The 46,783-nt window shown below is 69.4% G+C and carries 38 protein-coding genes; 14 read left to right on the top strand and 24 right to left on the bottom strand.

Annotation, left to right across the window (positions count from 1 at the left end; genetic code table 11):
- Nucleotides 1-42: 42 nt before the first annotated feature.
- Together ACVCAH_RS24840 and ACVCAH_RS24835 are read right to left on the bottom strand one after the other, a co-directional pair.
- Entirely contained in the window at nt 43-369 is a 327-nt protein-coding gene (locus tag ACVCAH_RS24840) for a hypothetical protein (RefSeq protein ID WP_447138607.1), read from the bottom strand.
- 18 nt (nt 370-387) lie between these two features.
- Entirely contained in the window at nt 388-585 is a 198-nt protein-coding gene (locus ACVCAH_RS24835; protein WP_447138606.1) for a hypothetical protein, read from the bottom strand.
- Between the two features lie 227 nt (nt 586-812).
- Between ACVCAH_RS24835 and ACVCAH_RS24830 the strand changes: the two genes are divergently transcribed.
- Complete coding sequence (locus tag ACVCAH_RS24830; RefSeq protein WP_447138605.1) at nt 813-1,223, top strand: hypothetical protein; 411 nt, start codon at nt 813-815, stop codon at nt 1,221-1,223.
- Nucleotides 1,224-1,716: 493 nt separating this feature from the next.
- Here the strand turns inward: ACVCAH_RS24830 and ACVCAH_RS24825 are convergent, their stop codons facing one another.
- The 3 genes from ACVCAH_RS24825 to ACVCAH_RS24815 all read right to left on the bottom strand — a co-directional run bounded on the left by ACVCAH_RS24825 (nt 1,717) and on the right by ACVCAH_RS24815 (nt 6,367).
- Entirely contained in the window at nt 1,717-2,469 is a 753-nt protein-coding gene (locus ACVCAH_RS24825; protein ID WP_447138604.1) for a DUF4184 family protein, read from the bottom strand.
- Nucleotides 2,470-2,561: 92 nt separating this feature from the next.
- The gene (locus tag ACVCAH_RS24820; protein ID WP_447138603.1) at nt 2,562-3,323 is read right to left on the bottom strand and encodes a septum formation family protein; all 762 of its coding nucleotides are present in this window, start codon (nt 3,321-3,323) and stop codon (nt 2,562-2,564) included.
- 515 nt (nt 3,324-3,838) lie between these two features.
- Nucleotides 3,839-6,367, bottom strand: coding sequence for an alkaline phosphatase D family protein (locus ACVCAH_RS24815; RefSeq protein ID WP_447138602.1), 2,529 nt, complete (start codon nt 6,365-6,367; stop codon nt 3,839-3,841).
- Between the two features lie 702 nt (nt 6,368-7,069).
- Here ACVCAH_RS24815 and ACVCAH_RS24810 point away from each other — a divergent pair.
- Entirely contained in the window at nt 7,070-8,617 is a 1,548-nt protein-coding gene (locus ACVCAH_RS24810; protein WP_447138601.1) for an alkaline phosphatase D family protein, read from the top strand.
- Between the two features lie 234 nt (nt 8,618-8,851).
- A complete protein-coding gene (locus ACVCAH_RS24805; protein ID WP_447138600.1) occupies nt 8,852-9,607 on the top strand; it encodes a DinB family protein in 756 nt (251 codons plus the stop codon).
- A gap of 759 nt (nt 9,608-10,366) precedes the next feature.
- On the opposite strand, the gene ACVCAH_RS24800 is transcribed toward ACVCAH_RS24805, so the two are convergent.
- A complete protein-coding gene (locus tag ACVCAH_RS24800; RefSeq protein ID WP_447138599.1) occupies nt 10,367-11,014 on the bottom strand; it encodes a TetR/AcrR family transcriptional regulator in 648 nt (215 codons plus the stop codon).
- Nucleotides 11,015-11,234: 220 nt separating this feature from the next.
- Here ACVCAH_RS24800 and ACVCAH_RS24795 point away from each other — a divergent pair, with 220 nt between their 5' ends.
- From ACVCAH_RS24795 to mhpA, 5 genes are read left to right on the top strand one after another with little or no spacing between them, the layout of a single operon-like run.
- Nucleotides 11,235-12,293 carry a VOC family protein gene (locus ACVCAH_RS24795; protein ID WP_447138598.1) on the top strand — a complete coding sequence of 353 codons (1,059 nt, stop codon included), beginning with the start codon at nt 11,235-11,237 and terminating at the stop codon, nt 12,291-12,293.
- Nucleotides 12,290-13,228, top strand: coding sequence for a fumarylacetoacetate hydrolase family protein (locus ACVCAH_RS24790; RefSeq protein WP_447138597.1), 939 nt, complete (start codon nt 12,290-12,292; stop codon nt 13,226-13,228). The genes ACVCAH_RS24795 and ACVCAH_RS24790 overlap by 4 nt, the downstream gene beginning before the upstream one ends.
- Nucleotides 13,225-15,108 (top strand): acyl-CoA synthetase, encoded by a 1,884-nt coding sequence (locus ACVCAH_RS24785; RefSeq protein WP_447138596.1) that lies wholly within the window; start codon nt 13,225-13,227, stop codon nt 15,106-15,108. The genes ACVCAH_RS24790 and ACVCAH_RS24785 overlap by 4 nt, the downstream gene beginning before the upstream one ends.
- Nucleotides 15,105-15,461, top strand: a complete 357-nt coding sequence (locus tag ACVCAH_RS24780; protein ID WP_447138595.1) for a DoxX family protein — start codon at nt 15,105-15,107, stop codon at nt 15,459-15,461. The genes ACVCAH_RS24785 and ACVCAH_RS24780 overlap by 4 nt, the downstream gene beginning before the upstream one ends.
- Nucleotides 15,458-16,996: a bifunctional 3-(3-hydroxy-phenyl)propionate/3-hydroxycinnamic acid hydroxylase MhpA gene (gene mhpA, locus ACVCAH_RS24775; protein ID WP_447138594.1), complete on the top strand. Its 1,539-nt coding sequence runs from the start codon at nt 15,458-15,460 to the stop codon at nt 16,994-16,996. The genes ACVCAH_RS24780 and mhpA overlap by 4 nt, the downstream gene beginning before the upstream one ends.
- A gap of 229 nt (nt 16,997-17,225) precedes the next feature.
- On the opposite strand, the gene ACVCAH_RS24770 is transcribed toward mhpA, so the two are convergent.
- From ACVCAH_RS24770 to ACVCAH_RS24715, 12 genes are all read right to left on the bottom strand, one after another.
- On the bottom strand, nt 17,226-19,814 hold the full coding sequence (locus ACVCAH_RS24770) for an NPCBM/NEW2 domain-containing protein (RefSeq protein ID WP_447138593.1): 2,589 nt from the start codon (nt 19,812-19,814) through the stop codon (nt 17,226-17,228).
- Nucleotides 19,815-20,084: 270 nt separating this feature from the next.
- Nucleotides 20,085-22,016, bottom strand: a complete 1,932-nt coding sequence (locus ACVCAH_RS24765; RefSeq protein WP_447138592.1) for a glycoside hydrolase family 97 catalytic domain-containing protein — start codon at nt 22,014-22,016, stop codon at nt 20,085-20,087.
- A gap of 730 nt (nt 22,017-22,746) precedes the next feature.
- Nucleotides 22,747-23,430 (bottom strand): FadR/GntR family transcriptional regulator, encoded by a 684-nt coding sequence (locus ACVCAH_RS24760; RefSeq protein WP_447138591.1) that lies wholly within the window; start codon nt 23,428-23,430, stop codon nt 22,747-22,749.
- 32 nt (nt 23,431-23,462) lie between these two features.
- On the bottom strand, nt 23,463-24,314 hold the full coding sequence (locus ACVCAH_RS24755; protein ID WP_447138590.1) for an amidohydrolase family protein: 852 nt from the start codon (nt 24,312-24,314) through the stop codon (nt 23,463-23,465).
- Entirely contained in the window at nt 24,311-25,321 is a 1,011-nt protein-coding gene (locus tag ACVCAH_RS24750; protein WP_447138589.1) for an aldo/keto reductase, read from the bottom strand. Before ACVCAH_RS24750 ends, ACVCAH_RS24755 begins: the two co-directional genes overlap by 4 nt.
- Complete coding sequence (locus tag ACVCAH_RS24745; RefSeq protein ID WP_447138588.1) at nt 25,318-25,629, bottom strand: L-rhamnose mutarotase; 312 nt, start codon at nt 25,627-25,629, stop codon at nt 25,318-25,320. Before ACVCAH_RS24745 ends, ACVCAH_RS24750 begins: the two co-directional genes overlap by 4 nt.
- 18 nt (nt 25,630-25,647) lie before the next feature.
- Nucleotides 25,648-26,421, bottom strand: coding sequence for an SDR family NAD(P)-dependent oxidoreductase (locus ACVCAH_RS24740; RefSeq protein WP_447138587.1), 774 nt, complete (start codon nt 26,419-26,421; stop codon nt 25,648-25,650).
- Complete coding sequence (locus ACVCAH_RS24735; RefSeq protein WP_447138586.1) at nt 26,421-27,836, bottom strand: L-fuconate dehydratase; 1,416 nt, start codon at nt 27,834-27,836, stop codon at nt 26,421-26,423. The genes ACVCAH_RS24740 and ACVCAH_RS24735 overlap by 1 nt, the downstream gene beginning before the upstream one ends.
- On the bottom strand, nt 27,833-28,708 hold the full coding sequence (locus ACVCAH_RS24730; protein WP_447138585.1) for a fumarylacetoacetate hydrolase family protein: 876 nt from the start codon (nt 28,706-28,708) through the stop codon (nt 27,833-27,835). Before ACVCAH_RS24730 ends, ACVCAH_RS24735 begins: the two co-directional genes overlap by 4 nt.
- 300 nt (nt 28,709-29,008) lie before the next feature.
- Nucleotides 29,009-29,839, bottom strand: a complete 831-nt coding sequence (locus tag ACVCAH_RS24725) for a carbohydrate ABC transporter permease (RefSeq protein WP_447138584.1) — start codon at nt 29,837-29,839, stop codon at nt 29,009-29,011.
- On the bottom strand, nt 29,836-30,783 hold the full coding sequence (locus ACVCAH_RS24720; protein WP_447138583.1) for a carbohydrate ABC transporter permease: 948 nt from the start codon (nt 30,781-30,783) through the stop codon (nt 29,836-29,838). The genes ACVCAH_RS24725 and ACVCAH_RS24720 overlap by 4 nt, the downstream gene beginning before the upstream one ends.
- A 111-nt stretch (nt 30,784-30,894) precedes the next feature.
- Nucleotides 30,895-32,340 (bottom strand): ABC transporter substrate-binding protein, encoded by a 1,446-nt coding sequence (locus tag ACVCAH_RS24715; protein WP_447138582.1) that lies wholly within the window; start codon nt 32,338-32,340, stop codon nt 30,895-30,897.
- Between the two features lie 94 nt (nt 32,341-32,434).
- Between ACVCAH_RS24715 and ACVCAH_RS24710 the strand changes: the two genes are divergently transcribed.
- Together ACVCAH_RS24710 and ACVCAH_RS24705 are read left to right on the top strand one after the other, a co-directional pair.
- Nucleotides 32,435-34,573 (top strand): alpha-galactosidase, encoded by a 2,139-nt coding sequence (locus ACVCAH_RS24710; protein WP_447138581.1) that lies wholly within the window; start codon nt 32,435-32,437, stop codon nt 34,571-34,573.
- 401 nt (nt 34,574-34,974) lie between these two features.
- Complete coding sequence (locus ACVCAH_RS24705; RefSeq protein ID WP_447138580.1) at nt 34,975-37,767, top strand: CBM35 domain-containing protein; 2,793 nt, start codon at nt 34,975-34,977, stop codon at nt 37,765-37,767.
- A gap of 186 nt (nt 37,768-37,953) precedes the next feature.
- Here the strand turns inward: ACVCAH_RS24705 and ACVCAH_RS24700 are convergent, their stop codons facing one another.
- The 5 genes from ACVCAH_RS24700 to ACVCAH_RS24680 form a co-directional block, all read right to left on the bottom strand.
- Nucleotides 37,954-38,172 (bottom strand): hypothetical protein, encoded by a 219-nt coding sequence (locus tag ACVCAH_RS24700; protein WP_447138579.1) that lies wholly within the window; start codon nt 38,170-38,172, stop codon nt 37,954-37,956.
- Nucleotides 38,147-38,692 (bottom strand): hypothetical protein, encoded by a 546-nt coding sequence (locus ACVCAH_RS24695; RefSeq protein ID WP_447138578.1) that lies wholly within the window; start codon nt 38,690-38,692, stop codon nt 38,147-38,149. The genes ACVCAH_RS24700 and ACVCAH_RS24695 overlap by 26 nt, the downstream gene beginning before the upstream one ends.
- A 36-nt stretch (nt 38,693-38,728) precedes the next feature.
- Entirely contained in the window at nt 38,729-39,721 is a 993-nt protein-coding gene (locus tag ACVCAH_RS24690; protein WP_447138577.1) for an NADPH:quinone reductase, read from the bottom strand.
- A gap of 274 nt (nt 39,722-39,995) precedes the next feature.
- Entirely contained in the window at nt 39,996-40,844 is an 849-nt protein-coding gene (locus ACVCAH_RS24685; RefSeq protein ID WP_447138576.1) for an ABC transporter permease, read from the bottom strand.
- Nucleotides 40,841-41,761, bottom strand: a complete 921-nt coding sequence (locus ACVCAH_RS24680; protein ID WP_447138575.1) for an ABC transporter ATP-binding protein — start codon at nt 41,759-41,761, stop codon at nt 40,841-40,843. The genes ACVCAH_RS24685 and ACVCAH_RS24680 overlap by 4 nt, the downstream gene beginning before the upstream one ends.
- A gap of 109 nt (nt 41,762-41,870) precedes the next feature.
- On the opposite strand from ACVCAH_RS24680, the gene ACVCAH_RS24675 reads away from it, so the two are divergent.
- From ACVCAH_RS24675 to ACVCAH_RS24665, 3 genes are all read left to right on the top strand, one after another.
- Nucleotides 41,871-43,091 carry a sensor histidine kinase gene (locus tag ACVCAH_RS24675; protein WP_447138574.1) on the top strand — a complete coding sequence of 407 codons (1,221 nt, stop codon included), beginning with the start codon at nt 41,871-41,873 and terminating at the stop codon, nt 43,089-43,091.
- Nucleotides 43,088-43,777 carry a response regulator gene (locus tag ACVCAH_RS24670; RefSeq protein WP_447138573.1) on the top strand — a complete coding sequence of 230 codons (690 nt, stop codon included), beginning with the start codon at nt 43,088-43,090 and terminating at the stop codon, nt 43,775-43,777. Before ACVCAH_RS24675 ends, ACVCAH_RS24670 begins: the two co-directional genes overlap by 4 nt.
- Before the next feature lie 317 nt (nt 43,778-44,094).
- Nucleotides 44,095-44,433: a hypothetical protein gene (locus ACVCAH_RS24665; RefSeq protein WP_447138572.1), complete on the top strand. Its 339-nt coding sequence runs from the start codon at nt 44,095-44,097 to the stop codon at nt 44,431-44,433.
- A gap of 70 nt (nt 44,434-44,503) precedes the next feature.
- On the opposite strand, the gene ACVCAH_RS24660 is transcribed toward ACVCAH_RS24665, so the two are convergent.
- Nucleotides 44,504-45,448, bottom strand: a complete 945-nt coding sequence (locus ACVCAH_RS24660) for a TetR/AcrR family transcriptional regulator C-terminal domain-containing protein (protein WP_447138571.1) — start codon at nt 45,446-45,448, stop codon at nt 44,504-44,506.
- 145 nt (nt 45,449-45,593) lie between these two features.
- On the opposite strand from ACVCAH_RS24660, the gene ACVCAH_RS24655 reads away from it, so the two are divergent.
- The gene (locus ACVCAH_RS24655) at nt 45,594-46,703 is read left to right on the top strand and encodes an FAD-dependent monooxygenase (RefSeq protein WP_447138570.1); all 1,110 of its coding nucleotides are present in this window, start codon (nt 45,594-45,596) and stop codon (nt 46,701-46,703) included.
- Nucleotides 46,704-46,783: the final 80 nt, after the last annotated feature.

Genomic DNA, 46,783 nt, shown 5'->3' with positions numbered 1-46,783 from the left:
ACACGCGATGACCCAGCCGGTCACCGCACCCCTGAAAACCAGCTAACCAACTCTCCACCAAACCCGGGGCTTGACATCCACATCGCCGTCGGCAAGGCGCCGGAAGAGGCGGAACGCTTCGTCGGACGTGACGCCCGTCCGGTGAAGCGCCTCCCCTCCAGGTTTCGTGTTCTCCAGGACCACCAGTCCGCGTGCTCCCGCGAACCTTCCCAGCGACCATCCAGACCAGTTCTGGGTCAGCCACACATCGCCGTGCTCCGGATCGATGACATCGCTGTCCAACTCGGAGAGCAGCTCGGTGATCTTTGCGTCAGGGACGTCGTCCAGGCTTTCCGATGTGCCGTGACGATGCAGAAGCGAGTACCTCACGACGTAGCTTCACCTCCCTCAGTTCCTCGGAGCCCCGTTCGGAATGGCCCGCTCGGCGTAGCAGGTCGCCCAGGTGCCGCTGTCGTATTGGAAGGAAACGCGAGGTCCGGCTTGACGGCGTAGTCGATGTTCGCCGAAGCGGTGTTGTTGCTTGCCGACGATTCGTGGCTCTGCGTCGAAGCCTTTCGCCGTCACGGTCACCTCCTGGCCGTCCATGCCAGCAGCCAGGACGGCCCCCAGGCTGCACCTCCCGTCATGCCAACCACGCCGGCTACATAGGCGACGGCTGGGTTCACTGGCCGAGGACCGCGGTGTACGCAGCCGTAGGTTAGCCCCCGCCTCGGACAGCGATGTCATCGCGGGGCAGCGGCGGGTCTGCCCGCCGTCTACTGTCCTCGCCTATGCAAACCGAACCGATAGTGATAGATAGAGTCGACGGGCCCGTGGCGGTCGAGGTGAAAGCCCTGGGCAGTCCGCGGGTCCTGGTGGGTGGCGTCCCGGGAACCGGCCGCCGGAAAGTCTTCGACCTGCCCGCGGTGGGCGGCGGGACGGTCCGCGCCAAGCTGAAGAGCACCATCCTCGACCCGTACCCAGTCATCGAGATCGACGGGGTGCAACACCGGACCGGGCCGGAGACGCCGGCTGTGCTCAGGATCCTGATTCTGCTCCCGTTTCTCCTGGTCTTCGTAGGCGGGCTGATCGGCGGTCTCTTCGGCGGGGTCGGCTTCGCCATCAACCACTCGATCGCCCGCAGTGATCAATCGACCGGGGCGAAGGCGGCCCTGATGCTCCTGGCGACGCTGGGCGTTTGCCTGGCGTACCTTGTCCTGGCCGGCACCGTCCTAGCGGCTTAAGGACCAGCCGGCGTGCCCCGGCGGGCGTCTCCGGCGGAGGACCGCACCCACCGGACCCCGGACGCCCGCCGCTACCGAATCGCGAGCGAGGAAGCTGACCGCCGCGAGCAGCACCAGGTGCACCCCGGCCTGAAGCACAACCGCCCGAGCCCGCGATCAGCACGCCGGGTCACGGCGGTGAGCGCGAGCAGCATCAGCTGGCCGTCAATGCCGAGCAGCAGCGGCCCGTCCACCCGGATCGAGAGGTCTGCTGTGTTGCCCGTGGGGGACCGAGGCAGGCTTGACGGTGAAGTAGTCCAGTCTCGTCGCCGTACGTCGCGGCCAGAGTCGACGTTCACCGGGTTCCAGCTTCCCGCGGTGGTGATCACCATCGCGACCAGGTGGGTACCTGCGCTACAACCGGTCCTACCCAGAGGTTGAGGAACTCCTGGCTGATCGCGGTATTGAGGTTTGGCTACGTTACCGTCTTCCGGTGCAACGGCCCCGGCATCGGTCAGCGGGGGGTCGGGGGGTCGTGCCGGGCCAGGACGGCGTAACAGGCAGCGAGGACGATCGCGGTCGTCAGGCCGGCACCGCCGGCATAGGTGACGACCAGGAACAGCATTCGCTGCGGCCCTACCCCTTCGGACGCGGCCAAGGCAGCACCGCCGGCGGCGGCGAGCCCGATGACCGTCCATGCCGCAACCACCAGCGCCCGCTCGGCCGACGGCCACTGCGCGGTCGGGGGCGACGGCGTACGCCACCATCGGACCAGCCATACCACGACGGCGGCGGCGCCGACGACGCCGCTCACGCGCTGCGCCCAGCGATAGCCGGGCGTGCCGAGGTGCGAGTCGGCCAGCCAGCCGATATGCGCGGTGCCCCACATTCCGTCGTGGGTGAACGAGTCCCACAGCACGTGGGTCGCCGCGCCGACCACCAGCGAGACGACCAGCATCGCCGCGCGGACAGCCCGCCGATGACCCGGGCGCGCGGGCGGGGGTAGGCGATCGCGTAGCCGGGCCGGCGAGATGGCGATCAGGAAGCGAGCCAGCAGCCCGTGCCACAGGGCCACTGCCGCCAGACCCAGCACCACGTCGACGCCGAGGACTCCGGCGAACGAGTGGGTCAGCGTCGCCTCCACCGGCAGCGGCAGGTAGTACGGCAGGTCGGGAACCATGCTCCCGATCACCAGGGCCGACGGCACCAGCCACGCTGACCGCGCCAGCGGCAGCACGGCCGCGACGTGGCTACCGGTGAACGGCACCTCGCCCTCCCTCGCTCGCTCGGATGGATCCCTGGTGCGCTGTCATCGCTGGCGGAGGCAGGGCACAGCAATGCGGCCGTGTCGCCGCAGGGTCAGCCGCGCAGGGAGCCGGTGCTCATGCCGGCGGGATCCATTGCGACGCAGGTGACATTGTGGTCACCTCTAATCCACGCTCGCTGCGTCGGATAGAGGACGAAGAGTTCAAAGGATTCAAAGTCCGCCGTCGGGGCGTAGGACTCGAAACGGTCGTGGCAGCCCTGGTCCGCCTTCTCCAACACGCGCCCCTCGCCGGGCCAGTCCCGTCCCGACAACGCGAAGGCAGCGAAGACCTCGCCCTCGTGTGGTTGCGCACAGGGAACCGCCGGCAGACTGAGAACGTTGTCGCTGTCTTCTAGACCGTTGACACAGTCGCCCGGCCGCAACTGCCGGGCGCTCACCGAACCGCCGTCGGTTAGCTCGCCGGCGGGGTCGCGGCCGGCACCCGAGGCGATCGCCACCAGGATCAGTGCGGCCAGACCCAGCACCCAAACACCGGAGAGCGCCAGGCCGGCGACCGCCAGCCCTTTGCCGCGGTAGGGTCGGTTACGCATCTGGACGAGCGCGACGATGCCAAAGATCACGCTCAGCAGGACCCCACCGATGACCCCCAGCACCAGGGAGGCCACCGCGAAGCCGTTGATGCCCGGGTCGGGCGGCACCGGCTGGTAGGGCTGGTACTGCGGATACGGCTGGTAATGGGACCTCTCGTCGCCAGACGGCGCGGACGGGTAAGGCGGCAGGGCGGGTTGACCGGGCGGATCGAGTTGGGCCACGGCGGCGACCATATCAACGATCTTGGGCAGGAGCAGACCCACTGTGATCTGTGGACGGCGCCCGACCGGGGTGGCTTGGGTGCTGAGTAGTTTCAGCTGGGGTCACCAACCAGCCGCCACAGCCGGGAAGATCCACCGCGAGTCCCTGACAGACATCGAGGTGTACCCGGCCGTTAGGGGTCAATTCGGTGCAGTTCGTTTATCGGCTTCAACGGTGGCTGCCCTCTGATGAGAGGGTGACGTGGGCACGTTCGGAACCGGACCGTTCAGCAGCGATGGCGCCCTGGACTTCCTCGAAGAACTCGCCTAACGGCCGCCGGAGCAGTGCCTCGACGCGCTCCGGCACATGTTCACCTACGTCCTGGCCAACCGCGGCCGCCTCTGGCGAGACTTCTTCCCTGACTAGGTCGTCGCGGCGGTAGCACTCGTGGCCGCCGTCTTCCGGGCGGCGAGCACGTACAACCCCACCTGGCGGATCTGTCTGACAAGACAGACATGGCGATGCTTCCCGCGTCACCGTCGGATCTCGCCGCGCCCGCACTGCCCACGTCGAACCGTCAGAGTTGGCCGAGCACCGCGAACGGGTCAGCGTCCTCGCCGCTGTCGACGGCCGCGATCCGGCGCCGCAGCGTGAACGTCTCGCCCGGTGCGAGGGTCACCTGCCGCTGGCTCATCACCCAGTTGTAGGCGGCGTACGCGACGAAGTCCGTGTCCTCGTAGAGCAGTCCGTAGGTGTGCCGGTCCGAACCGGTCATCCCGACCCAGGGCGCGGTGGGCGGGTAGTCGGCCGGGGTGCCACTGGTGATGGTTCCGTGCCCCGGGACACCGCTGCGCTGGCCGGCGCCGTCGTGGTCGAGCGCGTCGCCGGTCCAGAAGGTGCGCGGCGCCGTGCCGAGGTTGGTGAAGACGCTCTCCGCCGTCACCCATGGTTCGTTCGGCCGGATGGTGTACGTCGTGACGACCCGCAGGTCGGGCACGGCGGTGCTGGTGCCCGTAGCTCGTACGGTCGCCGCCGAGCCGCTGCCGGAAAGCACCTCCACCGCAGTGGACCGGACGGTGCGCTGCTGCCAGGCGTTGCCGCCGCGGGGCTGCATCGCCGAGGCGTACGGCAGGTTGATCCAGTCGAGCTGGTCGAGGTGCCCGACCGCAGCCAGGTCTAGTGGTTTGCCGACGGTGACTCCGGACAGTTGCGGGTCGTCGGTCCCGGCCGAGACGGCCAAAGCCACCAGGTCGTTGCCGAGCACCAGGTCGGCCGTGCCTGCTTGTGACTGAGGTCCGGGGATCGTTCGACCGGTGCCGGCCCTGGTCGCGGCCCGATGCAGCGGCAGGTCGAGCTTCGTCGGCGCGCCTTCGACGACGGTCACCGGATGGCTCACCGGCTCGTAGCCGACCCCGTTCACGGCGACGGTGTACCTGCCGGGCGGGGCGAAAGCGAGCACCTCGCCCGACGGGTCCGTGGTGCTCGCCACCGGCTGGATGCCGTCCGCCGCGGTCACCGTCACCTGCACGTTCGGTAGGGCCGCGCCCGTGGCCGCGTCGGTGACCCGAGCGATGATGCCGTCGCCGGCGTCGATCCGTCGCGCTCCCGGTGCGCCGTCGAGCACCTCGAACGCGGCGATCGTGTACGCCGGCGAGGCGGCGTCTCGGGCGTTCAACACGATGCGCAGGTCAGCCCGCCAGCGCTGCTCGGTGACGTCGCAGATCACGTAACCGCGGTAGCTGCCGTTGTAGAACTTGACGTGCGGGTTGGCCGCGAGGCCGGCCCGGACGTCGGCGTCCCACCCGGCGCCGGAGGAGATCGACGTGCCGACGAACTCGGTGGCGACCGTCTTCGAGCCCGGGTCGGTGAAGTCGGTCTTCAGGTCGTTGACCCAGTGGGTGTGCCAGTCCCCGCTGAGGACGATGGGATTCGAGACCTGCTGCGTGGCGATGAAGTCGAGAATGCGGGACCGCGCCGGCGGATACCCGTCCCACTGGTCCAGGTTGACGATCTGCCCGGGCCCGAGGTCGTAGTCGAAGGCGGCCATGATGGTCTGCTGGGCGATGACGTTCCAGCGTGCCCTCGACCGGCCCAGCCCGTCGAGCAGCCAACGCTCCTGCTCCGGGCCGGTCATGGTGCGGGTCGGGTCGAAAACCTCGCCGGTCGGTTCCTTACGACCGTCCCCCAGCGCCTGGTCGCTGCGGTACTGCCGGGTGTCGAGCACGCTGAACTGGGCCAGCCGGCCGAAGTTGAGCCGGCGGTACATGAGCATGTCAGGCCCGGTGGGGCGCTGCTCGGGGCGGAGCGGCAGGTGCTCGTAGTAGGCCTGGTAGCCGTTGGCGCGTCGCTCCAGGAAGGGCCGGCCGTCGGCCGGGCCGGGCGGAATGGAGCCTGCGTAATTGTTCTGCACCTCGTGGTCGTCCCAGGTCAGGACGAACGGAAACCGGGCGTGGGCGGCGCGCAGGTCCGGGGAGGTCTTGTAGAGCGCGTGCAGGCGGCGGAACTCGGTGAGGCTTCCGTTGGTGGTCTCGTAGATGTAGTCGCCCAGGTGGACGACGAAGTCGAGGTCCTGTGCGGCCAAATCCCGGTAAGCCGGGTATGGGCCGCCCACCCAGGACTGGCAGGAGACGAAGGCGAACCGCATGTGGTCGGCCTTGGCACCGGGTGGCGGCATGGTCCGGGTACGCCCGGTGCGGCTGTACACCCCGTCAGCGCGGAAGCGGTACCAGTACCAGCGGTCGGGGGCCAGGTCGCCCGCGACCACGTGCACGGTGTGCGCCGACTCCGGGGCCGCCGTCACCTCGCCCGACTGGACCACATGGCGGAACTGCGGGTCGCGGGCCACCTCCCAGGCGACCTGAACGGGATACGCCGGCATCCCGCCATCGAGCACGTTCAGCGGATCCGGCGCCAGCCGCGTCCACAGCACGACGCTCTCGTGGTCCGGCTCGCCGGACGCGACCCCGAGGGCGAACGGCGCCGGGTCCAGTTCGTCCGCGTACGCCGCAGGAAGCTCCGCGACCAGTTGGCTCACGGCAACCACGCCGGCGGTACCGCCCGCGAGGGCCAGGAACCGTCGCCGGCTGATGGAGGATGCGTCCGCCACTGCCACACCTGCCTTGATCGAGACGAAGTAGTCCCGACAGCGTCGACAGTCCGACCGCCCGACCCCTGAAGATCATGTGAAGGGCAGAGGTCCGGCGAGTGAGAATTCCGCTCAGGTAGCAAGCGCGAGCAGACGGGGGACAGGTTTAGCGCCGTCACGACGGAAAGAGATCGCATCGACCAGCAGATCGCGATCTCATCGCAACCCGCGACAGGCTCGACGTCGGCATCAAGGACGCCGCCGCGAACGCGGCCGCGGGCGCGGGCGCGCGGTGCCGCATTGGGTAAGCCGCCGACTGACCGATCGCGTGTGATCAGACAACTGATGTGCGGCGCACGCCGTGGAAGACCTACACGCCCCGACCCGTCCGGCCCGGTCGCGGTCGACGATCGCGAACGCTCGGCGCAGACATTCCTGGTCGCGGTCGTCGCAGGCTCGTCCGGCACGGTACGCCGCGCGGTGGCCAGCGGCCCGGACATCTACGCGGTCACGGCGCCCCTGGTCGTGAAGGCGGCCGGACTACGTCATCGTCGACGATGGACGGCCAGGTCGTACCGCGGCGCCTGCGAGGGGCCGTGGCTGCGGCAGCAAGAGTTCGATGTGCGCCCGCCCGTACACCGACGGCCTTCGTCCGGCAAACTCCCGGCAATCTCGGTCCCAAGAATCGGTGAGATCCGTTATCTCTCCCGAAGGGACTGTGGCATGCCCGCAATCGACCGGCGCGCATTCCTGGGACTGACAGGCGCGGCAGGAGGAGGTGTTGCCGCGGCCATCGCCGGCCTCTCGTCCGCACCGGCGTGGGCAGCGCCCGACTTCACCGACGAACCGTTCACGCTCGGGGTCGCCTCGGGGGATCCGCTCCCCGACGGCGTCGTCCTGTGGATCCGCCTGGCCCCGAACCCGCTCGCCTCTGACGGGACCGGTGGGATGCCGCCGCGCGTCGTGCCGGTGGTGTGGCAGGTCGCCGAGGACGAGCAGTTCCGCGGGGTGGTACGTGCCGGTGAGGAACTCGCCACACCTGAGCTGGGTCACTCGGTGCACGCCGAGGTCAGCGGGTTGCGCCCCGACCGCGAGTACTACTACCGGTTCCGCGTGGGCAAGTTCCTCAGCCCGGTCGGGCGGACCCGGACGGCACCGGAGTACGGCGCGGACCGCCGGCGGATGGCCTTCGGCTTCGTGTCCTGCCAGAACTTCCCAGCTGGGCACTTCACCTCCTACCGCCACCTGGTCGAGGAGGACCTTGACCTGGTCCTGCACCTCGGCGACTACATCTACGAGGGCCCGGGGACCAGTGCGATCGGCCGCGCACACCTGCCCACCACCGAGGTCTTCTCGCTGATCGATTACCGGATCCGGCACGCCCAGTACAAGGGCGACCCCGACCTGCAGCTCGCGCATGCCCGCTTTCCGTGGGCCGTCACCTGGGACGATCACGAGTTGGAGAACAACTACGCCGACGAGAACTCCGAGGACCCGAAGCAGTCTCCGGAGAGCTTCCGTCTGCGCCGGGCGATGGCGTACCAGGCGTACTACGAGCACATGCCGCTGCGCCGGGCCAGCATCCCGCACGGACCCGACATGCAGCTGTACCGGCGGCTCACCTACGGCAACCTCGCCCAGTTCAACATTCTCGACGGCCGGCAATACCGCTCCGACCAGGTGCCGACCGGGATGGACGACCCGTCACGGACCATGCTCGGCAGCGTTCAGGAGAAGTGGCTGCTCGATGGCCTGACCGCCTCGACGGCGCGGTGGAACGTGCTGGGCAACCAGACCGTCATCGCGGAAGCCGACCGGGACCCCGGCCCCGGCAAGACGCTGTCGAACGACAACTGGAACGGCTACCCAGCGGCGCGGCAGCGCCTCTTCGACGGCGTGGTCGAGCGCGGCGTGCAGAACATGGTGGTGGTCACGGGCGACGCGCACTGCAGCATGGTGGCGGACCTCAAGCAGAACTTCGACAACCAGTCCTCGCCAACCGTCGGAGTCGAATTCCTCGGCACCTCCATCTCCTCGGGCGGTAACGGCTCGGACATGGACGGTCGGGGGACCGAATGGCTGGCCAGCAACCCGCACATGCGGTTCTACAACGGGCGGCGGGGATACGTCCGCTGCCTGCTCGACAACGAGCAGTGGCGCACCGACTACCGGGTCCTGCCCTACGTCACGACGCCGGGCGCACCGGTCTCCACCCGCGCCAGTTTCGTCGTGGAGAGCGGCCGGCCGGGCGTCCAGGTGGACACGGCCTGACGAACTGGCAGCGCAGGAGCCACCGCGTCGTCAGGCCGATGTCCGGCGGCAGATGCCTTGTCCGCCGATCCTGACGACGTGTCCGACACAGCCGATGCGGTTCTGGCCACGGTTGCTCGTCCTCGCGCTGCTCACCGCGGCAGGTGCGCTTGCCCCCTGGCACCGGGCGAGAGCACCGTGCTCACGCTGTGCTACCCATTGACGCAGGCGAGACGGATGCGGAAAGTTGTCTCGATGCCTGCTGCGTACGCCCAGAGTGACCAGTTCCGTGGTGCCCGCATCCACCTATGCGATCTTGCCGGCCTTGAGATTCGCGATTGCGAGGTCAGCGGCCTGAAGATCGTGGACTGCTATGGGGGCGACGTCTACCTCGGTGGCGCCTTCGAGCGTCTCGTTGTTAACGACGTCGACGTGACTGCCTTCGTCGAGGCCGAGCTCGACCGGCAGCATCCCACGCGGGTGCTGGCGCGTGACGCCGCGTCCTCCGTCGACTACCGGGCTGCTTGGGATGCCATCGAGACGCAATGGGAGGCGACGCTCGACCGCGCCAGGCTCCTGCCCGAGGCCAAGTTGCACGAGCAGGTCAACGGCGAGTGGTCGTTCGTCGAGACCCAACGGCACCTGCTGATGGCCGGCGATGCCTGGCTTGGTAATGCCGTGCTCGAGGAGGATGCGCCGTATCACCCGTTGGGCCTTCCTTACGGCGGGATGCCGCCCGACGCAGCGGCGAAGCTCGGGCTCACCCTCGAAGCCACCCCGACGCTCGACGAGGTACTCGCGCCGCGGCTCGCTCGCATGGCCACGATGCGGCGTGTCGTCGACGGGCTCACCGAGGCCGAGCTCGATCGGGTGTGTGGTCGCAAGCCGGCGGACCCATATCCAGACCGGGAGTACGTCGTGCGCCGCTGCCTCAAGGTGGTGCTCAAGGAAGAGGCCGAGCATCACCGTTACGCGGTACGCGACCTCGCCGTGCTCGAGGCCGGTGCCTGAACCGGGTGAAGGCGCCCACCGAGCAGGAGCGCTGACCGGTCGGGCGACTTCCAGCCGCAGTGCTGCTGCTACTCCCGGCTCCTCAGCTCCCGTCCCTGGCAGTTGGCAGTGGGCGAATCCTTGCTCCTTTGCTGCCAGGCCGGCGGACCACGTACGCCGGGAACTCGCCTGCCAGCAGCGTGCGGCCCTAATACCGCCAGTTTTCGCAAGATCGTCACTCAAGGGCCAGGCCCGCCGGCGCGGGAGACCCGGGCAACGGCGCTGCCCGGTGCGAGCCACCCGTTGCAGACTTTGATCGTCGGTGTGGAGCCACGAGAAACTGTCAGGCGTATTCGTAGCGCAGGGTGCGGCCGTCGAGCCAGGGGACGGTGACGGCTGAGGGCAGGTCGGCCTGGCGCAGGACGGGTGAGTAGGCGCGTCGATCGAGGCGGACGACGATATGGTTGCGGCGGTGCAGGATGTGCCCGCCGGTGGTGAGGAATCGGCGTTGCAGGGTGTCTGGGTGGCGTAGCCGGGTAGGCGTCTGCGGAGGGCGGCGCAGACGGTGTGGGCGAGGACGGACAGCACGACGTCGAGGTCGATGTTGAGGGGGACGGCGCCGGCGAGGGCGTCTAGGCCGAAGGGGTTGCCTGGGGTGGCTGGCTGATGCGGACGACACCCCCCGGACAGGGTATGAGCCGGAGGCGGCCAACCGGATGGTGCGCGAGGCGGCCGCTTCGTAGGTGCGGGCGGCGGCCGCTTGGGCGGATGGACGTCGGTCTACGGACGGAGGCCGTCGAGGTCGGGCAGCGGGCGTTGGCAGATCTCGTGAGCCTCGTCAGGCGCTAGGCCGAGCGTGCGCAGCAGGTCCTCGGTGACCTGGTCGGTGGCTCGGGCGTCGTCGCGCTCGGGGTGGTCGTGCAGCAGTTGCCCGAGGACCAGCGCGGCGCCGGCAACGATCACCATCGCCAGCTCGGGGTCGCGTACGCTGAACCGCCCGGCACGGACGCCGTCTTCGATGTCGCGCAGGGCTCGCGGCGCGAGTCCCTTGTCGGAGCCAGCCAGGGCCAGGCCGTTGCTGAGCAGCACCTTGCTCAGCTCGGGACTCCGGCGATGGAGGCGTCCGGTCAACCGGAAGCTCTGCGCGAAGACATGGGCCGGGTCGTCCAAGCCCACTGTCAGCTCGTCGAGCAGGGCGCCGTAGCGCTCGAGGGCGTCCTCCACCGCGGCCTGGTAGAGCTGCTCCCTGCTGTCGAAGTGGTTGTAGAACGACCCCATCCCCACGTCCGCGGCCTGGGTGAGCTCGAGGATCGGGACGTTCTGCTTGCCCGCCGCGATGAAGGTCTGGGCCGCGCGAACGAGCGCCGATCGGGTGTGCGCCTTACGCCGTTCCAGGCGGTTAGGGGCATGCCTGGTCTGTTGCGCCATGCCTACTTGTCCACCTCTCCCAAGGTCGGTCTGCGCCTACCTTAACCCCGGCGACCCTCAGATATGACGGAATCGTCATCCGCGCTTGACTGACGCTACACTCGTAAGTGACGATTTCGTCAGCTGCTTGGGGAGGGACGGGAAATGATCGAGCGGCACGACCCGCACACGGGTCTGCACAGCGAGCAGGGTGCGCTGCCCGGGCGAGCACCCGGGGAGGGTGCGCAACCCCCTTATCAAGGTGCACGACCTGGCCTGGCTGGAGTTCGAGAAGCCCGATCTTGAGCGGGCTGAGTTGTTCGCCAGGGCCTTCGGCTTCACCACGTCGTTGCGTACCGCCACCGAGCTGCACCTGCGGGGCACGGACCCGGGCTCGCCCTGCGTGCTCATCCGCCGGGGCCCCCGGTCACGGTTCATCGGCCCCGCCTTCCGGGCTGCCGAGCCGGAGGACGTGCTGCGGCTTGCCGATGCGACCGGCACGGCGATCGCCCCGCTGCCAGAGAGCCTGGGCGGGGTGACGGTGGATCTGGTCGACCCGAGCGGGGCGCGGGTACGCGTGGTCGCGGACACGCACGAGCTCCCCGCGCTGCCCACGCAGGCGCCCCTGCCGTTCAACTTCGGGCACGACGTGACGCGGGTGAACGCCGTCCAGCGGCCACCGCCGGAGCCGACCAAGGTGCAGCGGCTCGGTCACGTCGTGCTGCAGACGACCCGGTACCTGGAGACGCTCAACTGGTATCTCAAGCACCTGGGCCTGATCGTCAGCGACTTCCTCTACCACCAGGGGCAGCGCGAGCGCGGCCCGACCATGAGCTTCATCCGCTGCGACCGCGGCAGTACGCCCACCGACCATCACACGCTCGCGATGACCCTCGGCCCGGCCAACCGGTACGTGCACTCGGCCTACCAGGTCCCGGACCTCGACTCGCTGGCCGCCGGCGGGGAGTACCTGCTCGACCGGGGCTACCAGCGGTCCTGGGGGATCGGCCGGCACATCCAGGGCAGCCAGATCTTCGACTACTGGCGGGACCCGGACGGCTTCCTGGTCGAGCACTTCAGCGACGGCGACCTGTTCGACTGCACGCTCGAGCCGGGCTGGGCGCCGATGAGCGCCTCCGGGCTCGCCCAGTGGGGTCCGCCCGCCACCAAAGACTTCCTCGGCATGAAACCCGGCCGGGAAGCACTTCGCGAACTGCGCGCGGTCGTCGGTGCGCTGCGTGAGGACAACGAGTTCGACCTCCACCGCCTGCGCGGCCTGATGAAAGCAGCCACCTCATGAGCACCTCCGTCCTGCGCACCGCCGACGCCTGGTGGGTGCTCACCCGCACCGGCGCCGCCAAGGTGAACACCAGCGCCACCACCACCGCCGAACTGCTGGCCGACCGGCAGGCGATCATCGCGGCCGGGGCGAGCAGCGACACCGTCCCGGTCGACCGCCTCGCCCTGGTCTCCCCGGTGACGGTGCCCTGCCGCGTCGTCGCCCAGATGACGAACTTCGCCTCCCACGTCAAGGACACCAACGGCAATCCCGAGACCGTCCCCCTGACGTTCTTCCGAAAGACCTCGGGCTCGATCAGCGGCCCGTTCGCCGACCTGGTCCGCCCCGCCCACGTGCGGCTGCTGGATTACGAGGTCGAGATCGGGCTGGTCTTCGGCCGCGAGATGCCGGTCGGCACGACGGTCACCGCGGACAACCTCGCCGACTACGTCGCGGGGCTAGTGGTCACCAACGACATCTCGGCACGCGACGTCCAGCTGCCCAAGACCCAGTTCTACGAGGCCAAGTCCTACCCGACCTTCACCCCGGTCGGCCCCGCGCTGCTGCTGCTCGACGCCGACGAACTCAAGCGGTTCACCGACCTGCGGCTGAAGCTGTGGGTCAACGGAGAGCTCCGGCAGAACATGACGGCCGCCGACATGATCTATCTGCCGGTCCAGGCGCTGCAGGCGCTGACCCGCTTCCAGCGGATCGACCCGGGTGACCTGCTGCTGACCGGGACACCCGTCGGGACGGCTCTGAGCGCACCGCCGAAGCCGGTCGAGATCATCGCCTCGCTGCTGCCGCCCGCGGTGAAGTGGAAGATGTTCTTCAAGGGACAGGCCCGGAACCCCAAGTACCTCAAGGACGGCGACGTCGTCGAGGCCACCGTCGCCACCGACGACGGCGCGATCGACCTGGGCCGACAGCGCACCGTCGTGAGGTACGCCCAATGACCGGACCCCAGCTGTGGCCGGACTACGCCACGCCCGCCGACCTCGCCGCAATCGAGGCCGTGCCGCTCGAGGCGCGAGGCCTGCCCGAATCGACCTACGCGCTGCTCGCGCGAGCGGCGACCCGCTGGCCGGACCGCACGGCGGTCACTGTCCTGCCCGACGGCACCCGCTGGCGTGAGCCGCTACGCCGGACCTTCTCCGAACTCCTGGCCGATATCCACCGGGTTGCGAACCTGCTCCACGACCTCGGGGTGCGGCGGAATGACGCGGTCGCCCTGATGTCGCCCAACTGCGCCGAGCTGATCACCGCGACGCTGGCCGCGCAGCTCGCCGGGATCGCGGCGCCGCTGGGCGGCGGACTGTCACGGCAGCACCTCGCCGAGCTCCTCCGGCGCTGTGGCGCCCGCGTACTGGTCACGGCCGGGCCCGAGCTCGCGCCGGACATGTGGGACACCGCGCAGGCGCTCGCCCGCAACGGCCTGCTCGACGCGATCCTCGTGCTGCGGCCCACCGAGGCGCCGGGCACACCCCAACCGCTGCCGGCCGTCGGCGGCGTACGCGTCGGCTACCTCGGCGAGCTTGCCGCAGCGAAGGACCCGTCCGCCTTCGACGGTGAGCTGCCCGGATCCGCCGACCTGGCCGCGATGTTCCACACCGGTGGCACCACTGGCGCGCCGAAGCTGGCCGCGCACACGCACGCCAACGAGGTCGCCGACGCGTGGATGCTGGCCGCCAGCTCCCTGTTCGACGAGGAGAGCGTGGTCTTCGCGGCCCTCCCGCTGTTCCACGTGAACGCGCTCGTCGTCACCCTGCTGGCGCCCCTGTTCAAGGGACAGACCGTGGTGTGGGCCGGTCCATCGGGCTACCGCGACCCCGCACTGTTCGGCGCGTTCTGGAAGATCGTCGAGCACTACCGGATCGCCGCCATGAGCGCGGTGCCCACCGTGTACGCCGTACTGGCGCAGGTCCCGATCGACGCCGACATCAGTAGCCTGCGGTCTCCGATGGTGGGGGCCTCGCCGCTGCCCGCCGCAATCCGGGACAACTTTCAGGCCCACACCGGGATAACCCTGGTCGAGGGCTACGGGCTGACCGAGGCGACGTGCGCGAGCGCACGTACCTTCCCCGACGCGTTGCGGCCGGGCTCGGTCGGGCAGCGCCTGCCCTACCAGCGGGTGCGGGTGGTCGCCGCGGACGGCACGTGGGAAGACCGACCCGTCGGCGCGAACGGCGTCCTGGCGATCAGCGGTCCGACAGTCTTCGCCGGCTACGTCACCGACCGTGACGAATACGGCCCCGTCCTCGACGGACTCGGCAAGCTCGTCGACGGCTGGCTGGACACCGGGGACCTCGCGCGCGTTGACGAGGACGGCTTCGTCTACCTCGCCGGCCGGGCCAAGGACCTCATCATCCGCGGCGGACACAACATCGACCCCGCGATCATCGAGGACACGCTGCTGACCCACCCGCAGGTCACCGCGGCCAGCGCGGTCGGGCGCCCCGACGTCCACGCCGGCGAGGTGCCCGTCGCCTACGTCACCCTCATACCCGGCGCCACCGTGACAGAAGACGACCTACGTGACTGGGCAAGCGACCGGGTGCCCGACCGCGCAGCCGCGCCCAAGACTGTGACGATCCTCGACGAACTGCCCGTCACCGCCGTGGGCAAGCTGTACAAGCTCGCCCTGCGGAGGGACGCCGCCCGCGCGGAACTCCGCGCCACGCTCGACCAGATCGCCAAAATACAGGACATCCAGGCCGCGATCGAGGGCAGCTCCATCGTGGCCACCGTGAAAGTTCATTCCTCTGCTCAGGAGGAGGCCGTCAAGGCGATCCTGGGCCGGTATGCCATTGAATGGCGATTGGTGGTTGTCTCATGACGCTCGCTGCGGCCATCCTCGCGCTGCTGCTCACGCTGATCTTCTCCGCCCTGGGCACGGCCAAGATGCTGGCCCTGCAACCGATGCGTGCGCTGGCCGCGGAGGCCGGTTTCTCCGTCGCGGCCTATCGCCGCATCGGCCTGCTCGAGGTCGCAGCGGTGATCGGGCTGCTCATCGGCCTGGTCCAACCGCTGATTGGCATCCTCGCCGGTGCCGGGCTGCTCCTCCTGCTCGGCGGAGCCCTGGTCGTGCACCTGCGCAAGGGAGACGGCCCACGCAAGTACGCCCCAGCCGTCGTCTGCGGAATCCTGGTCGCCGCCTACCTCGTTCCTCAGGTGCTGGCCACACAATGAGCGTCGTTCCGGTAGTGATCGTCGGCGCGGGCCCCACCGGGCTCACCGCCGCTACGCTGCTCGCCCAGCACGGCGTGGAGTGCCTGATCCTCGACCGGTGGGAGTCGGTCTATCCCCTGCCCCGCGCCGTCGCCCTCGACGACGAGGTCCACCGCATCCTGGCGCGCCTCGGGCTCCGGGACGAGTTCGCCGCCATCTCCAGGCCACACCGGGGCCTGCGACTGGTCGACCGGACCATGCGGGTGCTGGCCGAGTTTCAGCGCGACGCGGCACAGGGCCGGCACGGCTATCCCCAGGGGAGCATGTTCGACCAACCGGAGCTGGAGGCGATCCTCCGTCGGAACCTCACGAAGTACAGCAGCGCCACCCTGCGCGGCAGCATCGAGGTCACCACGCTAACCCAGGACGCCGACGGCGTACGGCTCGACGTGACCGACACGGCCACCGGCGAGCACCAGGTCGTCCGCGCGGCGTACGTCCTGGGTTGCGACGGCGCCAACAGTCTGACGAGGGCCGCGATCGGCGCCAGCATGCAGGACCTGGGGTTCACGCAACGCTGGCTCGTCGTCGATGTGGTCACCGAGGCCGACCTCGGCCAGTGGGAAGGCGTGCACCAGCTCTCCGACCCGGCCCGCGCCGGCACGTACATGCGAGTCGGGAAGACCCGCTACCGCTGGGAGTTCCGGCTGGCGCCCGGTGAAACCGCCGACGACTTCCGCGACATGACCCGGCTGCATCCGTTGATCTCGCCATGGACGGGGAACATCCCCGCCGGGGAGCTGGAGGTCGTCCGTGCGGCCGAGTACACCTTTCGCGCGCAGGTCGCCGACCGGTGGCGTGACCGCCGGGTGTTCCTGTTGGGCGACGCCGCCCACCTCACCCCACCGTTCATCGGCCAGGGCATGGGAGCCGGGGTGCGCGACGCGATGAACCTCGCCTGGAAACTCGCCGGCGTGCTCGACGGGTCCCTGCCCGAGACCGCGCTCGGCACGTACCAGATCGAACGTAAGCACCACGCCCGCGCCATGATCAGGCTGGCGAAGGTGATGGGCACCGCCATGACGGCCGGCGGCAGAGTGGGCGACATCATCCGCCGCGCGGTGGCGCCGCGCCTGCACCTCGTACCCCTTCTCAAGGACCTGGCCACGGACAGCGAGACACCCGCGCTGCGCCGGTCCGCTCTGGTGCTGCGGCCACGTCTGCGCCGCGCCCTCGCGGGCCGACTGTGCCCGAACGCCATCCTCGACGGCGAGCGTCGCCTCGACGACGTGGCCACGGGGCGCTTCGCGATCGTCACGTCCACCGAGCCGCCCACCGCCCTACAAGCGGACATCGAACGGTGCGGAGCAGTTTTCATCACTGCCCGGCCCGGAAGCGAACTGCACCGATGGCTGAGGAACGGCCGCGCCCACGCAGCAATCGTCCGCCCAGACGGCACAGTCCTCAGTGCCGGCCGCGACCTGTCCGCGTTCTCCACCATCCTGCTCGGCTTGAAAGGGAACCGCTCCCGCCCGACGACGAACACCGGCGGGTAGCCGTCAGACATCAGCGGCGTGCCGGGGGTATGGGCCCCTCAGCGCCTGGCGCGACGTCACAGCCCGGCCGGGCCGGCCCCGACGACGATCAGTCACCAGCGCCGTCATCGCGGTGAGGACCCGGCGGCGTTGAAGCGGCGACCTCATGCGACTGCAGGCGAAGCGACTGGACCGGCGGCCACGTCGCGGGCGGGAAGGATCGAGGTCGACTCCCCGCCCGCAGCGCTCGTCAGCTCCCCGGGAGGCGGATGACCTTTGCGTCGGCCCAGTCTGCGTGGTCGCTGTTATTCGTATTGCCGGCATCCGTGACCCTCAGCACGAGCTGCTCGACACCGAGGACGTCGAGTTCGACGCGCTGCGGTGGCGAGTACGGCTGCGCGCGCATGAGCCCGCTGTCGTACACGACCTCGCCGTCGGCGAGTACCTGGAAGACAATCGACGCGTTCGGCGAGGTGCGCTGCACGTCGTCGATGCCGACGATCGCGACGAACCTGGTGTCCGCCGGTTCGAGGTCGTAGACGATCTCGGAGTTCGCGTGCGTGCCGATGCCCTTGGCGTACCCGATGCCGCCGATGCTGATCGGGTTCCCCGACACAGCGCGGTCCTTCTGCACCGATCGCCACCCGGCTGTCGCCGAGACCCAGTCACGGTCGCTGAGGTACTCGACGGGGCCGTCGGCGGGCGCCGCCTGCTCCTCGACGACCGTTCCCGGCCCCTCGCCGACCTCATTCGTCGACGTCACCTTGTACCGGTAGGGCCCGCCAGCTGCGTCGCGATCAAGGAAGGAGCCGCCCGTCTGCCCGGTCGCGATGGCCGTGAAGTCGTCGTGTCCCGCCTGCGCGCGGTAGATCGTCGACTCCAGCGCGCCCTCGGGCGCCGTCCAGGTGACGCCGACGCGGTCCCCGACGCGGTACGCGCCGACCGGGGACGGCGCCTTCGGTGCGGCCGTAGGCATGGTGCGGAGGCGCCACTCTCCGCCGGGCACCACCAGCTCCTGCCCGGTGCGCGGGTTCACGGCCGTCACCTCCCAGTAATAGGCTCGCCCGGCATCGAGCGAATCGATCGTCGCGGTCGGCTCCCTGACCGTGGCCTCAGCGACGACGTCGGTCATCGCCGCGTCGCGAGCGACCTGCAGCCGGTATTCCCTCGCGTTGACCGCGGGCTCCCAGGCGAAGGTCACACCCTCGGCGGGCACGCCTGTCGCGCCGTCGACGGGCGAGAGCAGTGCGTAGTCCTGCGGGTGGGTGACGATGAGGTCGCCGTGCCGGTTCGGGCTCACGTCGCCGCTCGTAGTAACGGTGACCGACCCGCCGACGGGAACCGTCAGCGTGACCTGGGAGAGCGCACGGCCGTTCACGTGCACGTGTTCGGGCTTTACGGGTCTGCCGTCGACCTTGAGCTTCGGCCAGCCGCCCGGGAACTGCACGGTGACCTCGAGCGGTTGCGGTCCGTCGTTGTGGTTGACGACCGTCTTCGTCGTGCCGTCGTGGCGCACGCCGAAGTCGTGCTCGCCTACCTGGATGTGGTCGAGATCGAGCCATCCGATCTCCGCGGGCAGGTGCGAGCGTACTGACACCGCATGCTCGGGAGCGTTCGGCCGGACCCCGGCGAGTCCTTCGACGGTCTGCGACACGAGCGTGTAGCTCGTCTCGGGGTAGTCGCCGTTCGTGCCCTGCGTGGGGACCTCGTGGGGGAGGTGGAGCTTGGAGATGATGTCCTTCATCCATGTCCACGCCTGCTCGTCGAAGCCGTAGTTGAAGAGCGCGTCGGGCACGTAGGTCGTCGCCTCGATGTTCGGGGGCCGGTCCTCGACGTACATGCGGTCGAGAAACTTGAGGTAGTCCCAGGTGCGCTTGTCGTCGGCGTCGAGGAACTCCTTGACGGCGTAGAAGACCGAGTTCTCGCGTCCGAAGCCGGTGTACGGTTCGTTCGCCGGGCCGCGGCCGCGCACGTACTCCCAGGCGTCACGGATGACGCCCCATTCGTCTTCGAAGTACTGCTTGAGCGCCGCGGCCTTGTGCTCGAAGGTCGCCGCAGTCTCGAGATCGCCCTTCTGCCGGGCGAGGTACGCGTAGGCGAGGTACGCGCGGTACTGGGAGGCGAGCCCGTCCCCGGCTTCGATCACCGCGTGGTCGCTGCGTTCGTTGTAGCTGGCGGCGCCCTGGAAGATGCCGCGGCCGGTGCCCTCGGCGATGCCGTTGGGCAGCTGCGTGTCGTGGAGCGCGACGAAGTCGGTCACCGCCTTGCTGTAGTACTGCCAGAGCACGGGGTCGTCGAGGTAGTCGGCATCGCCCGTCCAGCGGTACTGCTCCTCGGCCTCCTGCACGAGCTCGAACACCGCGGGCACTTCCCGCACGAAGTTCGTGTCACTGCGGTAGTCCACACTGTACGGGCTGCCGTCGAAGTTCAGCGCCCAGAGCGGATACCACTTGCGCGCCTCGTTCGCGGTGGCCGCGAAGGCGGTGAGCATCGACTTGTTCTCCTCCTCGAGGCCGAGCAGGTGACCGCCCGCGGCCTGGTGGACGAAGTCGCGCGAGTAGAAGGCGGTGCGGTGGGCGTAGCCCGCCCAGTACGACGGGATGTAGTCGGCTTCGCCCGTGCCGGGGTTGGTGCCGTTCCCGTTCACCGGGCCGCGCTTGCCGGTCTGCACGTGCTCCCGTGCACGCAACTTGGCCCAGTTGACGGCGTCGGCGAGCTGCTGCGAGGAACTCGCGATCGTGATCATCTCCTCTTCCAGCGCGGCCGTGGTCACTGCGCTCGCAGCGCGGGCCGGAACGACGCCCACCGGCGCGAGCAGCAGTGACGCGAGCACGGCCACGGCCGCGCCGATGGTGCGCCGCCTCGACGGCGGACGGCCTGGTGGTGGTTTACGCATGGCGCTCCTCCTCGGAAACTCGCGGTGCGTATCCACGCGCGGCACGCGCGGATCGGTCGAACTGGCGGACCGCCTGGTCGGCGTCGCGACGACCGGCTGCGTCACGGTCGTGAGCGGCGGGCCCGTGTGGGCGGACCCGGTCGTGCCGTCGGATGAGACGCGTGCGATGCCGGACCGGCTCGCCGGTCCGGCATCGCACTCGACCGCAGACGGCTACGGCCGGTCGCAGGTGGTGATCTTCGCGTGCCACCGGCACGCCACGCCAGCGAAGCCGCCGTCGGCGATCACGCCGACGGGCAGGGTGTCACCGGCCGACACGACCCGCTGGCTGCGCACGAGCCCGCCCTCCCCGTCGGTGACGAGCTCCACCAACCACGGTCCGGCCGGCAGGTCCAGCGGCACGTTCACGGTCCGGGCGGCGCCTGCGAAACTCCCGCCCAGGAACCAGCGTTGTCCGCTCCGACGTGCGAAGACTGCGCTGTCGGCCGGACGGCCGGCGAGCAGTTTGGTCTCGTCCCAAATCGTCGGCACCTGTTCGAGGAAGCGCACCGCCTCCGGCCGCGCCTCGTACGACTCCGGGGTGCCGGCCAGGTTCTGCAGACCTGACTCGAAGATGACCGACAGCCCCAGCTCGTGGGCGTCGGAGGTGGGCCGGCTGCGGTGGAACGCCATCGGTGTGTAGTCCATCGAGCCGACCACGTTACGGGTGAAGGGCAGCGCGGTGATGTGGCTCGTGGTCAGGGTGCGCTTCTCCGCCCCGTGCACGCCCTCCATCGTCATGACATGAGGCCAGGCACGATGAATGCCCTTCGGGATGTTCGAGCCGTGGAAGTTCACCAGCAGCTTGTTCTCTGCGGTGGCGGGAAGGATTTCGTCGTACCACCGGAGGCGCTCCTGCGACTCGGAGTCCATGAAGTCGATCTTGACGCCCTTGACTCCCCACTCGTGCAGCGTCGGCAGCCACTCGGACCGCTCCTGCGCGGTGTCGAGGTCCCGGTAGTGGATCCATACGAGGATGTCGACGTTCCGCTCCCCCGCGTAGCGGACGAGCTCCGGTATCCAGCTGTTGGTGCGCCAGTTCGGGTCGGTGACGTCCCACTGCTGGGGGTCGAAGTACCAGCCGGCGTCCACCGCGACGTACGGCCACCCGCGCTCGGCCGCGTAGTCGACGTAACCCTTCTGCATCTCCAGGCTCTGCCCGGCCGCCCGGCCGCCGGCCAGCCAGGTCCAAAGCACCTGGCCCGGGCGGATCCACGAGGTGTCGGCGAGCCGTGACCGCGGCGCCAGATCATCCACCAGCGTCGAGGTGACCAGGGTGTCGAGATCACCCACGGCCATCACCCGCCATGGCGTCGCCAGCGGCCCGTTGACGAGCACCTCCGGGTCCCACAGCTTCACCCGATACGTGCCGGTGCCGTCGTGCACCAGGCTGCCGCCGGAGTAGCGGCCGTCCAGGCCGGACTCAGCGAGCATCAGATAGGTGCCGTCGACGTCGAACAGCGCCGGGGTCATGTACTCCCGGTCATCGGCGGTGGCCGCGGTGGTCTGGACGAAGGGGTTCTCGTAGTCGCGGCGGTGGTTCGCCAGCCAGGCGGTGCTGTCGTCGGGGACGTCGAAGGCGGACGCCTCCCCGAGCACCGACCCGTAGTTCTCCGGCAGTTCGTAGCGGTAGGCGACACCGTCGGCGGCGACCCGGACGACCAGGTCGAGCCGGGCGCCCTCCTCGCCGGCGAAGCGGAACCGGGCCTCTCGGAAGATCGCGAGCCGCTTCAACTGCTTGCCCACAGTGCTGGTGTAGTGCTCGACCACGGGGCGGTCCTGACGGCCGAGGAACCGCAGCCCCCGGGTCAGGTCGGCGTCGGCGGTCCTGATCCCGAGCGGACTGGGTTGCAACACGGTGCGACCGTTGCGGGACAGGCCCAGCAGGACCTGGCCCGTCTCCGCGTCGTGGACCAGGTTCGCCCGTGGCCCGTTGCCGGGCAAGGCTGTCGTGACGGTCCAGGTCGACGTGGCCGCCCGGGCTGGTGTCGTCGAGAGGGTGCCGGCGAGCAGCGCGGCCGCGAGCGTGGCCGCGAGGGCCGCGACTCTGGACGCGCGATGTCGCGGGTCCGAAGGCGACGCCGTCGGGGGTGGCGCGTGGGTCATCGGGCTCTCCTTGGTGATGAGGTTCGGCGGGACACCGCGATCAGCCAGCGCAGTGGATCTTGGCTGGGTGTACGTGCTGCGGGCGGGTCATACCGGAGCACCAGCCCGGGATACGGAATCCCGGTTCCCAGGAGCATCGCTGGCAGCTACCGGCGATGCGGCGGCGGCGCCGGAAACCATGCCGAGGGTTGCGCAGCGCACGGCGATGGTGAGACCTGCCGATTTCCGTCGACTCATGGGAAGCTCCCGCGTCGCCACAGATACATCCGAGGTGTTCCCGAGAGTAACGGCCGCAACAGTCATTTTCAAGCATCGATGCATCGTTTAGATCCGATGTTTGGGCCGCCAGCCGCGCGCCCGTCCACAGCGAACGTGGCCAATGAGCGGTGGGTTCCGGGCGCGTGGAGAGTCGCTGCCGGACGGCGAACCAGGGCCCGCCGGCGGGAGTCAAAACCCCTCAACGCCGCGCGGCGGACACCGCCAACGCGGGGCCGAACCGTCCCGTGCACCTCGGCACCCGGCAAGCCGCCGGCAGGCGCTACTCGGACCTCGCGCTCGCCGCGGGCCTGCTGATCGACGTCCTCACCGATCCAACGACCTCGGCTCGACGAGCAGCACATCCTGGCCGGCCTGCTCGTGCTGCCCCACGCCAGGGAGCCCGGGCCCCCCTTTCCCGCCAGTGCGTCCGCCGCCCGCCGGCGACGCGTCGGCAGCCCCGCAGTCGGGACCGTCAGACGATGCGGCGCAGCCACTCCTCCACACCCGCGATGTGGACCGTCGCCCAGGATCGAGCCAGCTCGGGCTGCCGGGAGGCGATTGCCTCCAGAATCGCGGCGTGCTGTTCGCGGGTCTTGTGGACCGCGCCTTCCTGGGTCAGTCCGCGCCAGATCCGAGCGCGGGTGGTCGGGCCGGAGAGGCTGTCGAGCAGCGAGGTCAGCACCTTGTTGCCCGCGCAGGCCGCGATCTGCCGATGGAACTCCAGATCGTTGGCGACGAGTTCGTCGATGCTCGGATCGTCGCTGAGCGCGTCGAGGACGGTGCGGAGTTTGCCGAGTTCCTCGTCGCTGATCCGCTGCGCCGCAAGGGCGGTGGCGGCCGGCTCCAGGATGCGGCGTACCTCCAGGAACTGCAGGACGGTGTCGTCGCGGTGGAAGTCGACGACGAAGCTCAACGCGTCGAGCAACATCGCCGGGTCCAGGCTGGTCACGTACGTCCCGTCGCCCTGGCGTACATCAAGCACCCGGATCAGTGAGAGCGCCTTGACCGCCTCGCGCAGTGAGTTGCGAGACAAACCGAGCCGCTCGGCGAGGTCAGGCTCGCGGGGTAGCCGGTCACCCGGGCGCAGTTCTCCGGCGACGATCATCTGCTTGATCTTGTCGATCGCTTCGTCGGTGACCGCCACGCGTTCCTTCACCATCCTTCCTTACCATGAACAGTGGGACTTGCTCAGGGGCCGATTCGGTAGATCCGCGTCGCGGTGCCACCGAACACCGCCGCCCACTCCCCCACCGACAGCGGCGGCAAAGCCTCGGCCACGGCCGACATCACCGCGCCGTAGCCCGCGGCGAGCCGGCACACGGGCCAGTCCGAGCCGAACATCAGCCGCTCCGCTCCGAACAGCTTCACCGCCTCGGCGATGAACGGGCGCAGGTCCGCGACCCGCCACCGGCTCCAATCCGCCTCGGTGACCAGCCCGGAGAGCTTTGCGGTGACGTTCGGCAGCGCCGCGAGCGCCGCGACCGGAACCGACCATTCGGCCAGGCCGGCCCCGCCGTCGCGGATGCGGGGTTTGCCCAGGTGGTCCAGGACGAAGCGGAGCTCGGGCACGTCTCGGGCGGCCCGGGCCACCGCGGCGAGCTGGTCGACACGGACCACGACGTCGAACGCCAGGCCGGCTGCGGCGATGATACGCAGCCCTCGTCTGACCTGGGGCCGGTCGAGATACTCCGGGTCCGCCTCCGACTGCAGCTGGGGCCGGACGCCCACCAACAGCTTTCCGCCGGGCAGCTGGCGGTAGCCGGCAATGGTGTCGGCGAGCGCCGGGTCGGCCGGGTCGGCCCACGCGACCACCCCTCCGATCGGCAACGAGCCGCTCGCGTACTGGAGCAGGGTGGCCGCCTCGGCGGTGTCGCAGCGTCCGCCCTCGATCAGGATCGTCCGGTCGACGCCGGTGGCCGACAGCTCCGGCTGGAGGTCCTCCGGGAGGAAGGACCTACGGATCGGGGCCAGCTCCGGCTCGTCGAGCCACCGATAGCCGTCGTCGATCCGCCACAGATGGTGATGCGCGTCGACGATCACGGTGTCCCCGTCGGTGCGGTGGGCACCGGTGCGTCCGGGCGCAGCAGCCCCTCGGCGACCAGCTCCGACCAAAAATCGGCCGGCGGTGGTTCGGCCGCTTGCAGGGCCACGTTCCGCCGGACCTGCTCGGGGCGGTGCGCCCCGACCACCAGCGCCGCCACCGCGGGATGTGCGCCGGCGAAGGCGAGCGCCGCGGCTGGCAGCGAGGTGCCGTGCCGGGCGGCGACGTCGGCGATCGCCTTGGCCCGGTCGAGTATCGGGGCGGGCGCGTCGTGGTAGTCGTAGGGCAGGCCTGGTTGCGGCCGGTCCACGGCGAGCAGGCCGCTGTTGAAGACGCTCGCGTTGAGGACGGAGACGCCGCGCCGCTCGCACTCGGGCAGCAGCGTGTCCAGCGCGGGCTGTTCCAGCAGTGTGTAGCGGCCGGCGACCATCACCGTGTCGACGTCGGTCTCGGTGACGAACCGGTGCACGACCTGCCACTGCTTCGACCCGACACCGATCGCGCCGACCACACCCTGCGCCCGAAGGTCGTGCAGCGCCGGATATGCCTGGTTCAACGCCTGCGTCTGGTGGTCCTCCGGGTCGTGGATGAGCACCACGTCGACTCGGTCCAGGCCGAGCCGGGCCAAGCTCGCTTCCAGCGAACGGTGCACCCCGTCGGCGCTGAAGTCCCAGGCCCGCCGGTGGTCGGCCGGCACGTGGAAGCCCTCCGGGTCCCGTCGCGCGGCTCCGGACCGGTCCGGCACGAGCAGTCGCCCCACCTTGGTGCTGACCGTGTACGCATCCCGGGGCAGGCTACGCAGCGCACGGCCCAGCCGACACTCGGAGAGCCCAAGCCCGTAGTGGGGCGCCGTGTCGAAGTATCGAATGCCGCATTCCCAGGCCGACGCCACGACGTCTGCGGCCTCGGCGTCCCCCAGCTCGGTGTAGAGGTTGCCGAGTTGGGCGCAGCCGAGACCCTGCGGACTGACGGCCACCTCGGACCGCCCCAACCTGGCACCGGTCACGGCAGCTCCCACACGAGGCGTAGCCCCGAGTCAGTGCCCGAGTAGTCGTCCTCGACCTCCAGCAACTCCGCCATCCGGGCCTGCCAGGGCACGTTCGCAGGGTGATCGCGCAACTCGCGCCGCATCCGCTGGTAGTCCTCGACGTCGACCAGATGGAACAGGTCGCGCCCGTCGCGCCAGATCCGCCACGAGATCACCCCGGCCCCGCGCAGCGCGCTGTCCAGTTCGGCGGGGATGACCTGGTGGATGGTGTCGTACTCGCTCTCCTTGCCCGGCTTGAGCCGGGTGTGCAGGGCGATCCGTTGCATGAGTGGCAGCTCCTTTCCTTACTGAGGACGATCCGGAGCGGGGCGCGGCCGCAGGCCCTGCATGCCGCCATCAACGGCAAGGACAGTGCCGGTGGTGGACCCGGCGAGCGGGCTGGCGAGGTAGGCCACCGCCGCCGCCACCTCGTGCGCGCTGACCAACCTGCCGATCGGCTGGCGGGCCTGCAACGCGGCCAGCTCCGCCGTCGGGTCCTCGGCGGCGTCCAGCAGCCGACGCACCCACGGGGTGTCCACCGTGCCGGGGTTGACGCAGTTGACCCGGATCCCCTCCCGTAGGTGGTCGGCGGCCATCGCCAACGTCAGCGACTGCACCGCGCCCTTGCTGGCGCTGTAGAGCGCCCGGTCCGGCAGCCCGGCGGTCGCCGCGATGGAGCAGGTGTTGACGATCGCCGCGTGGGAGGAGGCCCGCAGATAGGGCAGTGCGGCGCGGGTCGCCCGGACGACGCCGACCACGTTCACGTCGAGCACCCGGTGCCACTCGTCGTCAGGGTTGGCCTCGACGGTGCCGCGCGCGCCGATACCGGCGTTGTTGATCAAAACATCGATGCCGCCGAGCGCCTCGGCAGCCGCGGCGATGGCCGCGCGCACCGAGGCGTCGTCGGAGACGTCCGCCGCGAAACCGAGCAGCGGCTCGGGCACTGCCTCGGGGTGCAGGTCCAGACAGGCCACCTGCGCGCCACGGTCCGCCAGCAGGGTCGCCGTCGCCAGCCCGATGCCCGACGCCCCGCCGGTCACCACGGCCATCAACCCGGCGAACTCACCCTCGTCGGCCATCACCGTTTCACCTCACCATCGGTCTGGTCGTCCTCGTTGCGGTGCCGGCCATCGCCGCCCCCGCTCACCGTCGGATCGTTCGCGTCGAGCGTCCGACTGGTCGGGTTCACCTCGGCGCCTCCGGCGGACCAGACCAGGCCGTGCGGGAAAACGTACTCGGCCAAGGTCTGCGGCCGGATGGTGGCGCTGAAGCCCGGTGCCGTCGGGGCGAGGTACCGGCCTCGCCACATCACCACCGGATCGACGAAATGTTCATGCAGGTGGTCGACGTACTCGATGACCCGGTCCTGCATCGACCCGGACACGGCGACGTAGTCGAACATCGACAGGTGCTGGACCAGTTCGCAGAGGCCGACGCCGCCCGCGTGCGGGCATACCGGCACACCGAACTTCGCCGCCAGCAGCAGGATCGCGAGAAGTTCGTTGACCCCGGCGACCCGGGCCGCGTCGATCTGCACGTAGGAGATCGCCTCGAGCTGAAGCAGTTGCTTGAAGACGACCCGGTTGGCGATGTGCTCGCCCGTCGCGATCCGGATCGGCGCCAGCTCCCGGGCGATCGTGGCGTGCCCGACGACGTCGTCGGGGCTGGTCGGTTCCTCGATCCAGTACGGGTCGAACGGGGCCAGTTCGCGCACCCAGCTGATCGCCTCCGGCACGTCCCAGCGCTGGTTGGCGTCGACCGCGATGCGGAAGTCCGGCCCGCAGGTCTCCCGGGCGATGCTCATCCGTCGGATGTCGTCGGCCAGATCCGCGCCGACCTTCAGCTTGATCTGGGTGAAGCCCTCCGCCACCGCTTCTTTGCACAGACGGCGCAGCTTGTCGTCGTGGTAGCCGAGCCAGCCGGGCGAGGTGGTGTAGGCCGGGAAGCCCTCGCGCAGCAGCAGTTCCTCCCGCTCTGCGCGCCCGGGTTGCGCGGTGCGCAGGATCCGCAGCGCCTCATCGCGGGTCAGGGCGTCGGTGAGGTAGCGGAAGTCGACCAGCTCGACGATGTCCTCCGGGCTCAACCGGCTAAGCAGCTGCCACAGCGGCAGCCCTTCCCGCTTGGCCCGCAGGTCCCACAGCGCGTTGATCACGGCGGAGATCGCCATGTGCATCACGCCCTTTTCCGGGCCGAGCCAGCGCAGCTGGGAGTCGTGGACGAGCTCGCGCCAGAAGCCGCCGAGGTCGGCCAGGACCGCTTCCACGGACCTGCCGAGCAGGTACGGCCGCAGCGAGGCGATCGCCGCGGCCTGCACCTCGTTGCCGCGGCCGATGGTGAAGGCAAAGCCATGCCCCTCGTGTCCGTCCCCCGCGTCGGTACGCAAAATGAGGTAGGCGGCCGAGTAGTCCGGGTCGGGGTTCATCGCGTCGGAGCCGTCCAACTCGCGCGACGTCGGGAAGCGGACGTCAAAGACCTCGAGGTCGGTGAAGGTCATGCCTGCGCCACCTCCTGGCGCTGGCGCCCCAGTCCGTCTATCTCCAGCTCGACGACGTCGCCCGCGACCAGGTACGGCTTTGGTTCCGGCTGCCCGAGTGCCACTCCCGCCGGCGTGCCAGTGTTGATCACGTCGCCCGGGTAGAGCACCATGAACCGGCTCAGGTAGTGAACGACCTCCGCCACCGGAAAGATCATGTTCCCGGTGTTGCCGTCCTGCCGCAGGTCACCGTTCACCCACAGCCGCAGCCCCAGGTTCTGCGGATCGGGTACCTCGTCGGCGGTGACCAGCCACGGCCCGAACGGGTTGAAGGTCTCGCAGGACTTGCCCTTGTCCCACTGACCGCCACGCTCCAGTTGGAACTCCCGTTCTGAGACGTCGTGGGCTATGGCGTAGCCGGCGACGCAGCCCATCGCCTCCTCGACGCTGGACAGGTAACGAGCGGTGCGTCCGATGACGACGGCAAGCTCGACCTCCCAGTCGGTCTTCGTGCTGCCCCGCGGAACAAGCACCGTGTCGTCCGGTCCCACCACGGTGTCTGGGGCTTTCAGGAAGACGACCGGCTCGGTGGGGAGCGGGGCATTCGTCTCGGCGGCGTGGTCCCGGTAGTTCAAACCGATGCAAACGATCTTGCCGGGCCGCAGCGGTGGTCCGATACGCAGTCCTTCGCCGGCGAGTATCGGCAGCTCGTCAACGGGGAGCTCGGCCAGCCGCCGGATGCCGTCGGTGGCGAAGAACGATGTGTCCAAGTCGTCGATCACCCCGCTGAGGTCGCGCAGTCGCCCGGCCTCGTCGAGCAGCGCCGGGCGCTCCCGTCCTGGTACGCCCACCCGCAACAGCTTCACCCGTCGCCCCCAGAATTCACGTCGCATGTCCAATACATCGGATGTCTATCAGGTCGCCTCAATGCTTACAAGACAGGTTCTCCAGCTAGATCAGCGCCGGTCCGGCCGCCACACAAGCACGGCCAGTTCTGCTATCTCTCACGGACAGATCCGTTGGGTTCAGCGCCTCCTGCGATACCGAAGCAGCCCCTGTTCCTGGCCTGTGTACTTTCTGATCTCAAGGAACAGACATCGGATGCATGCGGGGAACGCCCGCAACGGACGCCGGAGACACGAACCGATGCTCGGCGAGCCGGTCTGCGCGGCGGCGCTGGTGGGCGCGGAGGGCTACCCCTTGGTGGCGCCTCCGGTCAGGCCCTTGACGAACTGGCGCTGCAGGGCCAGGTAGAAGATCAGGACGGGCAGGGTGGCCAGGAGCATCAGAGCGAAGAGGCTGCCGAAGTCCGCCTGGTACTGCCCGATCGAGCGGTAGATGCCGGTGGTGATCGTGGTCCCCTGGCTCGGGCCGAGAATGATCAGTGGGTTGATGAAGTCGTTCCAGATCCACACGCTGAGGAAGATCACTACGCTCGCAGTCGCGGGACGCAGCAACGGAAAGACGACTCGCCAGAAAACCTGCATCCGGCTCGCACCGTCGATGCGCGCAGCCTCTTCGAGCTCAACCGGTACGGCGCGGATGAAACCCATGAAGACGAAGATCCCGAATGGTACGTAGTAGCCGACGTTGAAGAGCACCAGACCCTGCAGGGTCGCCATCAAATGGGTGAACCGCAGCACGTCGGTGATCGGTATCAGAATCACCTGCGGCGGGATCATGAGCCCGCAGAGCAGGAGCAGGGTCAGCGCCCGGGTCCAACTGTTGCGGGTGCGCGCGAGATAGTGACCGAGCATCGCGGAGAGCACGATGAGCACCAGCACCGACAAGAGCGTGACGATGATGCTGTTGGTGAGGCTGACCCAGAACAGGTGATCCGGACGGGTGAGCACCGCCGTGATGTTGGCCAAGGTGGGCGGCAGCGGAAGCGCCGCGGGTTGCTCGGCGATCAGGTCGCCGCGCTTGAAGACGTTCGCCAGGACGAAGTACAGCGGCACGAAGAAGACCGCTCCGAGCGCGATCGCGACGCCGGGGCGCAGCCACGCCAGTCTGCCCTGCTTCACAGGTCCACCTCCCGGCGCTGCAGGAACCTCAGCGCGATCGCGGTAACGACCGCGACAATGAGCAACATCAGGATCGCCATGGCGGAGGCGTATCCACCGTGGTTGGCGTCAAAGCCGGTCTGCAACACGTTGAAGGCGATGGTGGCGGTGGTGCCGGAACCCGGCCCGCCGTTGGTGATCACCTTGATGTAGTCGTAGGCCTTGAACGCGGAAATCAGCAGGACGACTGTGTTGACGGTCAGGGCGGGCGCCAGCATCGGCCAGGTGACGGCCGTGAACCGGCGGACGGGGCCGGCGCCGTCGATCGCCGCGGCCTCCTGCAACTCGACGGGCACCCCCTGCAAACCGGCGAGGTAGACCACGACGCAGAAGCCGAGCATCTGCCAACTGATGATCGACGCCACCGAGTACAGGGCGATCCCCGGATCGGAGAGCCAGCCGGGGGGCTGGTCCACCCCAAGGGCCCTCAGCATCTCGTTGAGCGGTCCTTCGCTGTCCAGCAAACGGGACCAGATGACGCTGACGACCACGGAGCTCAGGATGACCGGGGTGAAGAAAACGCTCCGCAACGCGTTGTAGAGCCACCCGTGCTTGTCGAGCAGCAGCGCGACCGCCAGCCCCAGCACGTTCGGTACGACCACCACGATCACCGTGAGGATGGTCGTCACTCGCAGCGCCGTGATGAACTGCTCGTCTCGCAGCAGCAGCTGGTAGTTCTCCAGTCCCACATACTTGGTGGGCGGGTTGAACGGGTTGTAGTTGGTCAGACTGTAGCCAACACTCAGCAGAATTGGTGCCAGGACGAAGCAGGCGTAGACCAGCACGCCGGGCGCGGCGAACGACACGAAGTGCCAGAGGGCCGGCCCCACCGGGCGTCGTCGCCGGGTTCTTTTCGTCTCCTCCGGCGCGGGCCGTGTGGCCGACCTAGCGACCTGGGCAACCATTCCGCCTACTCCTTCCGTCCTTCACCCGATCGACCGTCGCCAGCCGTCGTCGGGCAACCGTCGGGTATGGAGAGCGGGCGCTCTCCATACCCGGTCGAGCACTTCGCCGGATCAGCCGGCCTTCGACCACTCCGTGTCCAGGAAGGCGGCGGCCTCAGCGGGCGTCTTCCGCCCCGTGATCAAGTCCTGTGCGGCCGCATCGACCTTGTCGGCCATTCCGGGCAACAGCCCGTCGTCGGCGGTCTCCCAGCGGAACGCGCTCACGACGGCCTGCTGGGCCTGTGCCTGCTGGTAGAGCTCGTATCCGGCCTTGAAGACCGGGCCCACGTCCGACGGCAGGGTGTAGCCCTTGATCGCCGGGAAGAGCCCGTCAGCCTTGACGGACGCGTCCAGTTGCTCCTTGTCGAGCTGGAACGCCAGCGCGAACCTCTTGGCCGCGTCGAGGTTCTTCGCCGTCGCGCTGACGATCATGCCACCGCCGGTGTACGCGGGAGCCACGACCTTGCCGTCCTCGGTCGGGAAGTTGAACACGCCGATCTCGAAGTCGTGCTTCTTGGTGTCGGCATTCGCCGCGAACCAGTTGCCCATCGGATACATCGCGCCCTTGCCGTCCAGGAACGCCTGCTCCGTGGCGGCGTAGTCCCGGGAGACAGAAGACTTGTCGAGGTATCCCTTGGCCGCCAGGTCAGCGAACTTGCCAAGGGCCTTCTCGAAGTCGGGATCGGCGAACTTCACCTGATCCGCCCGTCGCTTCGTCAGCCAGTCAGGGGTCTTCGCGTACAGATCGACGCTGACGAGGCCGGACAGAATCATCGACGACGCGAAGCCGTCCTTGCCGCCACCGACGACGAACGGCGTGGACCCGTTCGCCTTCAGCTTCGCCGCCGCGTCGAGCAGCTCGACCCAGGTCTTCGGGGTCGAGGTGATGCCGGCGTCGGCGAACATCTTCTTGTTGTAGTAGATCGGCGGAATGGTCTGGGTGTTGGCCGGCAGTTGGTAGTGCTTCCCCTTGATGGGGTTGGCGGTCGGGTAGAGGAAGTCCTTCAGCTCGTCCGGCTGCCAGGCGTAGAGGTTGCCGGCCTCGGCGAAACCAGCCGGGGAAACTGCGATCATGACGTCGGGGAACTGGCCCGACTGCAGCAGCTGCTTGGCGTACGCCGTCCGGCCGTCCGCGGTCGGGGCCACCAGCTTCTTGACCGTGATGTCAGGATTTTTGTCGGTCACGCGCTTGATTGCCGCGTCCCAGTACTGCGGGGTGAGGTTCGGCGTCTCGAAGGTCAAGAACGTGACCTCCTGCTTGCCGTCTACGGTGGATGAGTTGTCACCGACCGTGCAGGCGCTGAGGGCGACGACAGCCGCGAGTGCGGCGGCCACCCTGAATGCTCTGGGCTTGCTCCGCATTGAGCCACCTCTCTTGAGGTCGGACAGTGGTGGGATGGCGCGATGTCCACGTCGGAGCGCAGTACATCCGATCTTTGGGCGGAGTGTCAACGGTCGGGGGCCCAAATCGCGGTACTTGCCGACCGATCGATCGGATGACTGACCGATATACGGCATATCCAGAGTTCGTGATGGTCTGCATCGGTTGGATCGGCTGTTCGGCCGCCTGCCGGCGGCAAGGCGCTCTTGATCAGAGTCGTACGCTTCGCGGATGCCTGGAGTTGATTTCGACGACACGAGCCGGACCTGGTTGCTCTCCACCCCCGGTAGCGGGTACGCGCTACGCCTCGGTGATGACGGTGTGTTACGCCACCTGTATTGGGGGCCGCGGCTGACGCTGGCGCAGGCCGCCTCGGTGCCGGCGCCGCGGCCCGCCACGTTGACCCAGTTCGAGGGCCAGGTGTACGACATCGAGGAGTTCCCTGTCGAGGGCGGGGCTCGGTTCGGTGTGCCCGCGCTGCAGATGCGCTTCGCGGACGGTACCCGGGGATTGGAGCTGGCCTTCGCCGGCCAGGAGCGTGACGGCGAGACGCTGTCGATCCGGCTGGTCGACCGGCACTACCCGCTCGAGATCAGCCTGCACTACCGGGTGCACCGGGACACCGACGTGATCGAGCGGTGGACGTCGCTGACGAATACCGGCGACGTATCGGTCGAGGTGCGGCGCGCCGACTCGGCGACCTGGCCCATCCCGGCCCGTCCCAACTACGTGTTGCGCCACGTGACCGGCCACTGGGGCGGGGAGAGCCAGGTGGAGCGGGTCGACCTCGCCCGCGGCGAGACGGTGCTGACGAGCCGGCGAGGCACCACCGGGCACCACGCCAACCCCTGGTTCACCCTCGACGCCGGCGACGCGAGCGAGGAGCAGGGCGAGGTGTTCAGCGGCACCCTGGCGTGGAGCGGCACCTGGCGACTCACCCTCAGCCGTACCCCCTCCGACATCGTGTCCGTGACCGGAGGGGCCGGCCAGGAGGGCGTCTCGTGGCGGCTGGCGCCGGGCGAGCGATGGGAGACACCGGTGTTCGCCGGTCTCTACTGCGCCGGCGGCCACGGGGCGACCAGCCGGGCGTGGCATCGGTATGTGCGTGGGCACGTCCTGCCGCACCCGGAGGAGTTACGTCCGGTGACCTACAACTCCTGGGAGGCGACCGGGTTCACGGTCGACGAGCCCGGCCAGCGGCTGCTCGCCGCGCAGGCGGCCGAGCTGGGCGCGGAGTTGTTCGTGATGGACGACGGCTGGTTCGGCGCCCGGGTCGACGACCGCGCCGGGCTGGGCGACTGGACGGTGAACCGGAACCGATTCCCGAACGGACTGGCTCCGCTGGTGGCCGAGGTGCACCGGCTGGGCATGAAGTTCGGTATCTGGGTCGAGCCGGAAATGGTGAGCCCGGACAGTGACCTGTATCGGGCCCATCCCGACTGGGTCCTGCACATGCGCAACCGGCGCCGTACCGAGCTGCGCCACCAGTTGGTGCTCAACTTCGCCAGGCGGGATGTGGCGGAGTGGGCGCACGGCTGGCTGGACGAGCTGGTCGGCACCAATGACGTCGACTTCCTGAAGTGGGACATGAACCGACCGTTCACCGAGGCCGGCTGGCCGGACGGTGGGGACGACCCGGACCGACTCTGGTTGCGCTACGTCGAGAACCTCTACGAGATCCTGGACCGTCTTCGCACCGCTCATCCGAACCTGCGGATCCAGACGTGCTCCGGCGGCGGCGGCCGGGTCGACCTGGGCATCCTTCGCCGCACAGACGAGGTCTGGCCATCGGACAACACCGACGCACGGGACCGGCTGTCGATCCAGTACGGCTACGGCCAGATCTATCCCGCGAGCACCATGGCCGCCTGGGTCACCGACGTACCGAACTTCCTGACCGGGCGGACCGTGCCGCTGCGATTCCGCTTCCACGTGGCGATGGCCGGCGTGCTGGCCATCGGCGGCGATCTTCCCGAGTGGAGCGACGAGGAGCTGGCCGAGGCCAGGCACCTGGTGGCGCAGTACAAGCGGATGCGGCCGGTGGTGCAGCACGGAGACGTCTACCGGCTGCTGCCGGCTTCGGACAGCCTGTCCGCGACCCAGTACGTATCGACCGACGGAAGTGATTCAGTCGTCTTCTACTGGCTTCCCGCGCCGCGCTTCGGCCGCGAGACAGCACCGGTGCGGCTACGCGGGCTGGATCCCGCCGCCCGTTACCGTGACGAAGCGACCGGCGAGGTGCATCACGGCGCCGTACTGCTCGGCCACGGCCTGCGCCCTCAGCTGCCGTCCGGGGACTACGCCAGTGCGGTCGTCCACCTTGTCCGCGTCGGTCAGGGCCTGGTCCACCGGGCCGAGGTCATCGGATGAAGGAACGAGAATGGGCCCTATTGGTCGGATGACTGGTCGCGTTGGCCGGCCCGTGGGGGGCTCCGGCGTCGGCGTCCGGTGTCCGTAACGAGCCGACAATCAGCCGCAGCTACGGATGTTGCACCTCGCGTCAGACCCTCGTCAGGTCTTGACCGCTACCGATGACTGTTGTAATCATCGGATGTCTCCGTACGAAACCTCGATGTAACTAACGACGAGACAGATCATCGAGAGGCGATGTCCCTATGAGACTTCGACCGCACGGCGGTATCCGACCACTACCAGAGCCGGGGCGGAGCAGGTGGCGCCTGCTCTGCGCCGGGCTTGTCCTCGCCCTGACCGCCGGCCTCATCGGCGCCCCGGCCGCTCACGCCGAGGTCCAGCATCCGCGACAGCAGTGGATGCGCGAGTCCACGGCGGGCCTCTTCCTGCATTGGGGAATGTTCACCGCGCCGGTGCACCGCGACTGCGCGGAATGGGAGCGCGACGTCACGGAGGGCGGATGGACCCCGAACTACTGGGTGGACGAGGCTCGCAAGCTCGGGGCCTCTTACATCGTCCTGGCCACCTTCCACAGCCGGCTCGGGTACGCCCGCCCCTGGCCATCAAAGATCCCCGGCAGCTGCGCCACCGAACGCGACTTCCTCGGCGAGCTCGTCCAGGCCGGAAAGGCGAAGGGCGTACGGGTCATCCTGTACATGACCGATGACCCCCAGTGGCACAACGAGCTCGGTGTCGAGACCCTCGACTCGGCGGCCTACTCGGCGTACAAGGGCCAGCAGGTCGACCTGACCACCCGGGACGGGTTCGGCATGTTCAGCTACGACCTGTTCTTCGAGGTGATGGAGAAGTACGCCGATCTCGCCGGCTTCTGGATCGACAACGACAACGCGTACTGGGAGCAGAACCACCTCTACGAGCAGATCCGGGAGAAGCGGCCGTCCTGGTTGTTGAGCAACAACAACGAGGACACGCCGATCATGGACACGGTCAGCAACGAGCAGAAGACCGGCATGACGCCGTCCTACGACTATCCGCAGGCCGCGTTCACCCCGATGCCGCGCCTCACCGAGGCCGACTACAAGCTGCCGACGACCGGCTCCTGGTGGTACGACGGCGGCAACCACCCCGTCGACTTCCGGCTCAGCACCGGTCGCTACATCACCAACGCCGGCTCGTCCATGAAGTCCCTGATGGCCGAAACTCCGATGGTGAACGGCAAGTTCCCGGCGCAGCAGGAGGCGTTCAACAACTTCATGGCGCAGTGGGTACCGCCGATCCGGTCCTCGCTGGTGGGGACCGAGGGCGGTGGCTACATGTACGGTGGCATGCAGCCTGGCTTCTGGAACGACGGGGCCCACGGTGTCATCACCGTCGAGCCCGGTGCCAGGACCCAGTACGTCCACGTGCTGACCAGGCCGAGGACGGACCTGGTCCGGTTGCGCGACAACGGCTACCAGGTGACCGCAGTGAGCGACCTGAGGACCGGCGAGCGAATGCTCTTCAGCCAGTCCGGCGGTTACCTGACGATCCTCGACGTCGACAACTGGGACACCTACGACACGGTGTTCAAGGTCCAGACGGCTGGCCAGCAGTACTTCTACCCCCAGTCCGCGATCAAGGCCTCGGCTTCGTCCTCCCGCGACGGTCATCCAGCCGACGCCCTCGTTGACGGGAGCTTCGAAAACTACTGGGACAGCAACGAGCAGCTGCCGGTCTCGGTGACGCTGGACCTCGGAGACACCCGGAAGGCGAGATACCTCGCGGTGAACCAGAGGGAGTGGTCGCCGACGTACGCGCGGGAGTCGTTCGGCCGGCCGGAGGACTCGGCGCGGATCAAGGACTACCGCGTCTACGTCAGCAAGGACGGCATGCGATGGGGAGAGCCGGTGCGCACCGGCGCCATGCCCAGCGCCCGCGGCGCGCAGTTCATCGACATCGGCCAGCAGCACGCCCGATACATCAAGCTGGAGGTCCTGAACACCTGGGGCGGTCCGCAGGCGCCGACGTTCTACCAGGAGCTGCGGATCGACGAGATCAAGGTGGCGTACGACTACCCGGGGCCGGCCGGTAGTCAGGTGCCGCTGGAGGCGGAGTCGCGGGACAACGCGCTGAACGGGAAGGCAAGCGTGGCCAGATGCCTCGCCTGCTCCGGCTCGTTCCAGGTCGTCGGGCTCGGCGGCGGGACCCGTAACTCGGTCACCTACAAGGGTGTGACGGTACCGGAGGCTGGTACCTACCGGCTGCAGGTCGATCACACAGCTGCGCGTGCCGCTACTTCCCTTTCGGTGAGCGTCAACGGCGGTGCGGCGATCGACGTGCCGATCGCCGCGGACAACCCGGACGTGCCCGTCGCCTCGGCGATTGCCGTACCGCTGCAGGCCGACGCCAACACCATCACGGTGTCCAGTCCAGCTGCCAGGGGGCCGGGAATCGACCGGATCGCGGTCGGGCCGCTGCCGCCCGCGTCCTACGTCCCGAGGACGACGATGACGGTCGAGCCGGCCGGCGTGCAATGGGTCGGGCCGGGCCAGCAGTCGATTACCGTCGCGGCACGGTTGCGGCTCGACGTCGACGACGCACTCGACCAGGTCACCATGGCCCCGGTGGTCCCCGCCGGCTGGACGATCACGGGCGGCGCCGTGACGTCGAGGGAGATGCGCCTCGGGCAGGTTTTGGAGGGCAGCTGGACCGTCACCTCACCGGCTGGCCAGAACATCAGCTCGGCGAGGATCCCTCTGCGGGCGTCGTTCGAGACGCTCGGCAGGCCGAACCAGGTCACCCGAGACCTGCGGGTGCAACTACGCCCGGCGGACCGGGTGTTCATGCGCGAGGCCGAGGACTCCCGAAACCAGCTCGGCAGCTCCGGCATCACCAACTGCTCGCCCTGCTCCGGCGGGCAGAAGGTGCGCAACATGGGCGGCAGCCCGGACGCCTATGTGCTATTCGAGAACGTCACTGTCGACTCGGCACGCGTTTATACCCTGTTCATCGACTTCACCGTGAACGGCAACCGCTCGTTCTTCCTCACCGTCAACGGCGGCACCCCGATCGAGGTGCCGGTGAGCGGCGTCGGCAACAACACTCCCTATACGACCTCCGTCCCGGTGACCCTTGACGCGGGCACCAACTCCATCAAGGTTCACAATGATCACGATTCGGCACCCGACCTCGACCGGCTGTCACTGAGCTGACCGTCGTGTCGGCACCACCCCAACGTCGATGCCCTGGTCGGCCCACATCGGGCGCGACCAGGGCATCGACTACTCCGGTAGCGTTTGGCAAGCACGCACGGCGCCGACCGGGTCTGGGCCCTCGGGGACTACCCGCGTGATCGAGACTCGTGATCCGCCCCACGAGGGCGACCGTCGGCTTGGGAATCACGCTGTTGGATCGCCACGCTGCAACCGCTCGCGTAGCCGCCGTGCTTCGCGGCCGCGGTACGCCCGCAGGACGCTGTCGAGGGTGTCGCGTACGTCCGGATCAGGGTGATCGGCCAGGTACGCCAACTCCTCGGCGCCGCCGCGTCGGCCGCGGCCCAGCTCGCAGAGCACATCGATGATATCGTCGGCGCTACTCGCCGCCCGCAACCGCAGCATCAGCTCGATCTTGGGCTTCGGTGGCGCGTCGTAGGGGAACCGGCGGCGCAACCTGGCCGCCTTGTGCCCTCCCCGCTGCAGACAGGATGGACACGGGCAGGGCCGGCGGCCGTGGCCTGCCGGCAGGTACCGCCCAACCGACTCCCTGCGGAACGTCACGCACCCGTCGTACCTCGGTGCTCGTGATCGCACGAGGCACGAACACCTCGTAGCCGCGCGGATCGTCGAGCTCGCGCACCGCAGCGACCGCCTGCGCGGCGGTGGCCTCGCGCGGCGGGGCACCGTAGCGCCCGACCGTCACCGGCTCGTCGTCGGGCAGCCGCAGGTGCACCGCCACCAGCACCCCCAGATGCCACCGCCGCAGCTCACGAACCCACTGATAGGTGAGAGTGAACGACGGCAGCACCGGCATGCAGTACACGCCCCGTCCGCCGGCCCGCCCGTGGCTACGCGCGGCGATTCCCGCGCGCTCGATACGTCGGGCCGACCGCGCCAGGGTGATGTGCACGAACTCCGCCATTGCCGGGGATGGTAGCTGGCCGGCCGGTGGTGACGGTCACGAGTTTCGGGCGTTGGCGACGAGGATCCGACCCTTCACCCCGGTCTCCATCTGGCGATGAGCCTCGGCGGCCGCAGTCAACGGATAGGTCGCGCTGATGCGCGAGACGAGCCGGTTGGTGGCCAGCAGGTCGTTGATGACGGTCGCCGCCTCCGCCAGCTCCGCGGCCGAGGCGTTGCTGATGACGAACCCCCTGATGCTGGCGTCACGCGTGTACAGCGCGCCCATCGGCAGCACCGGCCGGGCCGCCATCCCGGCCAGCGCGACGATCCGTCCACCCGGCTTGAGCAGCGGCACGGCGAGATCCAGGTCGTGGCGTCCCGCGTTGTCCCACCACAGGTCGAACCCCTCCGGCGCGGCCTGGGCGAGCAGAGCCGGCAAGGCCTGGTCGTGGTAGTCGAACAGCAGGTGAGCGCCGCACCGGCGGCACCAGTCGAAGTCCTCCGGCGCTGCCGTGGCAATGACGCGAGCACCCGCCGCCACCGCAAGCTGTACGGCCGCACTCCCGACCCCGCCCGCCGCACCGGCGACGAAGACCGTCTCACCGAGCCGCAGGGAGCCGGTCCGGAACAGGCCGAGGTACGCGGTCGCCGCCGTGTGCAGTACGGAGGCGGCGGTCGCCGGATCGGCCTGTGGCGGAAGGCGGTAGAGACGCTCCCGGGGCACCACGGCGAACTCCGAAAATGATCCTTGACGCCCCTGGTGCCCGAGGCTGTTGCACCAGACCGTTTCTCCGATCGCGAATTCGTCCACTCCCCCGCCGGTCCCTACCACGGAACCGACCAGGTCACGGCCGATCACAAACGGGAACGGCGTGTGCGTCCGGTACCCGCCGGAGCGTACGAACGTGTCGACGCGGTTGACCGCCATCAGCTCCGTCCGCACCAGGACGTCGGTGGGGCCCGGAACCGGCACCGGAAGGTGGCCGATCCGGATGCGTTCCGGCCCCCCGAGTTCGGTGAGGTACGCCGCCAGCATCTCTTCAGGCAAGCTCGCCACCGCTGTCCCTTCCCACCGGGCCGGCCGGGTCCTGGCGCACGGCGGCACAACGCGCCGAACGTGGAGGCGGGCGACCGGACCGGCGACACCCGTTCCACCCGGATCAGCACCGCGCGGTGGGCGGGATTGCCGGGCTCGTTCACCTGCAGTAGCCAGGTGTTCAGCCAATCGTACGCGGGGTCACCGGGCCGAACGATCGACACGCTGCCCTGGAAACGGGACGGGCTACGCCCCGAGGCCGAGGGCTCCCGAGGTGCGCCCCCGGTCAGGTCGCGTCGCGGCGGCTGAAGGCGATCCCCCCGGCGCTGAGCGCGACCGCCACGTACGCGACCGTCACCACGGCCGCGCCGGCCGGCGGCAGCACGTACGCGTTGGGGCTGCCCACGAGCTGTGGTGTCAGGTTCGGCAGGAGGATCGAACCGAACCGCAGGTGCCACGTCGTCGGCAGGAAGTGCGCGAAGACGGGCGCCACCAGGACGAGGCCGCCCAGGGTCGCCAGCGTCGCCGCGGTCGAGCGCAGCACGGCTCCCAGCCCCACCGACACGATGCCGGTGACCAGCACGACGAGCGCCGAGGTGAACACCGTCGGCAGCGCGTCCGTCCAGCTCGGCCAGGGGTTGAGCGGCGCGGGACGGTCGCCCAGCAACAGGGTGGCGCCGGCGAAGGACAGCGTCGCGAACAGCAGTCCGCCGAGGTAGCCCACCGTGGCGGCCACCGTCGCCTTGGCCCCCAGCAGGAGCCGGCGTTGTGGCACGGCCAGCAGGCCGGGGCCGATGGAGCCGGTGGTGAACTCGGTCGTGACCGACATGGCGCCGATCGACCCGACGAAGAACATCACGAACGGCATGACCACCACGGTCGGGTCGGCCGTCTCGTAGTTCGACCGCTCGGCCGGCGTCGCCTGGTCGAAGGACTGGATCAGGAGGAACAGGATGAGCATCCCGAGCAGGGTTGCCACCAGGCCGCCGGCGAGGAACGCGTACGTCGACCGGAGGGTCCGGGACTTCATCCACTCGGCGGCCACCGCGTCCCGGAACACCCGTGAGCGCGGCACGGCCGGGAGCGCGGCGTCGCCGGTGTCCGCCGTGACCGGCGGGTTTCGCAGTGTGGTCATGGTCGTGCCGCCCTCTCCGTGGCGGCCCGGTACTCGACCGCCTCGCCGGTCATCTCCAGGTAGACGTCCTCGAGCGTGGCGCTGCGTGGCGTCAGGCCGTGGATGGGGATCGACGCCGCCGCCGCGGCGTCGCCGATAGTGGGCGCGTCCACGCCGACCACGACGAGCCCGCCGTCATCCGCGGCGGTGACGGACGCTCCGAGGCCGGTCAGGATGGAGGCGAGTTGGGCCGCCCGCGGAGACCGCACGAGCACGTCGCGTTCGAACCGGTCGCGCATCTCCGTCATGGACGTCTCGTCGAGCAGCCGGCCCCGGCCGATGATCAGCACGTGGTCGACGGTGACCGCCATCTCGCTCATCAGGTGGCTGGAGAGCAGCACGGTGCGGCCCTCCGCGGCAAGGGCCCGCAGGGTGGAGCGGATCCACCGGATGCCGGCCGCGTCCAGGCCGTTGACCGGCTCGTCGAGCAGGATCACGGCCGGGTCGCCGAGTAGTGCGCCGGCGATCCCGAGGCGTTGACGCATGCCGAGCGAGAACCCGTGCACCCGTTTGTGCGCCACGCTCGCCAGGCCGACCTGCTCCAACACGGCTGTCACGCGGGCCTTGCCGATGCCGTTGCTGCGCGCGAGGCAGACGAGGTGGTGGAAGGCGGTGCGGCCGGGGTGGGCGGCATCGGCGTCGAGCACGGCACCCACCTCGTGGATCGGGCGGCGGATCCGGTCGTACCGGCGGTTGCCGATCAGTGCCTCGCCGGAGGTCGGATGGTGCAGGCCGAGGATGATTCGCAGGGTGGTGGACTTGCCCGCCCCGTTCGGGCCGAGAAAGCCGGTCACCGTCCCCGGACGGACCTCGAACGACAGGTGGTCGAGTGCCAGCGTCGGTCCGTACCGCTTGGTCAGGTCCCTCACCGCGATCACAGGGAAACGGTGTCAGGGGCGGGCGGCCCCGCGCGTCTGGCCTCGGTCAGAGGTCCGTGTCATACCACGGTCAGACGCGCCGTCGCGGCCGCCGATATAGCGTGAGCGCATGCGTTCCGGGCAGGACCGGGGCCTAGCGCGGCCGTTCGAATTCGAGGTACGCGGCACCGCGGTGGACACCGCGACCGCCGTCGTACTGGCGTATCTGGCGGCCACCGCCACGCTCGACCCGCCGGGTCCGGCCTACACCGGCCCGGCGTGGGTGGCGTGGCTGGCGGGCGCCGCGGTGGGCCTTCCGCTGGCGGTCCGCCGCCGGTGGCCGTTGCAGGTGCTGGGCTGCGTGGCGGTGGCCGCCGCGGCAGCGACCGCGCTCGGCGCGGTGGGAACCGGGGTCATCTGGACGACGTACGCGCCCGTCGCGCTGGCGCTCTACACGGCCGCCACCGCGGCGGGCCCGGTCGCTGCGGCGGTCGCCCTGGCCGGCAGCCTGGCCGCGCCGGCAGCCACCATTCCGTGGCTCTACCACCGGTCCGGGATCACTGCGGCCGACGCGCCCGGCAGCGAGGCGCCGCTGTGGTGGCAGGTCGAGCTCGGCGTGGTCACCGTGGCGGTGGCCGCGGCCTGGGCCACCGGCCGGGTGATCCGGTGGCGCCGGACGGTCCAGGCCAACCTCGCCCGCCAACTCGCGCGGGACGCGGTGGCCACCGAGCGGCTGCGGATCGCCCGGGAGCTGCACGACATCGTCGGGCACAGCATGAGCCTGATCGCGGTGAAAGCCACCGTGGCCAACCACATCGCCACGGAGCGACCGGCCGAGACGCGTGCCGCCCTCCTGACCATCGAGCGGACGAGCCGGGCCGCGCTCACCGAGATCCGACGGCTGCTCGACGTGCTGCGGTCGGACACTGATTCGGCCGCCGAACTCAGCCCGTCGCCCGGCAGCGCCGACCTGCCCGACCTCGCCGACCGGCTACGGTCCGCCGGGCTGCGGGTGGATCTGCGCCTGGACGGCGCCGACGACCTGCCGCAGGCGATCGACCTCACCGTCTTCCGGATCGTCCAGGAATCGCTGACGAACGTGATGAAGCACGCGGACGCCGACCACTGCCAGGTGACGGTCCGGGCCCGCCGTGGCGGCGTGCACATCGAGATCCTGGACGACGGCCCCGCACAACGGTCGTCCGGCCGGCGGCCCGCCGGGCAGGGCCTGATCGGCATGCGTGAGCGCGTGACGATGTACGGCGGCACCCTGACCACGGGACCACGGCCGGAGGGTGGGTTCCAGGTGGTCGCCGACATCCCGTACGCCACGGCGGAGGAGACCGTATGACGGATCGACCCTCCTCGTCGGACATCGGGGTGCTCCTCGCCGACGACCACGCCCTCATGCGGGAAAGCTTCCGAGCCCTGCTCGACGCGTCGCCGGGCTTCACCGCGGTCGGCGAGGCGGGCACCGGCGCCGAGGCGGTGCGGCTGGCCCGGCAGCACCTGCCCGACGTGGTGCTGATGGACGTCCGGATGCCGGACATGGACGGCATCGAGGCGACGCGGCAGATCTGTGCGGGGCCGGAGACCGCCTCCGTACGGGTGCTCATCCTCACCACGTTCGACCTGAACGAGTACGTCTTCGCCGCCCTGCGGGCCGGCGCCAGCGGGTTCCTGGTCAAGGACACCACGGCAACCGAACTGCTCGCCGGCATCCGGGTGGTCGCCTCCGGTGAGGCGCTGCTGGCACCCCGGGTCACCCGGCGACTGATCACCACGTTCGCCCGACAGGCCCGACCGGCCTCCGGTGTGCCGCCCGGACTGGAGGTCATCACCGATCGGGAACGCGAGGTGCTGACCCTGATCGCCCGCGGGCTGTCCAACACGGAGATCGCACAGCACCTGCACGTGACCCTCGGCACCGTGAAGACCCACATCGGGCGCCTGCTCAGCAAGCTCGCCGCTCGGGATCGGGCGCAGCTCGTCATCACGGCGTACGAGACCGGTCTGGTGACGCCGGAGCCGCGCTGAGCGCCCCGCGCTGTTCGCTCCGCCCGCCGCGGCGTAGCCGACGATGAGCACCCGACGTCGCCCGACCAGGCAGCCGACGGCGCACGGCGGTTCCGGCGAGGGCCGGGCGGGTAGCGTGATCGGATCTTGTCGGCCGTACGGCCTACCATGTACGCCGTAGTGGGGACGCTCTGAAGCGGGCTTCCCCGCCAAGCCGGAAGTGGAGTCCCCCGACCTCTCGCGTACCGGCATCCACTCCCGACCTCGGAGGTGATCGGCATGTCATCAAGGCGTTAGTCCCGCGCGTGGTGCGCGGGCTGCCGAAGGCAGGTCGTCACATGGCCCGTACCGACATTCACCGACCCGAGCGAGTGCAGCGGCGGGACCCGCTGCTGCGTCACTGGTTCACCGACACTCACCAGCACGGCTCCAGCCGCTGCGACCTTGCGGAGTTTCTCGCCTCGCCCCGCTGGATCCGCACCCGCTGCTACCGGCAGCCGTCGGCCCAGGCGCCGAACCTGTGCGGCTGCCAGCTCTGCACCTTCCAGTCGCAGCGCAAGCTCGCCCACCGCCAGGTGCGCGTCACCTGGCGCGCGATCCGCCGGCAGCTCCTCGCCGAGCACCGCAGCGGCGAGCGCGACCTCGACGTCCCTCCGATCCGCGGCAAGGCCTGGTAGGTAAAGCAGAAGCTGATCCAGTTCGGCCGCCTCCGTGCGCGGGTGCGGCGACGCCCGCGCGGCCGACGGTTCACCGCTCGCGCTCGATGAGCGGCGTGAACCCGTCCAGCATGAGCCGGAGGCCCAGCTCGAAGATTCGGTCGAGATCGAGGTCGTAGCCGTCGACGGCGAAACTTGCCATGAGCCCGGCGAAGGCCGGATACCGGCCGGTGGCGGCGATCGCACCCATCGCCGGGCCCTGCTGCCGCATCCACTCGTCGTCGGACAGGCCGGTGGCGGCCTGGGCGTGCGCCTCCCGCTCGAGGTTCACGGCGAGGCCCTGCACGTAGCTGTACAACAGGACCTGCAGATCGAGGGTGGTGACCGCGCCGAGGCCGGCGTCCTTCAGCGCGGCGAGGATCTGCTCGCCGTGCGCGAGGAGGCTCGGCAGCGGTAGCGGCCGGGTGAGCGGGCTCAGGTGGGCCAGCCAGGGATGCCGCCGGTGCAGGGTCCACAGCGTCCGCACCGCCCCCTCCACGCGCTCCCGCCAGCCCTCGGCGTCCTGGGCCGTGGGCGGCAGCTCTCCGAACGCCGCGTCGGCCATCAGCATGACGAGGTCGTCCTTGCTGGCCACGTGCCGGTAGGTCGACATCGTCGAGGCGCCGAGCCGGGCCGCGATCCCGCGCATCGACAGCGCCTCCAGGCCCTCGGCGTCGGCGATCTCGATGGCGACCTGCACGATCCGCTCACCGCTCAGCTCGCGGTCGGAGCCAACCCCGGCGCCCGGTGCGTGCGGCGACGAACCGGAGACCACGGCCGGCTCGGGCTGGGCGACCACCGTGCCGACGCGTGGCTCCGCCCGGACCAGCCCTTCCTGACGCAGGGTGGTCAGCGCCTTCGTCGCGGTCGCCAGCGCTACACCCCACCGGATGGCGAGCTGACGCGTCGACGGCACCCGATCGCCGGGACGCAGCTCGCCCTCGGTGATGCGACGGCGGAGGTCGGCGACGATGCGCTGGTACGGCGGCTCGGTCACCACACACCTCCCTCTCCTGTACTAGTACAGACAACGTATCACCATGGCCCTGATATAGCACAGAAATGCAGGTCAGAGCCTTGCATTTGCCTGCGCGTACGCCATACATTCAGAGCGTGTACAGCGTTACGATCAAGGAGGCGTCATGAAGAAAGTGCTGATCTCGGGTGCGAGCGTTGCCGGCCCGGCGTTGGCCTACTGGCTGCACCGGCACGGCTTCGCGGCCACGGTCGTGGAGCGCGCTTCGGCGCCGCGGGTCGGCGGGCAGGCGATCGACGTCCGCGGGACGGCGCTCGACGTGGTCGACCGGATGGGCCTGCTGAGCGCGCTGCGTCAGGTCCGCACCCGCACCCGCGGCATGTCGATGGTGGACGGTGACGGCAACGAGCTGATGCGCTCGACCGAGCACGCGATCAGCAGTGGCCGGCTGGACAGCGACGACCTCGAGGTGTTGCGCGAGGACCTCACAGGGCTGCTGTACGAGCGGACGAGCGGCACCGTCGAGTACCTCTTCGGCGACTCGATCGCCAGCCTGGAGCAGGACGACCGTGGCGTGCGGGTGACGTTCGAGCGGGGGGCGCCGCGCACGTTCGACCTCGTGGTCGGCGCCGACGGGCTGCACTCGACCGTGCGCCGGCTGGTGTTCGGGCCGGAGGCGGCGTTCGTCCACCACCTGGGCACCTACCTGTCCGTGTACACCATGGAGAACTTCCTGGGCCTGGAGGACTGGCAGGTCTGGTTCCGCGAGGGCGACCTCGGCGGCGGCATCTACCCGGCACGGCACAACACCGAGCTGCGGGTGAACCTCGGCTTCATGGCCGGGCCGATCGCCTACGACCACCGGGACCTCGACGCCCAGCGCCGGCTGCTGGCCGAGCGGTTCGCCGGAATGCGCTGGGAGGTGCCGCGGCTGCTCGACGGCATGTGGAAAGCGTCGGACTTCTACTTCGACGCGATGGCGCAGATCAAGCTCGACTCGTGGTCGCGCGGGCGGGTGACGCTGCTCGGCGACGCCGGCTACTGCGCCTCACCGCTGTCCGGGCAGGGCACCAGCCTGGCCCTGGTGGGTGCCTACCTGCTCGCCGCCGAGCTGGCCGCGGCCGAAGGCGACCACGTGGCCGCCTTCGCCGGATACGAGCTGCGCATGCGCCCGTTCGTCGCGGTCAACCAGGCGTTGGCCACGGAGAACCCCGGCGGCCCGGCATCGGAGGAGTCCGTCGACCGCGCGAAGCGGGCGATCTCCCTCGACGAGTGACGCGGGTCGCCGGGGGCGACGGTCAGGCACTCCGGAGGTCGTCGGCGCTGGGCGCCGCCCGGACGCGGGATGGTCGGGAC

The sequence above is a fragment of the Micromonospora sp. LZ34 genome (assembly GCF_052981855.1).
Note: the sequence above shows the minus strand (reverse complement) of the source record. Positions and strands in the feature narration are given on the sequence as shown.

Bases quoted from the DNA above. Each gene is read 5' to 3' on its own strand.
- ACVCAH_RS24835 (WP_447138606.1), bottom strand. From the start codon at position 585: ATGGACGGCCAGGAGGTGACCGTGACGGCGAAAGGCTTCGACGCAGAG.
- ACVCAH_RS24810 (WP_447138601.1), top strand. From the start codon at position 7,070: ATGCCCGCAATCGACCGGCGCGCATTCCTGGGACTGACAGGCGCGGCA.
- ACVCAH_RS24805 (WP_447138600.1), top strand. From the start codon at position 8,852: ATGCCTGCTGCGTACGCCCAGAGTGACCAGTTCCGTGGTGCCCGCATC.
- ACVCAH_RS24800 (WP_447138599.1), bottom strand. From the start codon at position 11,014: ATGGCGCAACAGACCAGGCATGCCCCTAACCGCCTGGAACGGCGTAAG.
- ACVCAH_RS24790 (WP_447138597.1), top strand. From the start codon at position 12,290: ATGAGCACCTCCGTCCTGCGCACCGCCGACGCCTGGTGGGTGCTCACC.
- ACVCAH_RS24785 (WP_447138596.1), top strand. From the start codon at position 13,225: ATGACCGGACCCCAGCTGTGGCCGGACTACGCCACGCCCGCCGACCTC.
- ACVCAH_RS24780 (WP_447138595.1), top strand. From the start codon at position 15,105: ATGACGCTCGCTGCGGCCATCCTCGCGCTGCTGCTCACGCTGATCTTC.
- mhpA (WP_447138594.1), top strand. From the start codon at position 15,458: ATGAGCGTCGTTCCGGTAGTGATCGTCGGCGCGGGCCCCACCGGGCTC.
- ACVCAH_RS24765 (WP_447138592.1), bottom strand. From the start codon at position 22,016: ATGACCCACGCGCCACCCCCGACGGCGTCGCCTTCGGACCCGCGACAT.
- ACVCAH_RS24745 (WP_447138588.1), bottom strand. From the start codon at position 25,629: ATGCAACGGATCGCCCTGCACACCCGGCTCAAGCCGGGCAAGGAGAGC.
- ACVCAH_RS24740 (WP_447138587.1), bottom strand. From the start codon at position 26,421: ATGGCCGACGAGGGTGAGTTCGCCGGGTTGATGGCCGTGGTGACCGGC.
- ACVCAH_RS24735 (WP_447138586.1), bottom strand. From the start codon at position 27,836: ATGACCTTCACCGACCTCGAGGTCTTTGACGTCCGCTTCCCGACGTCG.
- ACVCAH_RS24730 (WP_447138585.1), bottom strand. From the start codon at position 28,708: ATGCGACGTGAATTCTGGGGGCGACGGGTGAAGCTGTTGCGGGTGGGC.
- ACVCAH_RS24720 (WP_447138583.1), bottom strand. From the start codon at position 30,783: ATGGTTGCCCAGGTCGCTAGGTCGGCCACACGGCCCGCGCCGGAGGAG.
- ACVCAH_RS24715 (WP_447138582.1), bottom strand. From the start codon at position 32,340: ATGCCGTATATCGGTCAGTCATCCGATCGATCGGTCGGCAAGTACCGC.
- ACVCAH_RS24710 (WP_447138581.1), top strand. From the start codon at position 32,435: ATGCCTGGAGTTGATTTCGACGACACGAGCCGGACCTGGTTGCTCTCC.
- ACVCAH_RS24705 (WP_447138580.1), top strand. From the start codon at position 34,975: ATGCGCGAGTCCACGGCGGGCCTCTTCCTGCATTGGGGAATGTTCACC.
- ACVCAH_RS24700 (WP_447138579.1), bottom strand. From the start codon at position 38,172: ATGCTGCGGTTGCGGGCGGCGAGTAGCGCCGACGATATCATCGATGTG.
- ACVCAH_RS24695 (WP_447138578.1), bottom strand. From the start codon at position 38,692: ATGGCGGAGTTCGTGCACATCACCCTGGCGCGGTCGGCCCGACGTATC.
- ACVCAH_RS24685 (WP_447138576.1), bottom strand. From the start codon at position 40,844: ATGACCACACTGCGAAACCCGCCGGTCACGGCGGACACCGGCGACGCC.
- ACVCAH_RS24675 (WP_447138574.1), top strand. From the start codon at position 41,871: ATGCGTTCCGGGCAGGACCGGGGCCTAGCGCGGCCGTTCGAATTCGAG.
- ACVCAH_RS24670 (WP_447138573.1), top strand. From the start codon at position 43,088: ATGACGGATCGACCCTCCTCGTCGGACATCGGGGTGCTCCTCGCCGAC.
- ACVCAH_RS24665 (WP_447138572.1), top strand. From the start codon at position 44,095: ATGGCCCGTACCGACATTCACCGACCCGAGCGAGTGCAGCGGCGGGAC.
- ACVCAH_RS24655 (WP_447138570.1), top strand. From the start codon at position 45,594: ATGAAGAAAGTGCTGATCTCGGGTGCGAGCGTTGCCGGCCCGGCGTTG.